The organism is Achromobacter sp. UBA5777 (genome assembly GCF_002418565.1).
Lineage (GTDB): Bacteria > Pseudomonadota > Gammaproteobacteria > Burkholderiales > Burkholderiaceae_B > Achromobacter > Achromobacter animicus.
Genome location: NZ_DIEJ01000193.1, coordinates 1 through 42,300, shown reverse-complemented (window position 1 = coordinate 42,300; position 42,300 = coordinate 1). Strand labels below are relative to the sequence as shown.

Below are 42,300 nucleotides of genomic sequence, written 5' to 3'. Positions count from 1 at the left end.
GTCCGGAGCGAAGGCTCCGGACCGCAATCGTAGCCCCGCGCGCCGCAGGCCGACGACGCGCCGGGCGTCTTAAGAACCAGCCCCAGTCCGTAGAAACACCGAGCGGCTTAAGAACCAGCCCCAGACAAGCAAAGCGCCCAGCACATCAAGCCACAAACCAACGCGAAACCGTCAGCGCTTCCCCATCCCCCGCGCCAGAAAATAACCGGCAGCTCAACCCTCAGCCGCCGAAGCCACCACCCACTTCTCCCACCCGATCTTCCTCAGCTTGCAAGCCGGACACTCCCCGCACCCATACCCCCAATCATGCCGAGCCCCCCGCTCCCCGAGATAACACGTATGGCTTTCCTCGACGATCGTCTCCAACAACGCATCTCCCCCCAGCGCATAAGCCAACGCCCAGGTCTCCGACTTATCGATCCACATCAACGGCGTCTCGATCGTCACCCGTGACCCAAGTCCAAGTCCCAGCGCCACCTGCTGCGCCTTGATCGTGTCATCCCGGCAATCCGGATACCCGGAAAAATCCGTCTCGCACATCCCGCCCACCAGCACATCCAACTGCCGCCGATACCCCAGCGCCGCCGCCAGCGTCAGGAACAGCAGATTGCGCCCCGGCACAAACGTATTCGGCAACCCGTTCGCCTGCATCTCGATCGCCCGGTCGCTGGTCATCGCCGTATCGCCCACCTGCCCCAACACCTTCAGGTCCAGCAGATGATCCTCGCCAAGTCGCGCCGCCCAGTCCGGAAAATTGGCCCGGACCTCGCGCAGCACATTCAGCCGCGCCGACAGTTCGATGTGATGGCGCTGTCCGTAATCGAAGGCCACCGTCTCCACATGCGCATAGCGTTCCAGCGCCCAGGCAAGACAAGTGGTGGAATCCTGCCCGCCCGAAAACAGCACGAGCGCGCGACGTTGATGATTTTGCATAAAGGGGGCTTCTGGAATGACGAAGGGATACCCCGCACTTTAACCGAGCAAACCGCCTCCCCCGTAAGGAACGCTGCGTAAAATCGACCGATCATTTTCAAGGTTTGCCCGCAACGCCCGCTTCGACTTAGCCCCCTTCCAACCGCCGTCAGACGGATCCCCGCACGATGAATGCCAAGCGCACGCAGTCCGATTCCGCAGAACCCTTGCGTCACGATATCCGGCTGTTAGGCCGGCTATTAGGAGAGGTCATCGAAGAATGCGAGGGCAAGCGCGTCTTCGACACCATCGAGACCCTGCGCCGCACCGCAGTCAAATTCCGCCGCGAAGGCGACGACGCCGACAGCAAACTGCTCGAACAGCGCGTCAAGCGCCTGCAAGGCAGCGACCCCAACTCCGTCGCCCGCGCCTTCAGCTACTTCCTGCACCTGGCCAACATCGCCGAAGATCGCGACCAGAACCGCCGCCAGCGCGCCCGCGCCCTCACCGACGGCACGCCCGCGCGCGGCAGCCTGCGCGAAGCCATTCAGATTCTCAGCGGACAAGGCGTCGGCCTCGCGCGCATCCGCCGCCTGCTGGCCGAGGCCTGCGTCATGCCCGTCCTCACCGCGCACCCCACCGAGGTCCAGCGCAAGAGCACCCTCGACGTCCACCGCGAAATCTCCACCGCCCTCGCGCAACGCGAAGCCCAGCTCACGCCCGACGAGCTCGCAGAACTCGACACCGCCCTGCTCGGCCGCGTCGCCACCCTGTGGCAGACCCGCATGCTGCGCTACACGCGCCTGACCGTCGCCGACGAAATCGAAAACGCGCTCTCCTACTATCGCAGCACCTTCCTGCAGGTCATCCCGCGCCTGTACGGCGACCTCTCCAAGCTGCTCAACCGCGAATCCGCCAAACCCTTCGCCGCCCCGCCCCCGCCGCTGGAACCCTTCCTGCGCATGGGCAGCTGGATCGGCGGCGACCGCGACGGCAACCCGAATGTCGACGCCACCACGCTCGAGCGCGCCCTCCTGCGCCAGGCCACCGTCCTCTTCGAGCACTACCTCCAGGAAGTCCACGCCCTCGGCGCCGAACTCTCCATCACCACCCTGCTCATCGCCGCCGACCCCGAACTGCTCGCGCTCGCCGAGCGCAGCGGCGACGACTCCCCCCACCGCCGCGACGAACCCTACCGGCGCGCCCTTGTCGGCATCTACGCCCGCCTGGCCGCCACCGCGCTGCGCCTCACCGGCCAGAACCTCGCCCGCCGCAGCACCGTCGCAGCCCCCGCCTACGACGCGCCCCAAGAGCTTGCCGCCGACCTCGCCGTCATCGCCGCGTCGCTCGGCGCCCACCACGGCGCCCCGCTGGCCAAGCTGCGCCTGTCCGGCCTGCAGCAGGCCATCGAAGTCTTCGGCTTTCACCTCGCCACCGTCGACCTGCGCCAAAGCTCCGACGTCCACGAAGCCGCGCTCGCCGAACTCTTCTCGCGCGCCGGCGTCACCCACAACGGCAAACCCCTCGATTACCTCGCGCTATCCGAAGAAGAACGCGTCGACCTCCTGCGCACTGAACTCGCGCAGGCACGCCCCCTGGCCTCCCCCTGGATCGCCTACTCCGAAGACACCACCCGCGAACTCGCCGTCCTGCGCGCCGCCGCCGCCGGCCGCGCCCGCTATGGCAAACAGGCCGTGCGCCAGACCATCGTCTCGCACACCGAAACCCTCAGCGACCTGCTGGAAGTCATGGTCCTGCAGAAAGAAGCCGGCCTCATCGCCCCCGCCGGCCAGGACATCGCCGCCGAAGACGGCCTCATGGTCGTGCCCCTCTTCGAAACCATCCCCGACTTGCAGCGCGGCGCCGACATCATGGCCGCCTGGCTCGACCTGCCCGAAATCCGCCAACGCGTAAAACTCGCGCAAAACGGCGCGCAGGAAGTCATGCTCGGCTACTCCGACAGCAACAAGGACGGCGGCTTCCTCACGTCCAACTGGTCGCTCTACCAGGCTGAACGCGCGCTCGTCGACGTCTTCTCCACCCGCAACGTCCGCCTGCGCCTCTTCCACGGCCGCGGCGGCTCCGTCGGCCGCGGCGGCGGCTCCAGCTTCGACGCCATCCTTGCCCAGCCCCCCGGCACCGTCGCCGGCCAGATCCGCCTGACCGAACAAGGCGAAGTCATCCAGAGCAAATACAAGGACGCCGAAGTCGGCCGTTGGCACCTTGAACTCCTCATCGCCGCCACCCTCGAATCCAGCCTCGCCCCCCGCGCCGAAGCCACCAGCGCCGAAGACGCCCACATGGCCCACCACGGCCCCGCCATGTCCTTCATGTCCGACACCGCGCAAAGCACTTACCGCGGCCTCGTCTACGACACCCCCGGCTTCGCCGACTACTTCTTCGCCGCCACCCCCATCAGCGAAATCGCCGGCCTGAACATCGGCTCACGCCCCGCCTCCCGCAAGAAAGGCCAGCGCATCGAAGACCTGCGCGCCATCCCCTGGGGCTTCTCATGGGCCCAATGCCGCCTCATGCTCACCGGCTGGTACGGCATGGGATCGGCCATCGAGACCTATCTCGAAACCGGCGCTCCCGACGCCCCCCGCTCGCGCCGCGGCCGCCTTGCACAACTGCGCGAAATGGCGCGCGACTGGCCCGCCTTCCGCACCTTGCTCTCCAACATGGAAATGGTCCTGGCCAAATCCGATCTGGCGATCGCGGCCCGCTACGCTCAGCTCGTCCCCCAACGCGCTTTGCGCGAACGCATCTTTGGCGCCATCAGCGCCGAGCACGGCCGCACGCTCGCCATGCTCAAACTGCTGACGCAACGCGAACTGCTCGCCGACAACCCCACGCTGCAGATCGCCCTCCGGGAACGTTTCGCCTATATCGACCCGCTGAATTACCTGCAGGTTGATCTCATCCGGCGACATCGCGCGGTGCAGAAGAATCCCAGCGCAGAGGTCGACAAGCGGGTGCAACGCGCGATCCACCTGACGATCAACGGAATCGCGGCGGGGCTGCGGAATTCGGGGTAGGCGGCAAGCCCAGGAGCAAAAAATGTTCTCGCACATCTTCGTCGGCATCACCGACTTCGACCGCGCCCTGAGCTTTTACGACGCCCTGTTCGAGATTCTGGGCGTCGAGTCTCGCTTCTGCGAACGAGACCGGCCATGGGCGGGGTGGCAGAGCGCCGGCCAGCAACGCCCCTACTTCGTGATCAGCAGGCCGCACAATGGCCAGCCCCATGAACCGGGCAACGGACAGATGGTCGCCTTCATGGCCAACACCAGAGAGGCGGTACGCCAGGCGCATGCATGCGCGCTGAAGAACGGCGGCGCCTGCGAGGGCCCGCCAGGCCTGCGGCCCGAGTATCACGCGCATTACTACGGTGCTTACATCCGCGACCCCGACGGCAATAAGCTATGCGTGGTCTGCCATCGCGCGGACGACGAAAGCCTGCCACAGGCTGAGCCCGACCCCCACCACCCATAGAAAGACTTAGGCGGCGCTTCGCAGCCACACGCGCTGAATCACTTCCCCGCAATCGCGAAGCGTCATTACACGGACGCAAGACACCGCGTAAGCCCCGCCAGGCCGCCCGCGCGGCCGACGCGGGGCGGGCACCGCAAGACGCTTCAAACTCGCACGAGCACAGGCCAGAACCTCAAGAACTCAACCCGCCCCAGCGCCCCGACGAACTCAAGCCGCCGGAGCCCGGCGCGTCGTCGGCCTGGGGTGCGCGGGGCGTGTANNGTCCGGAGCGAAGGCTCCGGACCGCAATCGTAGCCCCGCGCGCCCCAGGCCGACGACGTGCCGGGCGTCAAAAGAACGCCGTCCACCGCAAGACCACAGCCCACCAGACAAGATCAGCGCCCTTCACCGCATCACAAGCATCAGCCCGCCAACCTACTTCGGCCCGTATATAGCGGCCAGCTCCCGTCCTCACCCACCGTCCACCTACCGAACACCCCCAATCCCCCATTTGTCCACCCCCAGCAACTTTTAGTACTATCCCCACAGAAATTCTATACACGCACAAATGTTCGTATATAGAACACAAAGATTTTTCTGGCCAAGCGCGCACAGAAAGGCACCCCGGACGAGACAGCATCACCCCTGGTCCCCGCGTGCCCGCCTGCAAGCAGCAGCCGCAAGCACCAAGCGAGCCATCATGGACACTCCCCTCAGAAATCTCGCCGTCATCGGCGCAGGCGCCATGGGCAGCGGCATTGCCGCGCTGTTCGCTTCGAAGGGACTCGACGTCGTTTTGATTGACCCCGTCGAAGGCGCCCTGGACCGGGCGTTGAAGACCATCGAACGCCAGCTAAACGTCTACGCCCCCGGCGAAGTCCAGCAAGCCATCCAGCGCATCCGCCTGGAACCCGGCCTTGAAGCCGCCACCACCAGCGACCTCGTCATCGAAGCCGTCCCGGAAAACCTCGACCTCAAGCGCGGCATCTTCGCCAAACTCGACACCCTGAGCCCCGCGCACACCCTCTTCGCCACCAACACCTCCGGCCTGTCCATCAACGCCATCGCCAGCGCCGTCCAGCGCCGCGACCGCTTTGTCGGCACCCACTTCTTCACCCCCGCCGACGTCATCCCCCTGGTCGAAGTCGTTCGTAACGACGACACCTCCGAGGACACCGTCGCCAAAGTCATGGCCACCCTGCGCTTCGGCGGCAAGCGCCCCGTTCTCGTGCGTCAGGACATCCCCGGCTTCATCGCCAACCGCATCCAGCACGCCCTCGCCCGCGAAGCCATTTCCCTTCTGGAGAAAGGCGTCGCCAGCGCAGAAGACATCGACGAAGTCGTCAAATGGAGCCTGGGCATCCGCCTCGCCCTGTCCGGCCCCCTCGAACAGCGCGACATGAACGGCATTGACGTTCACTACGCCATCGCCAGCTATCTGTACAAAGATCTCGAAAACCGCACCGAACCCTCAGACCTGCTCAAAAGCAAAGTCGACAGCGGCCACATCGGCGCCAAAAGCGGCCAGGGCTTCTACACCTGGAGCCCCGAACGCCGCGAGCGCGTCCTGCGCGAGAAAAGCGCCGCCCTCGGCGAACTGGCCACCTGGTTGAACGGCAAAGCCAGCGGCTCCTGAGTCCGTTCTCAAGCATCCACAAAAAGGCGCGGCGGCCATGACCGACCGCGCCATCGGGCCACGAGCCCACCCACACAAAGAAAAGCAATCGTCCGGCACGCCCGCATCGTCACCCGATGACCCGCGCCGCCGGACATCAGAGAACCGCCTTACGGAGTTGTTGGAGGCACCATGAATAAACTGGCTTCATTCTTTACCGAGCTGATGCGCAAGTATCTGCCCGATCCCTTTGTCTTTGCGATCGCGCTCACCTTGCTCACCGTGCTTCTGGCCATGGGCATCGAAGGCCAGGGCATCGGCGACATCACCCGCGCCTGGGGCAAAGGCTTCTGGAGCCTCTTGGCCTTCACCACCCAGATGGCCGTCATCCTGGCAATGGGCTACGTGCTGGCCACCGCGCCGCTCACCGACCGCCTGCTCAACCGCATCGTCAGCCACGTCCACAAGCCGCACACCGCCATCATCGTCGCCACTCTCGTCGGCGGCGTCGGCAGCTACCTGAACTGGGGCTTTGGTCTTGTCATCGGCGGCATCGTCGCCAAAAAGCTGGCATTGAAGGTCAAGGGTGTTCACTATCCCCTGATCATCGCCGCCGCCTACAGCGGCTTCACCATGTACGGTCTTGGCCTGTCCGCCAGTATCCCCGTGCTCGTCGCCACGCCCGGCCACCCCACCGCCGCGCAGATGGGCACCATCCCGCTGTCGGAAACCATCTTCTCCGTGCCCATGCTGCTCACCAGCCTGGTCATCATCATCACCCTGCCGCTGCTCAACGCCTGGCTGCACCCCAAGAAGGGTGAGGCCATCGTCGAAGTCGATCCCAACATCGACCGCGACGCCAACGCGTCCAACGCCGCCGAAGACATGCTCGAAAAGGGCACCATCGCCTCCAAGCTCAACAACAGCCGCCTGCTCAGCATGCTGATCGGCGCGCTCGGCGTGGCCTATGTCGTCTTTCACTTCATGGACGGCGGTTCGCTCGACCTGAACCTCATCAACTTCATCATCCTGTTCCTGGGCATCATCCTGCTCGGCACGCCCGCCGCCTACGTCGCCAAACTGACCGAAGGCATCAAGACCATTTCCGGGATCATCCTGCAATACCCGTTCTACGCCGGCATCATGGCCATCATGGCCGCCTCGGGTCTGGTCACCACGATCTCCGCGGTCTTCGTCGACGTCGCCACGCCCGAAACGCTGCCGTTCTGGGGGCTGATCAGCTCGTTCGTCATCAACTTCTTCGCGCCGTCCGCCGGCGGCCACTGGGTCATCCAGGGTCCGTTCATGATCGACGCCGCCAAGGAAATCGGCAGCGCGCTCAACCAGACGACCATGGCCGTCATGCTGGGCAACGCCTGGAATGATCTGGTGCAACCCTTCTGGATCCTGCCGGCGCTGGCCCTGTCCAAGCTCAAGCTGCGCGACGTGATGGGCTATACCGTCATCATGATGCTGTGGGTCGGCGTGATCCACATCACCGCCGTCCTCGCCTGGGGCTACCTGACCCATTGATCGGTCCCCCCCTACGCGCTCACGCGCGCCCCCAGGGGCGACACCTGCAGACCGGCGGAGCCGGATCTGGCGGTGTCCCCGATCGGGGGAACCGGGAAGTTGTCAGAGGAGTGTTTTTTTGAACCGAACGGGAATTGATATGACCAAACCCACCGCATATCTCGTCACCGGCGGCAGCGCCGGGATCGGCGCCGCCATCATCCGCATGCTGCTCGATGCCGGCCACAAGGTCGTCAACATCGACTACAAGCTGCCCGAGAATCCGCCGGCGGGTCTGGTCTCGTATCAGGCCGATCTGACCGATGAAGCGCGCACGCAGGAAGTCGCGCGCGAAGTCACCAGCGCGTTCAACATCGTCGGTCTCGTCAACAACGCCGGCGCCACGCGGCCCGGCACGGCCGACACCGCCACGCTGGCCGACCTGGACTACGTCGTCAATCTGCATCTGCGCACCGCGCTCATCCTGGTGCAGGCCGCGCTGCCCGCCATGCGCGAAGCCGGCTTTGGACGCATCGTCAACATGTCGTCGCGCGCCGCGCTGGGCAAGCCGGATCGCGTGGTCTATTCGGCCACCAAGGCCGGGCTTGTGGGCCTGACGCGCACGCTGGCCATGGAACTGGGCGGCGACGGCATCACCGTCAACGCCATCGGTCCCGGCCCCATCGCCACCGACCTCTTCACCAAGAGCAATCCGGCCGGCGCGCCGCAGACCGAACGCATCATCAACAGCATCGTCGTCAAGCGCCTGGGCACGCCCGAAGACGTCGCGCGCGCCGCGATGTTCTTTTTGTCGCCCGACAACGGGTTTGTCACCGGCCAGATGCTGTATGTCTGCGGCGGCACGACGCTCGGCGTCGCGCCTATCTGAGCACGGCCGCCATGCCCTTGACGACTGACCTCGCCGCCCGCCCGCGCCGCCTAGCGGCGCAGCAGCGCGTGGTTGATCTGGTCGGAGGCGCGGCGCAGCGGCGGCAAAAACGCTTCCAGCATCGCCTCGCGCGAAAACCGGTTGGCGTGACCGCTGACGTTCATCGCGGCGATCACGCGGCCGCTGCGGTCGATGATGGGCACGGCCACGGATTGCAGGCCGGGTTCCAGCTCCTGCGCCACGCAGGCATAGCCGTCGGCACGCACGCCGGCCAGCACGCGCTTCAGTTCTGCGATGTCGGTGACGGTTTCCGCCGTGTAGGTCTGGATCTGGCTCATCGCCAGCACCCTGTCCAGCTCGGCTTCCGGCAGGCCCGCCAGCAGCACGCGGCCCATCGACGTCACCCACGCCGGCAAGCGGCTGCCCACGGCCAGATTGATCGTCATCACCTTATGCGTCGACAGGCGCAGGATGTACACGATGTCGGCGCCTTCCAGCACCGACACGGAGCACGACTCGCGCGTCAGCTCGGCGACTTCTTCCATGTAGGGCAGCGCCAGATTCCACAGTGGCGTGCCCGACAGATACGCGTAGCCCAATTCCAGGATGCGCGGGGTCAGCGAGAACTTGCGGTCGTCGGCCGTGACGTAGCCCAGATGTTCCAGCGTCAGCAGAATGCGGCGCGCGCCGGCGCGGGTCAGCCCCGTCACCGCGGCCACCTCGGACAGCGTCATCTGCGAACGGTCGGGGCCGAAGGCCCGGATCACCGACAGGCCGCGCGCGAAGGACTGCACGTAACTGTCGCTGGGTTGCTGGGGATCTTGCTCGGCCATCCGTCTGGTTCCACGAGTAAAAGGCCCGCCGCGGCGAGCCTGCGTTGCCCTTTGCGGGCGACTCCGAACGATGGAGAGTGCGGCGTGCGGGCTTGCCTTGACGCCCTCGCATTCCCCATGAAACGATGTTCTTCAGAAGAACGAAAGTTCGAAAGAAGAACAAATTATGACACGCCACCTATGAGCGAACATCATGATCTCTAAGACTGTTGCAAGCGCTGCCGCCGCCCTGGCGGACGTCCCCGATGGCGCCACCGTCATGATTGGCGGCTTCGGCACCGCCGGCCAGCCCATGGAACTGATCGACGCCCTGCTTGAACAGGGCGCCAAGGACCTGGTCATCATCAACAACAACGCCGGCAACGGCACCACGGGGCTCGCCGCCCTCTTGGGCGCCAACCGCGTGCGCAAGATCATCTGCTCGTTCCCGCGCCAGGCGGACTCGCAGATCTTTGACGGCCTGTACCGCAGCGGCAAGCTGGAACTGGAACTGGTGCCCCAAGGCAATCTGGCCGAGCGCATCCGCGCCGCCGGCGCCGGCATCGGCGCGTTCTTCACGCCCACCGGCTACGGCACCCCGCTGGCCGACGGCAAGGAAACCCGCGAGATCAACGGCCGCCAGTACGTGCTGGAGTATCCGCTGCACGCCGACTACGCGCTGATCAAGGCCGAGCGCGGCGACCGCTGGGGCAACCTGGTCTACCGCAAGACCGCCCGCAACTTCGGCCCCATCATGGCCAGCGCCGCGCGCGTGGCCGTGGCCCAGGTCCGCGAGATCGTCGAACTGGGCGAGCTCGACCCCGAAACCGTCGTCACCCCCGGCATCTTCGTCAAGCGCGTCGTGCAGATCGCAGGCCAGCAGGCCGCCAAGGAGCAGCAATGAGCACCAAACTGACCCGCGACCAGATCGCCGCCCGCGTCGCGCAGGACATTCCTGAAGGCGCCTACGTCAACCTGGGCATCGGCCTGCCCACGCTCGTCGCCAACCACCTGCCGGCCGGCCGCGAAGTCATCCTGCATACCGAAAACGGCATGCTGGGCATGGGCCCCGCACCCGCCAAGGGCGAGGAAGACTACGACCTCATCAACGCCGGCAAGCAGCCCGTCACCGAACTGCCCGGCTGCTCGTTCTTCCATCACGCCGATTCGTTCGCGATGATGCGCGGCGGCCATCTGGACATCTGCGTGCTGGGCGCCTTCCAGGTCTCGCAGCATGGCGACCTGGCCAACTGGCACACCGGCGCGCCCGATGCCATCCCCGCCGTCGGCGGCGCGATGGACCTGGCGATCGGCGCCAAGGACGTCTTCGTGATGATGGAACTGCAGACCCGCGAAGGCCAGAGCAAGCTGGTCGAGGCCTGCACGTACCCGCTGACCGGCGTGCGCTGCGTGTCGCGCGTGTACACGGACGTTGCGGTGTTCGACATCAACAAGGATGGGGTGACGGTCACCGACATCTTTGGCGACATGACCGCCGATGAGCTGCTGCGCCTGACCGGCCTGCCGCTGAAATTTTCGAACTGAATTCCCTAAATTGCCGCTACACCGCCCCGCGCGCCGGGGCGGCATCATGGAGAGTCCATCATGTTGTTCATGGTTCAAATGCAGGTCAATCTGCCCGTCGACATGCCCGCCGAACGCGCGGACAAACTGAAGGCTGACGAAAAGGCCCTGGCGCAGCAGCTGCAGCGCGACGGCAAGTGGAAGAGCCTGTGGCGCGTCGTCGGCCGCTACGCCAACGTCAGCATCTTCGACGTCGAAAACAACGACGAACTGCACACGCTGCTGTCGTCGCTGCCGCTCTTCCCGTACATGGATATCGAAGTCACCGCGCTCGCGCGCCATCCCTCGGCGATCTGACAGGAGCCTCGCATGCCCTACATCATCGAAACCTTCGACAAGCCCAATCACCAGGAAATGCGCCAGCAGCACCGCGCCAAGCACCTGGAATACCTGGACGCCAACAAGCAGCTGCTGCTGGCGTGCGGCGCCAAGCTGCAAGATGACGGCAAGGATGCGGGCGGCGGGCTGTACATCGTCGACGTCGACACGCGCGAAGCCGCACAGCAGTTCATCGACGCCGATCCGTTTGCGCAGGCCGACCTGTTCGACCGCGTCACCATCACCCGCTGGCGCAAAGCCTACGTCGACGGCGTCTGCCACCTGTAATACCCGCGCGGCCGCCTGCTTGCGCGGCCGCCGCCTTCCCCAAAGGAATTCCCCATGGCTTACGCCGATCTCAGCCAGGCACGGCTGTTCTACGTCATCGATGGCCCCGCCGACGCGCCGGTGCTCGTGCTCTCAAACTCGCTGGGCACCAACGCCGACATGTGGGCCCGCCAGATCCCTGAACTGACCAAGCATTTCCGCGTGCTGCGCTACGACACCCGCGGCCACGGCAAGTCGTCGGTCCCCGAAGGCGAATACAGCTTCGAGCAACTGGGCAACGACGTCGCCGAACTGCTGGCCCACCTGGACATCAAGCGCGCGCACTTCTGCGGCCTGTCCATGGGCGGCCCGACCGGCCTGTGGCTGGCGCTGGCGCGCCCCGAACTCGTCGGCAAGCTGGTCCTGTGCAACACCGCCGCGCGCATCGGCTCGGCCGAAGGCTGGAGCACCCGCATCGCCGCCGTGGCCGAGCAGACGCTCGAGAAGATGGCGCCCACGCTGGTCGAACGCTGGCTGACCGACGGCTACCGCGCCGCCGAGCCGGGCCTGACGCAAGTGCTGATCGACATGTTGCGCCGCACGCCGGACGCCGGTTACTCGGGCAACTGCGCCGCGCTGCGCGACGCCGACTTCCGCGAGCAGGTGTCGTCCATCACCGCCCCCACGCTGGTCATCAGCAGCACGCACGACCTGGCCGCCACGCCCGCGCAAGGCCAGGAACTCGCGGCTGCCATTCCCGGCGCGCGCTACGTGGAATTGAACACGTCCCACATCTCGAACTGGGAGCAACCGGAAGCCTTCACCCGCGCGGTCGTCGACTTCCTGACGGAGTAAGCCGCATGCAACGCTGGAAGCATCGGCCCGAAGGCTCCAACTGGGGCGACTTCGGGCCCGACGACCAACTCGGCCGCCTGAATCTCATTACCGAAGAACAGGTCCTGAAGGGCGCGCGCGAGATCCGCGCCGGCAAGACCTTCTGCCTGTCGCTGCCGCTGGACCTGCCCGGCGGCAACGTGCTCAACCCGCGCCGCCACCCGCCGCAATTGAGCCCCACCAAACTCAAGGACACGCCGTACCTGAACTTCCCGTTGAAGAACGTCAACCCCGACGCACTCGACGTGCTGAGCGACGACCAAGTGCTGCTGTCGATGCAGTATTCGACGCAATGGGACGCGCTGGCGCACGTGGGCGCATTGTTCGATGCCGATGGCGACGGCACACCCGAGCTGCGCTACTACAACGGCTTTCAGGCGGGCGTGGACGTTGTGGGACCGAATGATGGCGATCACACCGGCTGCGGTTGCAACAGCGGCGGCCCGTCCGCCGCGCTGAAGCTGGGCGTTGAAAACCTGGCGCAGAAAGGCATGCAGGGCCGCGGCGTGCTGGTCGACCTGTTCCGCCATTACGGCCCGGGCCGCACGCTGATCGGCCATGCCGAACTGATGCACGTGCTGGCAACGGACGGCATCACGGTCGAGCGCGGCGACATGCTGGTGCTGCGCACCGGCTACGCCGAAGCCGTGGTCGCGATGAACGGCACGCCCGACCCCGAGGTGCTGCACACCTACGGCGCCGCGCTGGACGGCACCGACGACGCGCTGCTGCAGTGGATCACCGACAGCGGCATCGCCGCCATCTGCGCCGACAACTACGCGGTCGAGGCCTACCCCGCCCGCGAAAAATCCGGCGCGCGTCCGATGTTGCCGCTGCACCATCACTGCCTGTTCAAGCTGGGACTGCCGCTGGCGGAGCTTTGGTACTTGAAGGACCTGGCGGAGTTCCTGTTCGCCAACGGCCGCCACCACTTCATGCTGACGGCGCCGCCGCTGCGCCTGCCGCATGCGATTGGATCGCCGGTCACGCCGATTGCGACGGCGTGAGGCGCGTAGTGCCCCAAAAAAAACGCCAGACATCGTCTGGCGTTTTTTCTTGCCGGTTGTTCACCCCTTCAAACACGTGCTCATGAACGTCTTGCGCGCGTCGCCGGCCAGTTTCTGTTCCGCGGCCTTCGCGTTGCAGTCCTTCATCTTCTGCTGCTGCGGCGTCAGTTGCTTGGCAGGCTCCTCGCCCTTCAGGCAACTGCTCATGAACGTCTTGCGGTCGTCGCCCTTCTTGCCCTCGGCGGCCTTGTTGCAGTCCGACATGCGCTGCTGCTGCGGCGTGGGCGTCTTGGCGGTTGAGGGAGCGGCGGGGGTCTGCGCCTGCGCGCCGGCAAAACATGCGGACAACAGGATGGCCGAAGCCAGCTGGCTGGTACGGGAAAGCATGAGTTCCTCCCTTGAGCGCCCTTCGCGCAATGGCACGCGCGACGCGGGCGGCACGGTCCGCCGGCCAAGGCGCCGGCTTGGCAATCATCGAACAAAGCCCCAGCATTGGCAACATCCGCCGCAACCTGTTACCCATTCATCCTTCTGGCCCGTTGTCTCTCGTGGCAGAAAGGAGTGAGATACGCCTGATCCCCGCCGCGATGCCGTACTACCGTCGCCGCCGCGGGCCGTATCAGGAGACAACCATGAAAAAACTCGTCCTTGCCGCGCTCGTCGTGCTGGCCGGCCTGTCCGGCGCCGCTGCCGCGCAAAGCCTTGCCTACGGCATCACCCTGGGCAACGTCCAGGCCGTGCGCGACAGCACCCGCAACGTCTCCACCATTACCGGCTTTCTCGCCAACCAGTCGGAGCGCAACGTCAACAGCGTCTTGCTGACCTATGTCCTGTACGACGCGCAGAATCGCGAGATCGGCAGAGTCAGCGAAGATGTCGTCGGCCCGTTCGCGCCCGGCCAGATTAAAGTGGTCAAGGCGATCACGCCGCTGGAATTCGCCCGGGTGAACGCGCTGGACGTCGCTGCGCGCTAGGCCAGTCCACCGTTCGGCCCGCCGCCAAAAACCCTTATGCGATCAGGGTTTAGACATGTGGCTATCAGGCCAGTTATGGGAAAATTGCGTCTGCCGACTCGATAACAGGGGCTTCCAAACGAAGCCCCTTATTGCGTATACCGGCGCGCCAGCAAGCCTGGCCTCGATACTAGGAAGTGAAGATCATGTTTCCCAAAAGACTCTCCGAAGGCTATCAATCTTTCCTGGACGGCCGCTTCCAGACTGAAAGCAGCCGCTATCAAAAGCTGGCCGAGATCGGCCAAAGCCCGGAAATCCTGATCATCGGATGCTGCGACTCGCGCGTGTCGCCCGAAGCGATCTTCGACGCCGGCCCCGGCGAGATGTTCGTCGTGCGCAACGTGGCCAACCTTGTGCCGCCCTGTGACCCGGACTCGGAATCGTCGTACCACGGCACCAGCGCCGCCATCGAATTCGCGGTCAACGGCCTGAACGTCAAGCACATCGTCGTGCTGGGCCACGCGTCCTGCGGCGGCATCCGCTTCTTCTTCGACGACGCCACGCCGCTGAGCAAGAGCGATTTCATCGGCAAGTGGATGTCGCAGATCGAACCCGTGGCCAAGGGCATGTCACCGGACACCGGCGACCGCCAAGCCAACCTGAAGCGTCTGGAACTGGCCACCGTCGCGCACAGCCTGAACAACCTGATGACGTTCCCGTCCATCCGCCGCCGCGTCGAAAAGGGCGAACTGGAACTGCACGGCGCGTACTTCGGCGTGGCCACCGGTGTTCTGTTCCTGCGCGATCCGGAAACCGGGGAGTTCAAGCCCTGCCTGGAAACGGGCATCACGGAATAAGCAGCGGATAAGCCGCTGATACGCGGCGGGCGCCGGACCGCAACGGTTCCGGCGCGGTCTGCATGCAACGTGCGCGTCGCCCGACGCGCGCCATCGCCTTCATGCCAGCGTTCGCGCCGCCTTGCGCAGCGCATCCATTCCCCTTTCATGTGTGCGCCGCCGGTCATCCGCAAGCGGGCTGGACAGCGTTCGCCCCCTGCGCAACACTGACGCCTCTCACCGACAGGGAACCCCATGAAAATCTTCTTCTCGCCTGCTTCGCCGTTTGTCCGCAAGTGCATGGTCATCGCCCATGAACTCGGCCTGTCCGACCGCATTGAAAAGCTGCCCAGCGCCGCTGGTCCCGTCGCCCGCGACCAGACCATCATCCCGAGCAACCCGCTGGGCCAGGTGCCCACGTTCATCACCGATGACGGCCAGGCGCTGTTCGACAGCCGCGTCGTCTGCGAGTATCTGAACGATCTGGGCGGCGGCACGTTCTTCCCCGCCGGCAAGGCCCGCTGGCCGGTGCTGGCCGAGCAGGCGATGGCCGACGGCATGCTGAGTGCGGCGCTGCTGGCGCGCTACGAGACCGTGCTGCGCCCGGAGGCGTTGCGCTGGGATGGCTGGGTTGAAGGCCAACTTGGCAAGGTGCGCGACGGCCTCGCGCTCATCGAGAAGAATGCCGCAGGCCTCGAAGGCCGGCTGGACATCGGCACCATCACCATCGGCTGCGCGCTGGGCTACCTGGACTTCCGCTTCCCGGATCTGGACTGGCGCGCGTCGCACCCCGCCACGGCCAAGTGGTTCGAAGGCTTCAGCCAGCGTCCGTCGATGCAGGCCACCAAGCCTTGAACGAACCTTCGGCGGGGAGCCGCCGATTCAGTGTGACGACACGTAGGTGGCGTCCGCCAACGCCGGCAGGGCGAAGCCTTCGCGCATGCGTCGCGCCTCCGCCGCCGGCGTCAGGCCAAACAGGCGCTTGAACTCGCGGCTGAACTGGGACGGGCTTGTGTAGCCCACCGCCTGACTCGCCGTCTCGGCCGTCAGGTCCTGCCGCACCATCAAGAGACGCGCCTGGTGCAGGCGCGTCGATTTCACGTACTGCATGGGTGAGACCTGCGTCACCGCCTTGAAATGGCTGTGAAAGCTGGGGACGCTCATGCCCGCCTCGTCCGCCAGCCGCGTCACGTCCAGCGGCCCGGCGTATTCCGCGTGAATGAGGCGCAGGGATCTGCTGATCCGGCCAAACTGCCCGCGCAGGGACAACGCTTCCCGCATCGAACCGCCCTGCGGGCCGGTCAGCACGCGGAAATAAAGCTCACGCAACAGCCCCGGCCCCAGCACGGCGGCTTCCAGCGGCCGGGTCATGGCCTCGATGAATCGCAGCACCGACGTGCGCATCGCGTCATCCATCGGCGTCGACAACATGCTCTGCGGCGCCCGGGCAACCGCCGCGGCGCCGGCGGCGTCGATCTGCGACGCCAGTTCCGCGGCCAGCGCGAAATCCAGGTGCAGGTACAGCGCCAGGAGCGGGCGCTCGGGCGTTGCGTCGGTCTCCATGCTGAACGGCACCGGGACGGACACGGCCAGGTAATGCTGCTCGTCGTACAGGTACAGCCGATCGCCGAAGTAGCCGCGCTTGCGGCCCTGACAGACGATCACGATGCCCGGGTCATACAGCACCGGCGTGCGCGCCAGCGCCCGGTTGGCGCGCAGCACGCGCACGCTGGGCAACGCGGTCAGGTTGTAGCCCTCGTCAGGCGCCAGGGCGCGCAGCAGCTGGGCCATGCGATTTTCAGCAGGTGCGGAACCGGCCTTGGCGTCGGGGGCCTTGGATGTGGTGCTCATAGCTTTGTGCAAGACAAGCAGCGGAATACGGCTTATCCACAGGTTTTGGCAAGACTACCATGCATTCTCCATTGACTTCGGAGTTCCCTCATGACCTCGCTTAAAACCCTGCTCATCACCGGCGTCAGCAGCGGCTTCGGCCGCGCCTTGGCCGAGGAAGCCCTGGCCGCAGGCCACCGCGTCGTCGGCACGGTGCGCGCCGAACCGGCCCGCATCGCGTTTGAAAGCCTGTCTCCCGGCGCTGCCATCGGCCGCGTGTTGGACGTCACCGACTTCGACGCCATCGACGGCGTGGTGGCCGATATCGAGGCCAGCGTCGGCGCCATCGAGGTGCTGGTCAACAACGCGGGCTACGGCCACGAAGGCGTGATGGAAGAGTCGCCCCTGTCCGAAATGCGCCGCCAGTTCGACGTGAACGTGTTTGGCGCGGTCGCGATGATGAAGGCGGTCCTGCCCTTCATGCGCCAACGCCGGCGCGGCCACATCCTGAACATCACTTCCATGGGTGGCCACATCACCATGCCGGGCATCGCGTACTACTGCGGCAGCAAGTTCGCGCTGGAGGGGATTTCCGAAGCCCTGGGCAAGGAAGTGCAGCCGCTGGGCATCGCCGTGACGGCGGTGGCGCCGGGATCGTTCCGCACCGACTGGGCGGGCCGATCCATGACGCGCACGCCCCGCACCATTGCGGACTACGACCCCATCTTCGACCCCATCCGCAAGGCCCGCGAAGAGAAAAACGGCCGTCAGCTGGGGGATCCGCGCAAGGCGGCGCGCGCCATGCTGGCGGCCATCGACGCCGATCATCCTCCCGCGCACCTGCTGCTCGGCAGCGACGCGCTCGGGTTGGTGCGGGGCAAGCTGGCGACCTTGCAGGAAGAATTGACGGCGTGGGAGACGGTTACGAAATCCACAGATGGGTAAAGCCTTTCGCAGAGGCCTTTGCTACAGTGAACTTGCATCTCCCCGGACAGACCAACCCAAAGGTCAATCACGACAAGGAGCCCCCGCATGGCCATTTCTGCGATCTCCGCCATCCCTCACGTCGCCGCGCCTTATCCGGCGCGCGTTTCGATGCTGGATGAGAACCGCCCCGCATGGGAAGCCGAACGCGCCGCGCAGAACTTCGCCGCCCGGCAGGCCCAGCGCACCGCGCAGGCCCAGGCCGCCCGCGACGCCCAGCGCGTGGAACGTGCCCAGGCCGATAGATTGGCAAGGGCGGAACAAGACGCCCCGCCTGTCGGACACAAATCCGACCCTGCCGTCGCGCCCCTCGCCCTCACCGCTTCCGCCATCAATATCGATGAATTGCGCGACCTGTACGCGGACGCCCGGATGCGGCGCGCGGTCGAGGACTTTGCCGCGCGGCCCGACCCGGTGGCGCAACGCGCCGATATCGCTAATGACTGGGGCACCATCGAAGGCCTGGCGCCGCTGCAACCCTATCGCGTCGCCATGGGCAATCCGCAGGTGGAATTGCAGGCGGCTGTCGCATTGAAGGCTGCCGGCGTGGGCATCCCCCCGGTGGCGAACATCGGTCCCACTGAAAACGTGACCGACAACGCGCGCTACCGGCCCGGCGCCACGCCCTGACGTCTTCGCGCCCCGATCCCCCACGTGTGTGACACCGTCCCAAGCAAGCCCATAAAAAAAGCCGCCTGTACAACAGGCGGCTTTTTCATGACGCTAGTGCCGATCAGTGGAAGAATTCCGCGATCATCGTGGCGCCCATGAACGTGCCGGCGTTCGCCGCCAACGACACCACCACGATCTTCCAGCCCAGCTTGCGGAACGCAGGCAGGTCCTTCAGGATCGACAGGCCGGCCATCGCCAGGATCACCGTCGTGAACGGCAGGAAATTGACCTTGCCGACCATCGCGATGATCTGATCCGAATACGGCAGCACGCCCGGGCAGCCGGCGGTCATGGCGATCACGGACAGGACGAACACGGCCGGCAGCTTGGGCACGACGCGCAGGATCAGGTCGGTGATGACGACCAGCAGCACGATGATGGCCATGCCCGGCAGCGCGTCCGCAAACGGCACGTTGTAGCCAAGGCGGTTGCCCACCAGCGCGAACAGGCCGCAGATGACGTACGCGGTCAGGCGGTCGCCGAAGCCCATCTTCGAGCCGTGCGCAGGCACGTCTTCCGACACGCTGTCGTCGACCACGGCCTCGTTCTTGCCGCGCGAGAAGCGGCCCAGCACGGGCTCGAGCTTGCCATACAGGAAGATCGTCGTGGGCAGCGAGATGAACAGGGTGAAGTACACGCCGACCACGGTGGTCAGCAGGTTGGCGGCGGCGGCCAGCGCAGCGACCTGATGCGCCATTTCGGGCGTCTGCTGCGAAGCGATCGCGCCCACGCCGGCGGCCATCATGCTGCCCGAGCCCACGCCGGCGCCCATGGCGAGCGAGCGCGGATCGAAGATGTTCAGGCTGGTGATGAAGCCCGCCATCAGCGCCACGAACAGCGCGCCGATCACGGTGCCGGTGATGTATTCGGCCATGACGCCGCGGCCTTCGGGCGAGTTCATGCCGTAGCGCTCGCCGATGATCGCCAGGCTGGGCTCACGGCCCACCGAGAACGTCGCGCCAATCGCTTCGCGCTTGATGCCGAGCAGCAGCGCCAGCGGCAGGCCGATGGCCATGGTGCCGAAGAAGTGGCCGAACTCCTGGAACACCAGCGCCCAGCCGGCCTCGCGCACCTGCGGCAACGCGCCACCCACCATCAGCCCCAGCTTGGCCAGAAACGGCAGCAGCGCGTATTGCAGGTAGCCGCTGATGCGGGTCTGCATCGCCTTGTCGATGCCGGCGCCTGCCGGCAGCCGCTGGCCGAACGCCGCAACCACCGCGCCGATGAAAATGGCCCACAGCATGGGCTGCAGGATGATCTTGCCCGGACCGACCGAGAAGGTGACGCTGCCGATCGCTTCGGAAATGACCACCACCAGCAGGATGGCGGCGAGCATGCGCACGCGCCCCGATAGCGGCATGGACGGCGAGGCCAGGCTTGCGCTGGCATGAGACATTGGTTTTCCCCTGATGACGTGAATAGTGATCGTGGCAGTGGGCCGGACGAACCCGGAAGCCGACGCCCGGACGTCGAGGCCAACACAGCCCGCGGGGCAAGCGAATTCGAAAAGGTTCAAGCGACGGCCCTTGTGAAGCGGCTCAGTCGATTCAAACGGCCAATACGGCGCGAACGGCGCGCGCAGCGGGCGGCCAATTCGGACTGCGCAATTTTCGCCCACCCCTCTGGCGGGCAACCATGACACCGGCCACCGAGAAACGTTGCGTAAAATGCAACGAAATCGCCTTTCCTCGGAAAATTTTGCACGGGACGCATCGGAATAAGGGTAAACCCTTAATTTCTTCCGTGGAAAATCCGCCGCATTCCGCCCGGACCCAGCCGCCATGGACGAACAACTCGACGCGCGCCGTACCCATTACTTCATGCAGGTCATGAGCCGCGGATCCGTGCGAGGAGCCGCCGAGGCCCTGGAAATGGACCCATCCGCCGTCAGCCGCGCGATCGCCGCCCTGGAGCGCGACTGCGGCATGGCGCTGTTCGAGCGCCGCGGACGTGGCCTCGTGCCCACCGATGCCGGCCACATCCTGGCCCGCTACGTGAAGCGGCAACAGGACATCCAGGAGAGCTTCTTCTCTGAAATCGACAGCCTGCGCAAAGCCGAACGCGGCCACATCGACCTGGTGCTGGGCGAAGGCTTTGTAGAACTGATGTTCGACCGCGTGCTGCCGGGCTACTGGCGCAGCCATCCCGAAGTCACGCTGGACATCGACGTGGCCCGCACGTCCGAAATCGTCCAGCGCATCGTCGACGACCGCGCGTACATCGGGCTGGTGTTCCAGCCGCCCAACGATGCCCGGCTGCGCACGCATTACTCGCGGCCCGAGCCGATACGGGCCATCGTGCGCCAGGACCACCCGCTGACGCGCCTGCGCCGCCCCCTGCTGCTGACCGATCTGGCGGACTACCCCGGCGCGTCGATGCAGGAAGGGTTTGGCGTGCGCCAACACATCCAGGCCGCCGAGATCAGCGAGCAGGTCCGGCTGCACAACGTGCTGACCACCTCGTCGTTCAAGGCGCTGTGGCAATTCGCGGCCGCCGGCATCGGCTACGCGCTCACCCCGCCCATCGCCGTCACCGCCGACATGCAGGCCCAGCGCCTCGCGAGCCTGCCGCTCGCCAATCCCATCCTGAACCAGGGCAGCCTGCACGTCCTGAGCCGCGCCGGCCGCCACATCTCTCCTGCCGCGCGCGAACTGCTGGAACACATCGTGCGCGGCATCGGCGCACACGCCGCCGCGCCATCTGATACGGTCGGCTGACGCGGATCTGCATCTGTCTGCCGGACACGCCAGCGTCTACAGTGGGCCGTCAAGAATCCGCCCGGAGGCGCATATGCTCGGTTTCCTGCGCACGGTCCGCTCGGTGCTGTGGGCCTTCTTCGGCGTACGCCGCGGCCGCGGCTACGACGCCGACATCGCCCACAACAAACCCGGCCCCCTCATCGCCACCGGCCTGCTGCTCGCGGCCTGTCTGGTGATCATTCTGGTGTTCGTGGCCCGGTGGGCGGTGAACGCGGCGTTGTAGCTGCGTCGAAAGCTTGTTCAAGGACAACGCGAATATCCTTATAAGTTCGTAAGCTCACCCCTGCACCGAACGAACAATCAGAACCCATAAGGCCCCTACGGGGCCTTATTTCTTTATTACCAGAATGACTTAGACGGTCTTTGCGGGTGGCTGTTACGGTTATGAATCCCGTTTTGCCGGCGCCGTGCGCCCGACCCCATCCCCGGGGTTCAGACCGAAAAGACTTCCAAGGGCAGTAGACATGTACGTGTATGACCCCGTCGACCAACAGCTTGTCGAGCAGCGTGTCGCGCAGTTTGCCGATCAGACGCGCCGCTTTCTCGACGGCCAGCTCACCGAGGACGATTTCCGCGTCCTGCGCCTGCAGAACGGCCTGTACATCCAGCGCCACGCGCCCATGCTGCGCGTCGCCATTCCGTATGGCCTGCTGGCGTCGCGCCAGTTGCGCACGTTGGCGCACATTGCGCGCAAGTGGGACCGCGGCTACGGACACTTCAGCACGCGCCAGAACATCCAGTTCAACTGGCCCAAGCTGGAAGACGTGCCGGACATCCTGGCCGAACTCGCCACCGTCCAGATGCACGCCATCCAGACCAGCGGCAACTGCATCCGCAACACCACCACCGACCACTTTGCCGGCGTCGCGCCGGACGAACTCGTGGATCCGCTGATCTGGTGCGAGATCATCCGCCAGTGGTCGACGTTGCATCCCGAGTTCGCCTTCCTGCCGCGCAAATTCAAGATCGCGGTCAGCGGCGCGATTGAAGACCGCGCGGCCGTAGGCGTGCACGATATCGGCCTGCAGGCGGTCGAACGCGACGGCAAGCTGGGTTTTCGCGTGTGGATCGGCGGTGGCCTGGGCCGCACGCCCATCGTCGGCAAGCTCATCAATCCGTTCGTCGAATGGCAGCACCTGCTGACCTATCTGCAGGCCGCCCTGCGGGTCTACAACCTGCATGGCCGCCGCGACAACAAGTACAAGGCGCGCATCAAGATCCTGGTCAAGGACCTGACGCCTGAGGTCTATGCGCAACAGGTCGATGAAGAATGGCAGCGCATCAAGGACGGCCCCGACACCATCACGCAGGAATTCGTGGACCGCATCAAGGCGCGCTTCGTCTGGCCGCAGCACGACGCCGCCGCCGCGTCCGACATCGACAACACGGACGCGCTGGCCGCCGGAGACAAGCGCTTCGCGCGCTGGCTGCGCACCAACGTGCATGCGCACAAGGTTGCCGGCTACGCCGCCGTGACCGTGTCGCTCAAACCCACCGGCGTGCCGCCGGGCGACATCACCGCGGACCAGATGGATGCGGTGGCCGACCTGGCCGACGACTTCGGTTATGGCGAACTGCGCGTGTCGCACGAACAGAACCTGATCCTGGCCGACGTGCGCCGCGCGCGGCTGCACGAGTTGTGGCAAAAGCTCGAGGCCCTGAACCTCGCCACGCCCAACGTCGGTCTGCTCACCAACATCATCGCCTGTCCGGGCGGAGACTTCTGCGCGCTGGCAAACGCCGTCTCCATTCCCGTGGCCGAAGCCATCCAGCGCCAGTTCGACAACCTGGATTACCTGTTCGAGATCGGCGAACTTGATCTGAACATCTCGGGCTGCATCAACTCCTGCGGCCATCACCATGTGGGCCACATCGGCATTCTTGGCGTCGACAAGGCCGGCGAGGAGTGGTATCAGGTCACGGTGGGCGGCCGCCAGAACGGCGCCGCCAAGCCGCTGCCCGACCTTGAATCCACGCATGGCGGCGGCGCGGCCATCGGCCGCATCATCGGCCCGTCGTTCGCGCGCCATCAGGTGCCGGGCGTGGTGGACCGTTTGATCCGCACGTATCTGGGCCTGCGCGACAGCGACGCCGAACGCTTCATCGACGTGGTGGACCGCGTCGGCATCGATCCCTTCAAGCAGGACGTGTACGCGGACCCTGCCTTCGCCAAACCCACGCAGCAAGCAGAGCCCGCCCATGTCTGAGATCTACGCCCACGACGCCCCTGGCCCGCATCTCATCCGCAACGGCAAACTCGAGGCCGACACGTCGCGTCCGTTCGTCCCCGAACCCGAAGTGCCCGCCGAAGGCCAGGTCCCGTCCGACGAACCCGGCTGGATCGTGCCGCTGTCCGTCTGGAAGACTTCGCGCAACACGCTGCGCCGCCACAAACATCCCGTGGCCGTGCTGCTCAACCCCGACGCCGACCTGACGGACCTGGCGGACGCCGATGGCGTGCTGCATCCCGAGGGCATCGCGTTCATCGCCGTGGACTTTCCGGTCTACACCGATGGCCGCGGTTATTCGCTGGCGCAGCTGCTGCGCACGCGCTACGAATGGCAAGGCGAGCTGCGCGCGGTCGGCGACGTGATGATCGACACCATTCACTATCAGGCGCGCGTGGGCTTTGACAGCTTCCTCGTCAAGCCGGGACACGACCCGCACAAGGCGCTGGACGCCTTCAAGACGTTCACGGTGCATTACCAGAAGACGTACCGCGTGCCGACGCCGGCCGCGGCCTGAACAGAACGGCCCCCGCCCGCCGCCGGAACGGCATCGCGGCGGGCCTCAATCCCCCTCGCCCGCCCCGTGCGGCATGCCGAATCCGCTCTGTGACACCTGCGCGCGGATCAGTTCGGCAATGCTGCGCTGGCGCGGCGCCTGCATCCGGCTGATCAGGCTGGACACGCTGACCGCCAGCCGTGGATAGCCGCCCGCATCGCACAGCGCCATGCCCACACCCAACACGCCCGGCACCGCCGCGTTTCCCACCACGGCCCAGCCGCGCCCGCGCGTGTTCTCCACCAGCCGCCGCATCTGCGCCACCGTCATCCCGCCGTAGGCGCGTAGCGCCTGCTCGTTCTGCATCACCACCTCGTCGGCTTCTGCGGCCGGCAAGGCGCCCAGCAGCGCCAACCCGGCCGCGCCCACGCCCAACGGCTGACGGTGCCCGACCGTCACGGCCAGCACCTGCACCGGGTAATTGCCGACCTCGCGATGCAGGCACAGCGAATCATTCGCCGCGCGGCAGATGAGAAACGCCGAATCGCCGCTCACGTCGCTGATCTGGCGCAGCAATGGCCGAAGACTGCGCACGGCCTGCGCGTGCGGGTCGCCGGCCATCATCACGCCCAGTTCAGCAACGCGCCAACGCGGCGCGCCCGATTCCCGTAGCGCGTAGCCCTCCTCGACCAGCACATCCAGGTAGCGATACACCGTGGACCGCTGCATGCCCGCGGCCCGCGCAATGTCCACGACGTGCATGCCGGCCGCGCCGGCCTGGCGCAGCACGCCCAGCACCTTCAGCCCGCGCCGCAGGATGCGCGGACCGGAACCCTCGGAATCCGGTTTGTTCAATTTCTGGACACCTTGCGTTGATAGGGCCTCCATCAAAGCCGAATATGAAGGCGGACAGACGAAGAGCTGTCCAATTATTAGACAAACAGGACGGAGACAACAATGAAGACATTCGGCAAGCGCTGGACCGCTGCGGCGGTGGCCTTGAGCGGGGCCCTCGTGGCCGCCGCTCCCGCCTGGGCGGCCAAGCCCTATCCCGATCGCCCCATCACTCTTGTCGTCGGCTATGCGGCCGGCGGCGCAACCGACATCGTGGCGCGCCTGATGGCCAAGTCCCTGGCCGAAGAACTGGGGCAGACGGTCGTGGTGGAAAACAAGACCGGGGCCAACAGCAACATCGGCGCCGAGATCGTTTCGCGTGCCGCGCCCGACGGGTACACGCTGTACGTCGGATCGATTGCCAACACCATCAACCGCACGCTGTACAGCCAGCTCAATTACGACTTCGTCAAAGGCTTCGAACCCGTCGGGTTGCTGGCGACCATTCCGAACATCCTGGTGGTCAATCCCAAGCTGCCGATCAAGACGGTGCAGGAATACATCGCCTATGCCAAGCAGCATCCCGGCAAGCTGACGTGCGCGTCGTCCGGCAGCGGATCGTCCATTCACCTGTCCTGCGAGCTCTTCAAGATGAAGACCGGCACCGACATCCTGCACGTACCGTATCGCGGCAGCGGTCCTGCCGTGGCGGACCTGCTGGGCGGGCAGGTGGACTCCATGTTCGACAACCTGCCCTCGTCCCTGCCCCACGTGCAGGCGGGCAAGCTGCGCGCTATCGGCGTCACCTCGCCCCAACGCCTGCCGGCCACGCCCGATGTGCCCACCTTGGCGGAGTCCGGCCTGCCTGACTTCGACGTGGAATCGTGGTTTGGCCTGGTGGCGCCGGCCGGCACGCCTCGGCCCGTCATCGACCGCCTGAACCAGGCGCTGAACAAGGCGCTCGCGACGCCCGCCCTGCAAACCTCCTACAAGCAAGGCGGCTTCTTCCCGCCCCAAGCGCCGAACACGCCGGAGACCTTCGCCAAGAAGATCGCCAGCGAGATCGACAAGTGGGGCGCGGTGGTGAAAAGCGCCAACCTCAAGGCCAATTAAGCATCCAAGGAGCATAGGTGTACCCGATTGATTTCTTCTTCCGCGCCGCCGAGCAGTACCCGGAGCGCGTGGCGCTTGACGGTCCCGACGGGCAGGTGACTTACGCGCGGCTGGCGGCGGACACCCGTGAACTGGCGGCCGCCCTGCAGGATCTGGACCCCGAGCCGCAAACGCGCGTGGCCATCTGCGCCGGCAACTCGGCGCGTCACATCCTGGCGCTGCTGGCGGTGCTGGCCAGCGGCAAGGTCTGGGTGCCGCTGAACTACCGCAGCACCGCGCGAGAGATCGGCCGCATCCTGGATGCGACCGAGCCGTCCATCGTGATCATCGACGACGTAGGCGCGCCGCTCGTGCCCGCGGGTTCAGCACGACGCATCGTGCTGGACGACGCGGCCGCTGACCTGGCGCTGGACGCGCTGCTCGCGCGTTTTGCCAACCGCGTTCCGGCGCGTCATCCGCTGCCGCGCGACGCCACGCAGGCCATCAAGTTCACGGGCGGCACCACCGGCCTGCCCAAGGGCGTGATGCAGCCTTATCACGCGTGGAACGCCGGCATCGTCAACCAGATCCTCAACTGGGGCCTCACCGCCGAAGACCGCTACGTCGTGTCCGCGCCCATCACGCACGGCACGGGCACCTATCTGTTGCCGGTGCTGGCGCAGGGCGGCGCGCATCTGCTGCTGGACAGTGTGTCGCCCGCCACGATCACCGAGGCATTTCGCGAGCGCGGCGGCACGCTGAGCTTCATGCCGCCCACGCTGATCTACATGATCATGGCGCAGCCCGGCGTCTCCCGCGCGGACTTTCCGCATCTGCGCAACCTCATCTACGGCGGCGCGCCCATGCCCGTGGAAAAGATCGAGCGCGCGCGCGCCTTCTTCGGCCCGGTGCTGGGCACGACTTACGGCCAGACAGAAGCGCCGCAGATCGTCACCGTGCTGCGCCCCGCCGACCTGGAAGCGCCGGAAAATCGTGCGTCGGTCGGCCGCGTCACGCCGTTGTCCGACGTGGCGATCATGGCGCCCGACGGCACGCTGCTTCCACGCGGCGAGATCGGTGAAGTCGTGGTCCAGGGCGATCTGGTGATGACCGGCTACTGGCGCCTGCCCGAGAAGACCGCTGAAACCGTGGTCGACGGCTGGCTGCACACCGGCGACACAGGCCTGATCGACACGCGCGGCTATCTGTTCCTGAAGGACCGCCTGCGCGACGTCATCATCACCGGCGGGTTCAACATCTATCCGGTGGACGTCGAAAACGCCTTGTCCGCGCATCCCGCCGTCTACGAATGCTCGGTGTTCGGCGTGCCCGATGACAAGTGGGGCGAAGCGGTCCACGCCGCCGTCCAGCTTCAGGCGGGCGCCGAGGCCGATGGCGACGAACTGAAGGCGCACGTGCGCGCGCTGCTGGGTCCGGTCGCCACGCCTAAACACATCCATTTCCACGACAGCCTGCCGCGCTCGAGCGTGGGCAAGGTGCTGAAGAACGCGGTGCGCGACGCCGCAATGAAGGAAACGCCATGAACAAACCCGAAACCCGCCTCTGCGCCCATCACCTGACCGGCATGTCGTATCGCGACGTCGACCTGGTGGAAGACCTGATCGGCAAGAAGTCGTTTACCGAAGTCATGATCATGCAGATCCTCGGCCGCGACGCGCGTCCCGTGGACATGCGCATCGTGGACGCGGTGCTGGTCACGCTGATGGAGCACGGCATGACACCCAGCGCGATCGCCACGCGCCTGATCTACATGAGTGCACCCGAGAATCTGCAGGGCGCCGTGGCGTCCGGGCTGATGGCCGTGGGCAGCCAGTTCGTGGGCACCATGGAAAACTGCTCGCGCCTGCTTGACCGCATCCGTCAGGCCTCCGACGGTCCCGCGGAAGCGCTGGCGATTGCGCGCGAACACCGCGCGTCGCGCAGCCCGCTGCCCGGCTTCGGCCATCACCTGCACAAGCCGGACGATCCGCGCGCGATCAAGCTGCTGGCGCTGGCCGAAGCCGAGAACGAGCTGAGCGGCGATTCCGTTCAGGCGCTGCGCTGGCTGGCCAGCGCCATCGACGAGACGTACGGCAAGCACATCACCATCAATGCGACCGGCGCGGGGGCCGCGTTGCTCAGCGAGATCGGCGTGCCTACCGACCTGATGCGCGGCTTTGCGGTGATCTCGCGCGCGGCGGGCCTGGTGTCGCACGTGGCCGAAGAGCAGCAAAGTCCTTCCGGGCGATACATCTGGGAAACCATCGACCACGCCATTCCGTACGTGGGCAAAGGCAAGAGCCATCAGCAAGACGGCGGGCAATCGTGAGCGCGGGGTCCGGTACGCCCGTTGCCGGTACGCCCGTTGCCGGCACGCCCCTTCAAGCTGCCCCGCTGTCCGGCGCGCGCCTGGCCGGAAAGGTTGCGCTGGTCGCAGGCGCGGGCACGTCCGCGCCCGGCTGGAGCATCGGCAAGGCCAGCTGCGTGACGCTCGCGCGCCAGGGCGCGGCCGTCATTGCTCTGGACGCCAACCTGACCGCCGCCGAAGAGGCCGCCCATGAGGTCGAAGCGGCCGGCGGCAGCGCGCTGGCGGTGCAAGCCGACGTGGCTGATCCGGCCGCAATGCAGGCGGCAGTTGACGCGGCGGTGAATCGCTTTGGCCGCATCGACATCCTGCAGGCCAACGCGGGCATCGGCAAGGTCGGCGGCCCCGAAGACATCTCGATCGCCGATTGGGACCGCATCCAGCAGGTGAACGTGACCAGCCTGTTGATCGCCACGCGCCTGCTGGCGCCCGTCATGCGCGCGCAGGGCGGCGGCGCCATCGTGGCCGTCTCTTCCATTGCGGGCATCCGGTACACCGGCTATCCGCATCTGGCCTACAGCGTCAGCAAGGCCGCGGTCATCCACTTTGCGCGCATGGCCGCGCAGCAGTACGCCGCCGACGGCATCCGCGTGAACACGGTCATACCCGGTCTGATCGACACCCCCCGCGTCACCGCCAATGTCGCAAAGATGTTCGATGCCAACGACCTGGACGCCGCGCGCGCGGCGCGCGACAAGCAGGTGCCGATGGGACGCATGGGCACGCCGTGGGAAGTGGCCAATGCGGTGGCCTTCCTGGCGTCGGACGAGGCGTCCTACATCACCGGCACCGAACTGCTCGTGGATGGCGGCCTGACGGGCAAGTACGCCTGAGCCGGCGCGGCTTACTCGGCCTTGATGTTGCCGCGCTGGACCACGGCGGTCCACTTGGCCACGTCGTCGCGGATGCGCTTTGCGAACTCCGCCGGCGTGCTGCCGACCGGCTGAAAGCCCAGCCCGGCCAGCTTGTCGCGCAGCGCGCCGTTGCGCACGGATTCGCCCAGCGTCTGCGACAGGCGTTCGATGATCGGCTCGGGCACGCCGGCCGGCGCAATCACGCCGAACAGCGGCGAGATATCCACACCGGGCAGGCCGGCCTCGGCAAACGTCGGCACGTCAGGCAACTGGCTCGTGCGTTGCGGGCTGGTGACCGCCAGCGCGCGCAACTTGCCGGCCTTGATGTGTTCAAGCAGCGTCGGGACGGTGGCAAAGCCGAACTGCACCTGGCCGCCCAAGAGGTCGGTGATCACGGTGCCGCCGCCGCGATACGGCACGTGCAGCACGTCCACGCCTGCCTGCTGGCGCAGTTGCTCACCCGCCAGATGCGGCCCGCTGCCCACGCCCGCCGACCCGAACGACAACGTGCCGGGCTGCGACTTGGCCAGCGCGAGGAACGACGCAATGTCCGTCGCCTTGACCGACGGGTGCACCACCATGACGAAGGGCGCCGTCGCCATCAGCGAGATCGGCGCGAAATCCTTGATGGCGTCGTACGGCTGACGGTCGCCCAGCAGCGCGGGATTGATGGTGAACGTGGAGTCGACCATGCCGATGGTGTAGCCGTCCGGCGCGGACACCGCCAGCGCGCGCGTGCCGATCGTGGTGCCGCCCCCGCCGCGGTTTTCCACGACGAAGGGCTGGCCCAGCGCCTCGGCAAACACCTGACCCGCCATGCGGCCGAGCGTGTCGGTCGCCGCGCCCGGCGGGTAGGGGATATACAGGCGAACCGCCTTGTCCGGATACTGCGCGGCGCGTGCCGCGAAGGACCACGGCAATACGGCGGCGCCCGCGGCCAGGGTGGCGTTGTTGATCAGAAACGCTCTGCGCGATGGGTGCATGTCTTTGTCTCCTGGTTCATGTTCTCTGCGGCCTCTGGGGGCCTGTGGCTTCGTGGCGGTTTGCGCTTGGTTTTCTACGGGTTGGGGTTCAGGCGCTGTACCGGCCCTCGGCAAGTGCCGCTTCCGGATCCGCGCCCAGCCCCGGCGCATCCGGCACGTTGACCCAGCCGTTCTCGATGGGCACGCTGCGTCCGTACGGCACGTGCGCGAGTTCGACGTAAAGGCGTTCCAGCGACACCTCGGTCTGCTGCGCGGCAATCAGATGCAGGCTGGCAAGATAGCCGGGGCCAAAAAATGCGACCTGCGGCGCGCAGATGACGCTTGAGTCCGCGCACTTCTGCGCAATCCGCCACGCGGCGGTCAGGCCCAGCTTGATGACGCTGGGCTGCACGTACTGCGCCGCTTCGGTGCCAACCACGCGCTCCAGATCGGTGGCGCTGCTGGCGTTCTCGCCCACCGCCAGGGGAATGCCGCAGGCCTGCTTCAAGCGGGCCAGCGCGCGGTCGTCTTCCGGCGGCCACAAGGGTTCCTCGATCCAGAACGGATCATGCGGGCGCATGGCGGCGATGGCGGCTTCGGCTTCGCCCGGCAGCCACGCGCAATTCGTGTCCACCATGATCGGCACGCCCGGCCCCGTGCTGCGGCGCACGGCGGCCAGCGCGTCGGCGGTGCGCTCGTGCAGCTTGATCTCGCTATAGCCTTCGTTCAGGGCCTGCGTAGTCACGGCGTCCAGGCGCTCGGCGTTGCCGTAATACTGCAGCAGCGATGCATACACACGGACCCGCTCGCGGCGCTTGCCGCCCAGTAGCGCGTACAACGGCACGCCGGCGCGCTTGGCGCGCAGGTCCCACAGCGCGATGTCCAGCCCGGCCAGCGCGTGCACCACGGGACCGGACCGGCCCAGGTTGTGCAGCGTGCGCTGCATGCCCGGCAGCAGCGTGTCGTCGTCCGCTTCGCGCCCGCAGGCCAGCGGCGCGATCAGCGTTTCGAAGATCGCGGGCAACGCGCGCGGCTCCACGCAATACGACTCGCCCCAGGCCACCGTGCCGTCTTCGGTCTGCACGCGCACCAGCGCGCTGTCGAGCTTGTCGCGCGGACGGCCCGCGAACAGGGGCGACGGGCTCCAGTGATGGAACGGCAGGCGCAAGGGAATGCAGGTGACGGAAACGATGGTGTTGGCGGGCATGGCAATGAGGCGTCGAGATGCGGAATGCGATGGGCTATTCTGGCGGCCGCTAGTTCATATGGTCAAATAGATGAATTGACTATTTCCATATGAATTTCATATGTTCAATCGGCGAGAACTCCTGCTGCTGCGCGCCATGTACCGGCTCGAGACCGTCACCGCCGCAGCCGCCTCGGTCAACATGACGCAGCCCGCCGCCAGCGCACTCCTGCGCGACATGGAAACGCGGTTGGGCTTTGCGCTATTTAGCCGCGAGAACCGGCGGCTGCACCTGACCAGCCAGGGGCGCGCGCTGATTCCCGAAGTGCTCAATGCGCTGGCCGGCATCGAGGCCGTCGACCGGCTGGCCGTCGACATCCGCCAGGGCGCGCTGGCAAGGCTGGACGTGGGCGCCGTCGCCATCGCCGCGTCCAGCCTGCTGCCTCCTGCCCTGGCCGGCGTACGCCGCGCCCATCCGGCGGTGGCGGTGACCGTGCGCGCCGGCACCGCGCTGGAAATCATCGAGATGGCGGTGGATCACCGCATCGACCTGGGCATCATCATCGGCTCGCCGCCGGACATCGACCGCGTGTCCAGCCTGCGGCTCGCGCCCTTGGGACTACATGCGGTCATGTCCAAAAACCATCCGTGGACGAAGAAAGCCACCCTGACACTGGACGAAGTGGCCGAGGCGGGACCGATCGTGCTGGCGCCCGCCCTACCCGCCGGCCGCGCGACGCGCCAGGCGCTGGAGGCGCGCGGGTTGCCCTATCGCCCGATCATCGAAGCGGCGCAGTCGTCAGCCGCGTGTGCGCTGGCTGCAGAGGGGCTGGGCGTCGCCATCGTGGAAAGCCTGGGCGCGCATTACGCCCAGCGCCAAGGCCTGGTGGCGCGCCAACTGCTGGCGCTGGAGGATCCGGTGCTGGCGGTGGTGTGGTCACGCGACCGGGCCATGAGCGCGCCGGCGCAGTTATTGCAGGAGGGCTTGGAGGGAGAGGTTCGGACGTGGCTCGCGCGCGCGGATGCGGGGGCTGACGGACGCCCGACGGCGCGCGCCCGGCATCGCAAACCCCGCTAGCCGGTTTACCAGGAGGTCGTGTATGCGCCGGGGAACTGCTTGGCCACGAAGGCCTTCACCTCGTCGGACTGGTAGGCCTTGATGAAGCGCGCGATGCGCGGATCGTTCTTGTTGTCTTCACGCGCGGCGATGACGACGGGCGCGAACGGCGCGTCCTTGCTTTCCAGCACCAGCGCGTCCTTGGCGGGCGACAGGCCTGCGGGGATCGCGTACGCCGAGTTCACGGCCGCGGCGTCCACGTCCTTGAGCGAGTGCGGCAGTTGCGCGGCCTCGATCTCGACGAACTTCAGGTTCTTGGGGTTCTCGGCGATATCGAAGATCGACGCCGTCACCGTCACGCCGTCCTTCAGCTTGATGAGCTTGGCGGCCTGCAGCACCAGCAGCGCGCGGGCGCCGTTGGTCGGATCGTTCGGGATGGCCACCTTGCCGCCTTGCGGCAGATCGTCCAGCGACTTCACGCGCTTGGAATAGATGCCCATCTGCTGCACCACCGCGGTCGCCACCGGCACCAGCTTGTAGCCGCGCGCCTTGTTCTGCGATTCCAGGAAAGGCTTGTGCTGGTAGATGTTCACGTCCAGCTCCTTGGCGTCCAGCGCGGCGTTGGGCTGGATGAAGTCGCTGAACTCGATCAGCTTGACCTTCAGGCCTTGCTTGGCCGCGACCTGCTGCACGACTTCGCCGATCTGCGCGTGCGGGCCGACGGTGACGCCCACTTTCAGCTCGGCGTCCTGCGCCATCGCCGACGTGCCGGCAAATCCAAGAATGGTGGCAAAAACGGCGAGGGAATGGCGAAGGCGCATGGGAGAGTCTCTACAGGTTTAAACGATTGAGGATTGGAACAATGACCCCGGATTCTAGTGAGCGCGCTTCAAAACCGGAAGCGATGAATATTCATATTGATATGCGGATTTCGATATAAACACCGCGATGACAGCGCCCGCGCATGCGGACACAATAGAGCCTGCTTTCATCCAACCCACCCGCCAACCATGTCCACCCCTACCGAACTCCATCCGCACGCGCGCGCGCTGCTGGCCGACCACTACGCAGCCGTCGACGCCGACCTGCCCGTCCTGCTCGACCTGCTGTTTGCACGCAGCGCGGGCGAAGACTGGCACAAGGCCGGCACGTTCAAGCATCATCTGCTGGGCGTCTACCGCACGCTGGCGCTCTGGAACCAGCCGCGCGAAGTGCGCCTCCTGGGCCTGTTCCACAGCGTCTACGGCAACGAATACGTAGACCTCACCCTGTTTGACCGAGAACGCGAGCGCAACACCCTGCGCGACGTGCTGGGCACCGAAGCCGAGGAATGGGTCAGTCTCTTTTGCGCGATGCCGCGCACGCGCTTCGTGCAGGCCATCCTGCAAGGCCAGGGCACGGGACCGGAGGGCCTGACGCTGGAAGGCGCCGATGGACAGGTCTTCGCCTTCACGCCGCGCCAGGTCGCGGCGTTCACCGTCGTGTCCGCCGCCGACATCGGCGAGCAATGGCACAGCTGGCAGGACGAAATCTTCGCGGGCTATCCGCAGCAGCAGCGCCGCGACCTGAAAACGAACTGGGCCTCGTCGCTGTGGCCCGGCCCGCTGAAGCCGCCGTCGAACATCCTGTCGATGCTCTCGCATCTGCTGGCGCCGCTATCTCGCATGCCGCAGGACACCGGCATTCCCATCCCGCCCGCGTTCGACCACTGCCGCGCCACGCTCAGCCCGCGCGACGAAGCGGCGGCAAGCGCGCTGTACTGGCAGGTCATTACGCGCATGCACCCGCTGACCGAAATGGACAGCGCACGGCACATGCTGGAAGCCGCAGTCGAACACAACCCGTGGGTGGGCGAGCCGCGCCTGCTGCTGGCGCAACTGGCGCTGACAGCCGGAGAGTTCGAGGCCGCGGAACAGCACGCCGCCGCTGGGCTGGCTGCGCTGCAAGCGTGGGGCACCGCGTGGGACAAGCGGATTGAATGGGCCGGATGGATGGCCTGGGCCCGCATCGAACTGCAGAACGCGCGGGCGCGCAAATGGCCGGAGAATCTGGCGGCGCTCAATGGCATGGGGCTGGTGGAATAAGAACCGCCCTTATGCAGTCGGCCCCGCTCAAGCGGGGCCGCTGGTGATCGTTGCACGACGCGCGTCAAGCGCAAGCCTTGCGGCAAGGCGAAGGCGAGAACCTGCCTACGTGCCTTCCCAGTGCGGACCGGGCACGACGATGTCGAACATTTCAAGCACACGGGCCACGGTGTGGTCCACCATTTCATCGATGGACTTGGGCCGGTGATAAAACGCCGGCAGCGGCGGAAACACGATGCCGCCCATTTCGGTCACGGCCGTCATGTTGCGCAGGTGTGCCAGATTGAACGGCGTCTCGCGCACCATCATCACCAGGCGGCGGCGCTCTTTGAGCGTGACGTCGGCGGCGCGCGTGATGAGGTTATCCGACAGGCCATGCGCAACCGCCGCCAGCGTGCGCATCGAGCACGGCACGATCACCATGCCCGCGGTCTGGAACGCGCCGCTGGCCAGCGTGGCGCCCACGTCGCGAATGCTGTGTACGTGGTCGGCCAGCGCATAAACGTCCTGGCGGCTGACATCGAGCTCATGCTTGATGTTCAGCACGCCAGAAGCGGACACCACCAGGTGCGACTCGACGTCTTCGACGTTGCGCAGCGCCTGCAGCATGCGCACCGCGTAGAGCGCGCCGGTGGCGCCCGTGATGCCGACGACGAGCCGCCGCATGATGGCGTTAAGCCGTGGCGCCGGATTGCTCCAGCAGCGTCTTGAGTTCGCCGGACTCGTTCATTTCATTCATGATGTCCGAGCCGCCGATGAACTCGCCGGACACGTACAGCTGCGGAATGGTGGGCCAGCTGGAGAATTCCTTGATGCCCTGGCGGACTTCGTCGTCCTCCAGCACATTGACCGTGACGAGCTTCTTCACGCCACAGCCCTTCAGGATTTGAATGGCCTTGCCGGAGAACCCGCATTGCGGGAACTGGGCGGTGCCCTTCATGAACAGCACGACGGGGTGCTGGGTAACGGTTTCGCGGATGAATTCTTGAACGTCGCTCATGGTGGTCTCTTGGACAGGCAAAACGGAATGGGTCAATTATAGGTACAGCCGGGAAAACCGCCCGATTACCCCGGCGCGGCGCCGGTATATCCGGCAGATGCAACAGCAAATGTCTTGCCGTGCGCCGCGCTCAGGCACCTGAGACCGGCAAACGCCCGCCCGAGATCCGCTCGATCCCCGCCAGGTCCTGGCGGCTGTGCACATCTGCGAACCCCGCCTGGCGGAGCATGTCCCGTACCTGCTCCGCCTGATCCCAGCCATGCTCCATCCAGAGCGAGCCGCCGGATTTCAGATGGGCGCGCGCGCCTTGGACGATGCGCGCCAGGTCATCCAGCCCGCCCGCGCCATCGGTCAGCGCGCCACGCGGCTCAAACCGCACGTCGCCCTGGTCCAGATGCGGATCATCGCTCGCCACATAGGGCGGATTGGACACGATCAGATCAAATCCTTCGCCGGCCGGGACCGCCTCGTACCAGCTTCCTTCCACGAAGCGCACCGCAGCCGTCAAATCCCACGCGTTGCCGGCAGCCACCGCCAGTGCGGCCGCGCTGACGTCCGACGCCATCACCCGCGCGTCACGCCGCGCCAGCGCGATCGACACCGCGATCGCGCCGCTGCCGGTTCCCAGGTCCAGCACCATTGGCCCTGTGACGCCTTTGATGCATTCCAGCGCGGTTTCCACCAGGACTTCCGTATCGGGGCGGGGAATCAGCACGTCGGGCGTCACGCGGAACCGGTGTCCCATGAATTCGCGATGACCCAGCAGGTAGGCCATGGGCTCCCCGGCCAATCGGCGCTGCGCGAGCGCCTCGTACGCCGCCGCCACGTCAGGCGCCAGCGGATCGGTGTCGTGCGCCAGCAGCCACGCGCGCGGCTTGTTCAGCACGAGCTCCAGCAGCATGCGCACTTCCAGGCGCGGCAGCCGCGCGTCGAGCAGCAGACTCTTGATCTGGGGCGCGGTCATGGCGACGGCCTTAAATGTCGTCGCCCAGCGCGGCGAGCTGCTCGGCCTGGTGCTCGGCGATCAGCGCGCCGGTCAGTTCCTCGAGGTCGCCTTCCATGATCTGCTGCAGCTTGTACAGCGTCAGGTTGATGCGGTGATCGGTCACGCGGCCCTGCGGATAGTTGTAGGTGCGGATGCGCTCGGACCGGTCGCCCGTGCCGATCAGGCTCTTGCGCTCGGCCGCTTCCTTGCTTTGGCGCTCGCGCTCTTCCTTGTCCTTCAGGCGCGCGGCCAGCACCTGCATGGCCTTGTCCTTGTTGCGGTGCTGCGAACGGTCGTCCTGGCATTCCACCACCAGCCCCGTCGGCAAGTGGGTGATGCGCACCGCCGAGTCGGTCTTGTTGATGTGCTGGCCGCCCGCGCCGCTGGCGCGAAAGGTATCGATGCGCAGGTCGCTGGGATTGATGACGATTTCGGACATGGCGTCGGCTTCGGCCATGATGGCCACCGTGCACGCCGACGTGTGGATGCGGCCCTGCGCCTCGGTCGCCGGCACGCGCTGCACGCGATGCGCCCCCGATTCGAACTTCAACCGGCCATACGCGCCGTCACCGTCGATGCGCGCGATCACTTCCTTGTAGCCGCCCAGCTCGGACGCGCTTTCCGACATCAGTTCCACGCGCCAGCCACGCTGTTCCGCGTAGCGCGTGTACATGCGCAGGAGGTCGCCCGAGAACAGCGCGCTCTCGTCGCCGCCCGTGCCCGCGCGGATTTCCAGGAAGACGCTGCGCCCGTCGTTGGGGTCGCGCGGCAGGAGCAGCAGTTGCAGCGCCGCTTCCAGCGATTCCAGCTTGACGCGCCCGGTCTTGATCTCTTCTTCCGCCATCGCCTTCATGTCGGGCTCGGTCAGCATCTCCTGCGCGGTCGCGATGTCTTCCTCGGTGCGGGCGAACGCGGTAAAGGCTTCGACCACCGGTTCCAGTTCGGCGCGCTCGCGCGAAAGCTTGCGGAAGCGGTCCATGTCGGACGCGGTTTCCGGTTCGGCAAGCAGAGCATCGACCTCGATCAGGCGATGGCACAGATGCTCCAGCCGGCTGCGCATGGAAGATTTCATGAGGGGAAGACCAAGAGAGAAAACAGAGAAAGCGGGCGCCCACAAAGCGAACGCCCGCCAGGAGGCGGGGCGTGGGGCAGAGCCGCTAACGGCGGGAGTCGCGGCCAGGAAAGAGGCGCGGCATCCAGGCAAGCAGTTGCTTGCGGTCGTCGCCTTCGCTGCGGTTCAGCGCCGCAAGCGGGCCGTGCAGGTACTTTTGCGTGAGGCCGTGCGCCAGTTGCTCGAGCACGGCTTCGGGCGATTCGCCCCGCGCCAGCAGGCGGCGGGCGCGTTCCAGTTCGGCGGCGCGGACGTCTTCGGCGGCCTGGTGCAGGTCGCGGATGACGGGCACCACTTCGCGGGATTGCATCCAGTGCATGAAGCCCTGGACGCGGGTTTCGATGATGGCTTCGGCCTGCACCACCGCGGCGCGGCGCGCGTCGGTGCCGGTTTGCACCAGCCGGCCCAGGTCATCCACCGAGTACAGATAAACGTCGTCCAGACGGCCGACTTCGGGTTCGATGTCGCGCGGCACGGCCAGATCGATCATGACCATCGGGCGGTGACGGCGCAGGCGCGTAGCCCGCTCAACCATCCCCAGGCCGAGGATGGGCAGGGAGCTTGCCGTACAGGAAACAATGACGTCGAACTCGGACAGCCGCTCGGTCAGGTCGGACAGCTTCATCGTGCTGGCCGAGAAGCGGTTGGCCAGCAGTTCGGCGCGTTCGGCCGTGCGGTTGGCCACCACCATGCTGCGCGGACGCTGCGCGGCAAAGTGCGTGGCGCACAATTCGATCATTTCGCCCGCGCCGATGAACAGCGTGCGGGCCTGGTCCAGGTTGCCGAACACGCGCTCGGCCAGACGCACTGCGGCGGCGGCCATGGACACGGATTCGGCGCCGATGGCGGTTTGCGACCGGACTTCCTTGGCGACCGAGAAGGTGCGCTGGAACATCTGGTGCAGCAGCGTGCCGAGGGATCCGGCTTCGCCGGCGGCGCGCACCGCGTCCTTCATCTGGCCCACGATCTGGGTTTCACCCAGCACCATGGAATCGAGGCCGCTTGCCACGCGGAAAGCGTGACGCACGGCGTCGTCTTGATGATGGCGATAGAGGTGCGGGCGCAGCGTGCCGGCGTCCAGGCGGTTGTGTTCAGCCAGCCAGGCGGGCAACTGATCCGCCACGTGGCCGTCGGCCGCGCAGTAGATCTCGGTGCGATTACAGGTGGACAGGATGGCGGCTTCGCGGACGGAGCCGCCGAATGCCGAACGCAAGCCTTCGAGGGCGGGCTTGACCAGATCAACGGGCATGGACACGCGTTCGCGGACCGACACCGGCGCGGACGTGTGATTCAGACCGAAGGCAAGGACAGCTACCGACATGTGTGAGGGATGGCGGAAAGCCACCCGCGGCTAAGCGTTAAGTACTGCCACTATAAGAACAATGCGTCGCAGCCCGCTTGTCGCGCGTCAAAGGCGGGAAAGCATCCGGCTGTAACAGCAAAACCGCTGACGATTATACTCCTGCGGGTTATCCCCAGGCCATTCCCGTCCCCAATCGCGGGCAGTTGGCGCCCAATCGTGCCTTGTAGGCAACAGTTGAACGCTTTGCTGCCCATGGGCGGCGACATCGCGTGACCGGTCACAAAAAAAAGCGACGCTTCCCCCGCCCAGCTGGCACAACGCCAAAAAATTGTGTATAGTTGCGGACTTCGTTGGCCTGGTAGCTCAGTCGGTAGAGCAGAGGATTGAAAATCCTTGTGTCGGTGGTTCGATTCCGCCCCAGGCCACCAAAAGAATTTCCGGGAGCCTCGGTTCCCACAAAAGCCCAGCCTTGCGCTGGGTTTTTTGTTAATGGTGGCGCCTAGCCGCCCGAGTTTTGTTGTTAGCAGCGCTGCGCCGCAACGTGTCCCCGACATTTTGTGTATAGTGGCGGGCTTCGTTGGCCTGGTAGCTCAGTCGGTAGAGCAGAGGATTGAAAATCCTTGTGTCGGTGGTTCGATTCCGCCCCAGGCCACCAAAAGATTCAAGCATTTAGCCCCGCCCGGTATTTACTGCGGCGGGGTTTTTGCTTTTTCGCACGCCAATCGCCGGACACGCTTGCGACAACTCTCCGCACCGGCAGCGCTCGCGGCATATGCGCCATTCGCGATTCGCGAATTGCGAATGGCGACATCCACATTGCCCTTCTGGCCCGCCGCATTTCGCGATATCGTGACATGCCGCCGTTTCGCAGTCGATCCCAAGTAACCGCAAATCCGTCCCCCACCACGGAGCCGCAACATGCGCGCACGCGCACGAATCCTCTTCTGGCTGTTTGGCCTGGTACTGGGATGGGCGCATGTGGCGCTTGCAGCGGAAACGCCGGCGCCGGCCGCGCCGCCCGCCGCGATCCAGATGGCCGAAATCCCGCTGCGGGCGGACACGGATTTGCGATACGCCGAGGGCGTGTTGCAGCGCGCGGCGACGGCGGATCCGCTGACCGCGCTGATGCCGCCGCTCGATGCCATCGCCAAATCCGCCGACGAAAAGCTCTACGAATTCCAGCCGGCCCAGCTGCGCAACTTTCCCATCATGCGGCTGGAAAGCCTGGAGCGGCACTGGCTCTTTGACGTGCGGCGGCTGGCGCGGTGGCGGGCCGACATGCGGCAGGCGACGGCCTGGTACGCCAGCGACGCGGCCGAGCTGCTGCGCCGGCGCACAGCCTGGCAGGCGATCAAGGACGCGCCGGCCGCGGCGGGGCTGCCGGCGGCATTGGCCGACCGCGTCGACGTGGTGATCGGGCAGTTGCTGGCGGCAAGCCAGGCGCTGTCCGTGCCGCTGTCGCGACAGGTTGAACTGGAACAGCGCGCCAACGTGATCGAGGAGCAGATCAAGGCGGGCCAACGCCAGGGGATGGAGGCGATCGATTATGTCGACGCGCGGCTGCTGCGCGTGGATTCGCCGCCGCTCTGGGCGTTGGACTGGTCCGGAAGATCCGACCAGGACACCATGACCCTTCTTCGCCAAGGTCTGGACATCGAGGTCCGCTTCGCGCGCGACTATGGCGCCGCCGGCGCCAGCAATCAGCGCGCGCTGCACACGTTGCAACTGCTGCTGTTGCCGCTGCTGATCTGGCTGGCCAGAAAAAGCCGCAACGCCATCCGCACCGGCGTCATGAGCGAAACCGCTGCCGGTGTGCTCGGGCGGCCCATCTCCACGTGGGTCCTGTTGTCGATGATGGGCGTGCTGGCCCTCGAGCCAGACGCGCCGTTGATGGTGCAGCAGATCGCCCTGGTGCTGGCGGCGGTGCCGGTGCTGCGCCTGCTTCCGCCCGCCAGCCGCCGGCATCTGGATCATTGGCCGCGCGTCATCACCGCGCTCTTCCTGGCCGAGCGGCTGGGCTTCCTGTTCCTGGCCAACACCCTCTTCTATCGTGTGTCGACCGTAGCGGCGGCGGTGGCGGCCCTGACGGCCATTCTGTGGCTGCTGGCGCGCGGACGGCGCCAGACCTATCCGCCCGGTTCCGAGCGGCTGGTGCGCGCCTTGCGCGCCGTCGCCTGGTGCGCGGCAGCCCTGTTGTGCGTGTCGCTGGGCGCCAATCTCGTCGGCAATGTGTCGTTGTCCGAGATGCTGACCAGCGGCATCATCGGCAGCGGCTACTTCGGGCTGGTGCTGTACGCGGGCGTGACCGTCATCATCACCCTGCTGCAGCTTCTGCTGGCCCGTCAGGGCATTTCGCGCTTCCGGCTGGCGCGGGAACACGCGCCGCCGCTGGTGCTGCTGCTGATCCGGCTTGTCAGCGCCGCCGCGGTCGTGGGCTGGGCGGTCTACACCATGGACCGCTTCCGCGTCCTGCGCGCCACCTACGCCTTCGTCACGCAGGTGCTGTCCTACACGCTTGAAGTTGGCGAGGTCTCGATCAGCCTGGGCAACATCCTGGTCTTCGCGATCTCGGTCGTGATTGCCTTCTGGGCCGCGCGCGCGGTGCGCCTCGTTCTGCACGACGAGGTCCTGACCCGCATGTCGCTGCCGCGCGGCGTCGGCAACAGCATCGCCTCGCTGTCGTACTACCTGGTGCTGCTGCTGGGCTTGGGCATCGCGTTGTCGGCCGCGGGTTTTCAGACCAGCCAGCTCACCATCGTGTTCGGCGCCCTGGGCGTGGGCATCGGCTTTGGCCTGCAGGGCGTGGTGAACAACTTCGTGTCGGGCCTGATCCTGATGTTCGAGCGGCCGATCCAGCCGGGCGATGTCGTGGAGATCGGCGGCACGTCAGGCCAGGTTAGGGATATCGGCATGCGCGCCACCCGCATCAAGACGTTCGACGGCGCCGACGTGATCGTCCCGAACGGCACGCTGCTGTCCGACAAGCTGACCAACTGGACGATGCTGGACCGCAGCCGCAGGATCGAGATCAGCATCGGGCTGGCCTACGGCACCGATCCGCGGCAGGTGCTCGCGCTGTTGGACGACGTCGCGCGGCAGACGCCAGGCGTGGTCACGGAGCCTGCGCCCATGGTGCTTTTCATGGGCTTTGGCGCCAGCACGCTGGATTTCAGCTTGCGCGCGTGGACCTACGACTTTGACCGGTGGATCGAGATTCGCAGCGACATGCTGGCGCGGATGTACGACGCGCTGCGGGACGCGGGCATCCAGATCCCCTTTCCGCAGCGGGACCTGCACTTGCGCAGTGTTTCGGAAGAAGCTGGCCGTGCGATCCACGCGGCCCGGCCGGCCGACCCGCACGGGCCTGGACCCGCGCGAACCGGCATCCGGGACGGCGGCCAGCCGTCAGGGGCTTGAGCGACCGG

At 66.2% G+C, this 42,300-nt stretch carries 41 protein-coding genes and 2 tRNA genes; 29 read left to right on the top strand and 14 right to left on the bottom strand.

Annotated features, from left to right (window positions below; genetic code table 11):
- Window positions 1-213: 213 nt before the first annotated feature.
- The gene (gene queC / locus B3446_RS15625) at window positions 214-933 is read right to left on the bottom strand and encodes a 7-cyano-7-deazaguanine synthase QueC (protein WP_291383169.1); all 720 of its coding nucleotides are present in this window, start codon (window positions 931-933) and stop codon (window positions 214-216) included.
- A gap of 167 nt (window positions 934-1,100) precedes the next feature.
- On the opposite strand from queC, the gene ppc reads away from it, so the two are divergent.
- From ppc to B3446_RS15600, 5 genes are all read left to right on the top strand, one after another.
- A complete protein-coding gene (gene ppc, locus B3446_RS15620; protein ID WP_191578250.1) occupies window positions 1,101-3,950 on the top strand; it encodes a phosphoenolpyruvate carboxylase in 2,850 nt (949 codons plus the stop codon).
- A gap of 22 nt (window positions 3,951-3,972) precedes the next feature.
- Window positions 3,973-4,407 (top strand): VOC family protein, encoded by a 435-nt coding sequence (locus B3446_RS15615; RefSeq protein WP_291383166.1) that lies wholly within the window; start codon window positions 3,973-3,975, stop codon window positions 4,405-4,407.
- A 679-nt stretch (window positions 4,408-5,086) separates the two neighbouring features.
- Window positions 5,087-6,022: a 3-hydroxyacyl-CoA dehydrogenase family protein gene (locus B3446_RS15610; protein ID WP_291383164.1), complete on the top strand. Its 936-nt coding sequence runs from the start codon at window positions 5,087-5,089 to the stop codon at window positions 6,020-6,022.
- 171 nt (window positions 6,023-6,193) lie between these two features.
- Window positions 6,194-7,534, top strand: a complete 1,341-nt coding sequence (locus B3446_RS15605) for a short-chain fatty acid transporter (protein ID WP_175122169.1) — start codon at window positions 6,194-6,196, stop codon at window positions 7,532-7,534.
- Window positions 7,535-7,673: 139 nt separating this feature from the next.
- Entirely contained in the window at window positions 7,674-8,402 is a 729-nt protein-coding gene (locus B3446_RS15600; protein ID WP_056559783.1) for an SDR family NAD(P)-dependent oxidoreductase, read from the top strand.
- A 50-nt stretch (window positions 8,403-8,452) separates the two neighbouring features.
- Here B3446_RS15600 and B3446_RS15595 read toward each other — a convergent pair whose 3' ends face one another.
- A complete protein-coding gene (locus tag B3446_RS15595) occupies window positions 8,453-9,235 on the bottom strand; it encodes an IclR family transcriptional regulator (RefSeq protein ID WP_291383160.1) in 783 nt (260 codons plus the stop codon).
- 193 nt (window positions 9,236-9,428) lie between these two features.
- On the opposite strand from B3446_RS15595, the gene B3446_RS15590 reads away from it, so the two are divergent.
- The 6 genes from B3446_RS15590 to B3446_RS15565 are packed head-to-tail and all read left to right on the top strand — an operon-like array spanning window position 9,429 to window position 13,284.
- Window positions 9,429-10,118, top strand: a complete 690-nt coding sequence (locus B3446_RS15590; protein WP_056559787.1) for a 3-oxoacid CoA-transferase subunit A — start codon at window positions 9,429-9,431, stop codon at window positions 10,116-10,118.
- On the top strand, window positions 10,115-10,759 hold the full coding sequence (locus B3446_RS15585; protein ID WP_175122167.1) for a 3-oxoacid CoA-transferase subunit B: 645 nt from the start codon (window positions 10,115-10,117) through the stop codon (window positions 10,757-10,759). Before B3446_RS15590 ends, B3446_RS15585 begins: the two co-directional genes overlap by 4 nt.
- A 60-nt stretch (window positions 10,760-10,819) precedes the next feature.
- Window positions 10,820-11,095, top strand: a complete 276-nt coding sequence (catC, locus tag B3446_RS15580) for a muconolactone Delta-isomerase (RefSeq protein ID WP_056559790.1) — start codon at window positions 10,820-10,822, stop codon at window positions 11,093-11,095.
- Window positions 11,096-11,107: 12 nt separating this feature from the next.
- Window positions 11,108-11,404: a YciI family protein gene (locus B3446_RS15575; protein WP_105240952.1), complete on the top strand. Its 297-nt coding sequence runs from the start codon at window positions 11,108-11,110 to the stop codon at window positions 11,402-11,404.
- A gap of 54 nt (window positions 11,405-11,458) precedes the next feature.
- Window positions 11,459-12,238, top strand: a complete 780-nt coding sequence (pcaD, locus tag B3446_RS15570) for a 3-oxoadipate enol-lactonase (RefSeq protein ID WP_291383156.1) — start codon at window positions 11,459-11,461, stop codon at window positions 12,236-12,238.
- 5 nt (window positions 12,239-12,243) lie between these two features.
- The gene (locus B3446_RS15565) at window positions 12,244-13,284 is read left to right on the top strand and encodes a cyclase family protein (RefSeq protein WP_191578254.1); all 1,041 of its coding nucleotides are present in this window, start codon (window positions 12,244-12,246) and stop codon (window positions 13,282-13,284) included.
- Window positions 13,285-13,344: 60 nt separating this feature from the next.
- Here the strand turns inward: B3446_RS15565 and B3446_RS15560 are convergent, their stop codons facing one another.
- Window positions 13,345-13,671 (bottom strand): PsiF family protein, encoded by a 327-nt coding sequence (locus tag B3446_RS15560; RefSeq protein WP_175139528.1) that lies wholly within the window; start codon window positions 13,669-13,671, stop codon window positions 13,345-13,347.
- Between the two features lie 77 nt (window positions 13,672-13,748).
- On the opposite strand from B3446_RS15560, the gene B3446_RS15555 reads away from it, so the two are divergent.
- From B3446_RS15555 to B3446_RS15545, 3 genes are all read left to right on the top strand, one after another.
- The gene (locus B3446_RS15555; protein WP_224776906.1) at window positions 13,749-14,258 is read left to right on the top strand and encodes an FxLYD domain-containing protein; all 510 of its coding nucleotides are present in this window, start codon (window positions 13,749-13,751) and stop codon (window positions 14,256-14,258) included.
- A 185-nt stretch (window positions 14,259-14,443) separates the two neighbouring features.
- Window positions 14,444-15,094, top strand: coding sequence for a carbonic anhydrase (locus B3446_RS15550; protein WP_291383152.1), 651 nt, complete (start codon window positions 14,444-14,446; stop codon window positions 15,092-15,094).
- A 234-nt stretch (window positions 15,095-15,328) separates the two neighbouring features.
- Complete coding sequence (locus B3446_RS15545) at window positions 15,329-15,928, top strand: glutathione S-transferase (protein WP_291383150.1); 600 nt, start codon at window positions 15,329-15,331, stop codon at window positions 15,926-15,928.
- A gap of 27 nt (window positions 15,929-15,955) precedes the next feature.
- On the opposite strand, the gene B3446_RS15540 is transcribed toward B3446_RS15545, so the two are convergent.
- On the bottom strand, window positions 15,956-16,864 hold the full coding sequence (locus B3446_RS15540; RefSeq protein WP_291383173.1) for an AraC family transcriptional regulator: 909 nt from the start codon (window positions 16,862-16,864) through the stop codon (window positions 15,956-15,958).
- Between the two features lie 150 nt (window positions 16,865-17,014).
- Between B3446_RS15540 and B3446_RS15535 the strand changes: the two genes are divergently transcribed.
- Together B3446_RS15535 and B3446_RS15530 are read left to right on the top strand one after the other, a co-directional pair.
- On the top strand, window positions 17,015-17,848 hold the full coding sequence (locus tag B3446_RS15535) for an oxidoreductase (RefSeq protein ID WP_291383148.1): 834 nt from the start codon (window positions 17,015-17,017) through the stop codon (window positions 17,846-17,848).
- 87 nt (window positions 17,849-17,935) lie between these two features.
- On the top strand, window positions 17,936-18,517 hold the full coding sequence (locus tag B3446_RS15530; protein ID WP_291383146.1) for a hypothetical protein: 582 nt from the start codon (window positions 17,936-17,938) through the stop codon (window positions 18,515-18,517).
- A gap of 103 nt (window positions 18,518-18,620) precedes the next feature.
- Here the strand turns inward: B3446_RS15530 and B3446_RS15525 are convergent, their stop codons facing one another.
- Entirely contained in the window at window positions 18,621-19,955 is a 1,335-nt protein-coding gene (locus tag B3446_RS15525; protein ID WP_175122155.1) for a DUF3100 domain-containing protein, read from the bottom strand.
- Window positions 19,956-20,340: 385 nt separating this feature from the next.
- Here B3446_RS15525 and B3446_RS15520 point away from each other — a divergent pair, with 385 nt between their 5' ends.
- The 4 genes from B3446_RS15520 (at window position 20,341) to B3446_RS15505 (ending at window position 24,063) form a co-directional block, all read left to right on the top strand.
- On the top strand, window positions 20,341-21,276 hold the full coding sequence (locus tag B3446_RS15520; RefSeq protein ID WP_175122154.1) for a LysR family transcriptional regulator: 936 nt from the start codon (window positions 20,341-20,343) through the stop codon (window positions 21,274-21,276).
- Between the two features lie 73 nt (window positions 21,277-21,349).
- Window positions 21,350-21,541, top strand: coding sequence for a DUF2970 domain-containing protein (locus B3446_RS15515; protein ID WP_056559812.1), 192 nt, complete (start codon window positions 21,350-21,352; stop codon window positions 21,539-21,541).
- Window positions 21,542-21,782: 241 nt separating this feature from the next.
- On the top strand, window positions 21,783-23,525 hold the full coding sequence (locus tag B3446_RS15510) for a nitrite/sulfite reductase (protein WP_291383143.1): 1,743 nt from the start codon (window positions 21,783-21,785) through the stop codon (window positions 23,523-23,525).
- Window positions 23,518-24,063, top strand: a complete 546-nt coding sequence (locus B3446_RS15505) for a DUF934 domain-containing protein (protein WP_291383141.1) — start codon at window positions 23,518-23,520, stop codon at window positions 24,061-24,063. The genes B3446_RS15510 and B3446_RS15505 overlap by 8 nt, the downstream gene beginning before the upstream one ends.
- Before the next feature lie 45 nt (window positions 24,064-24,108).
- Here B3446_RS15505 and B3446_RS15500 read toward each other — a convergent pair whose 3' ends face one another.
- A complete protein-coding gene (locus B3446_RS15500; protein ID WP_175122151.1) occupies window positions 24,109-24,897 on the bottom strand; it encodes an IclR family transcriptional regulator in 789 nt (262 codons plus the stop codon).
- A 102-nt stretch (window positions 24,898-24,999) separates the two neighbouring features.
- Between B3446_RS15500 and B3446_RS15495 the strand changes: the two genes are divergently transcribed.
- The 4 genes from B3446_RS15495 (at window position 25,000) to B3446_RS15480 (ending at window position 29,166) form a co-directional block, all read left to right on the top strand.
- On the top strand, window positions 25,000-25,989 hold the full coding sequence (locus tag B3446_RS15495) for a Bug family tripartite tricarboxylate transporter substrate binding protein (RefSeq protein WP_191578273.1): 990 nt from the start codon (window positions 25,000-25,002) through the stop codon (window positions 25,987-25,989).
- Window positions 25,990-26,006: 17 nt separating this feature from the next.
- Complete coding sequence (locus B3446_RS15490) at window positions 26,007-27,512, top strand: class I adenylate-forming enzyme family protein (protein ID WP_291383138.1); 1,506 nt, start codon at window positions 26,007-26,009, stop codon at window positions 27,510-27,512.
- Complete coding sequence (locus B3446_RS15485) at window positions 27,509-28,297, top strand: citryl-CoA lyase (RefSeq protein ID WP_291383136.1); 789 nt, start codon at window positions 27,509-27,511, stop codon at window positions 28,295-28,297. The genes B3446_RS15490 and B3446_RS15485 overlap by 4 nt, the downstream gene beginning before the upstream one ends.
- Before the next feature lie 65 nt (window positions 28,298-28,362).
- Window positions 28,363-29,166, top strand: coding sequence for an SDR family NAD(P)-dependent oxidoreductase (locus B3446_RS15480; protein ID WP_291383171.1), 804 nt, complete (start codon window positions 28,363-28,365; stop codon window positions 29,164-29,166).
- Between the two features lie 11 nt (window positions 29,167-29,177).
- Here B3446_RS15480 and B3446_RS15475 read toward each other — a convergent pair whose 3' ends face one another.
- Both B3446_RS15475 and B3446_RS15470 read right to left on the bottom strand, forming a co-directional pair.
- Window positions 29,178-30,170: a Bug family tripartite tricarboxylate transporter substrate binding protein gene (locus B3446_RS15475; RefSeq protein WP_291383134.1), complete on the bottom strand. Its 993-nt coding sequence runs from the start codon at window positions 30,168-30,170 to the stop codon at window positions 29,178-29,180.
- Between the two features lie 88 nt (window positions 30,171-30,258).
- Window positions 30,259-31,356: a mandelate racemase/muconate lactonizing enzyme family protein gene (locus tag B3446_RS15470; protein WP_291383132.1), complete on the bottom strand. Its 1,098-nt coding sequence runs from the start codon at window positions 31,354-31,356 to the stop codon at window positions 30,259-30,261.
- 100 nt (window positions 31,357-31,456) lie between these two features.
- Here B3446_RS15470 and B3446_RS15465 point away from each other — a divergent pair, with 100 nt between their 5' ends.
- Entirely contained in the window at window positions 31,457-32,413 is a 957-nt protein-coding gene (locus B3446_RS15465) for a LysR family transcriptional regulator (RefSeq protein ID WP_291383130.1), read from the top strand.
- 5 nt (window positions 32,414-32,418) lie between these two features.
- Here the strand turns inward: B3446_RS15465 and B3446_RS15460 are convergent, their stop codons facing one another.
- Window positions 32,419-33,213 (bottom strand): MetQ/NlpA family ABC transporter substrate-binding protein, encoded by a 795-nt coding sequence (locus B3446_RS15460; RefSeq protein WP_175139518.1) that lies wholly within the window; start codon window positions 33,211-33,213, stop codon window positions 32,419-32,421.
- A 189-nt stretch (window positions 33,214-33,402) separates the two neighbouring features.
- On the opposite strand from B3446_RS15460, the gene B3446_RS15455 reads away from it, so the two are divergent.
- Window positions 33,403-34,476, top strand: a complete 1,074-nt coding sequence (locus tag B3446_RS15455) for a DUF6817 domain-containing protein (RefSeq protein ID WP_291383128.1) — start codon at window positions 33,403-33,405, stop codon at window positions 34,474-34,476.
- A gap of 105 nt (window positions 34,477-34,581) precedes the next feature.
- Here the strand turns inward: B3446_RS15455 and B3446_RS15450 are convergent, their stop codons facing one another.
- The 5 genes from B3446_RS15450 to hemA all read right to left on the bottom strand — a co-directional run bounded on the left by B3446_RS15450 (window position 34,582) and on the right by hemA (window position 38,893).
- Window positions 34,582-35,142: a UbiX family flavin prenyltransferase gene (locus B3446_RS15450; RefSeq protein WP_175139516.1), complete on the bottom strand. Its 561-nt coding sequence runs from the start codon at window positions 35,140-35,142 to the stop codon at window positions 34,582-34,584.
- Between the two features lie 7 nt (window positions 35,143-35,149).
- On the bottom strand, window positions 35,150-35,476 hold the full coding sequence (gene grxD / locus B3446_RS15445; protein WP_056319914.1) for a Grx4 family monothiol glutaredoxin: 327 nt from the start codon (window positions 35,474-35,476) through the stop codon (window positions 35,150-35,152).
- 130 nt (window positions 35,477-35,606) lie between these two features.
- Complete coding sequence (prmC, locus tag B3446_RS15440; RefSeq protein ID WP_291383123.1) at window positions 35,607-36,440, bottom strand: peptide chain release factor N(5)-glutamine methyltransferase; 834 nt, start codon at window positions 36,438-36,440, stop codon at window positions 35,607-35,609.
- Window positions 36,441-36,450: 10 nt separating this feature from the next.
- Window positions 36,451-37,533, bottom strand: coding sequence for a peptide chain release factor 1 (gene prfA / locus B3446_RS15435; protein WP_291383121.1), 1,083 nt, complete (start codon window positions 37,531-37,533; stop codon window positions 36,451-36,453).
- Window positions 37,534-37,618: 85 nt separating this feature from the next.
- Window positions 37,619-38,893 (bottom strand): glutamyl-tRNA reductase, encoded by a 1,275-nt coding sequence (hemA, locus tag B3446_RS15430; protein WP_056559840.1) that lies wholly within the window; start codon window positions 38,891-38,893, stop codon window positions 37,619-37,621.
- Between the two features lie 334 nt (window positions 38,894-39,227).
- On the opposite strand from hemA, the gene B3446_RS15425 reads away from it, so the two are divergent.
- The 3 genes from B3446_RS15425 (at window position 39,228) to B3446_RS15415 (ending at window position 42,292) form a co-directional block, all read left to right on the top strand.
- Window positions 39,228-39,303: transfer RNA gene (locus tag B3446_RS15425), tRNA-Phe, on the top strand.
- Between the two features lie 151 nt (window positions 39,304-39,454).
- Window positions 39,455-39,530, top strand: a tRNA-Phe gene (locus B3446_RS15420).
- A 263-nt stretch (window positions 39,531-39,793) separates the two neighbouring features.
- Window positions 39,794-42,292, top strand: a complete 2,499-nt coding sequence (locus B3446_RS15415) for a mechanosensitive ion channel family protein (protein WP_291383118.1) — start codon at window positions 39,794-39,796, stop codon at window positions 42,290-42,292.
- Window positions 42,293-42,300: the final 8 nt, after the last annotated feature.

Coding starts and splice junctions, on each gene's coding strand:
- queC (WP_291383169.1), bottom strand. CDS start 933: ATGCAAAATCATCAACGTCGCGCGCTCGTGCTGTTTTCGGGCGGGCAG.
- ppc (WP_191578250.1), top strand. CDS start 1,101: ATGAATGCCAAGCGCACGCAGTCCGATTCCGCAGAACCCTTGCGTCAC.
- B3446_RS15615 (WP_291383166.1), top strand. CDS start 3,973: ATGTTCTCGCACATCTTCGTCGGCATCACCGACTTCGACCGCGCCCTG.
- B3446_RS15610 (WP_291383164.1), top strand. CDS start 5,087: ATGGACACTCCCCTCAGAAATCTCGCCGTCATCGGCGCAGGCGCCATG.
- B3446_RS15605 (WP_175122169.1), top strand. CDS start 6,194: ATGAATAAACTGGCTTCATTCTTTACCGAGCTGATGCGCAAGTATCTG.
- B3446_RS15600 (WP_056559783.1), top strand. CDS start 7,674: ATGACCAAACCCACCGCATATCTCGTCACCGGCGGCAGCGCCGGGATC.
- B3446_RS15595 (WP_291383160.1), bottom strand. CDS start 9,235: ATGGCCGAGCAAGATCCCCAGCAACCCAGCGACAGTTACGTGCAGTCC.
- B3446_RS15590 (WP_056559787.1), top strand. CDS start 9,429: ATGATCTCTAAGACTGTTGCAAGCGCTGCCGCCGCCCTGGCGGACGTC.
- B3446_RS15585 (WP_175122167.1), top strand. CDS start 10,115: ATGAGCACCAAACTGACCCGCGACCAGATCGCCGCCCGCGTCGCGCAG.
- catC (WP_056559790.1), top strand. CDS start 10,820: ATGTTGTTCATGGTTCAAATGCAGGTCAATCTGCCCGTCGACATGCCC.
- B3446_RS15575 (WP_105240952.1), top strand. CDS start 11,108: ATGCCCTACATCATCGAAACCTTCGACAAGCCCAATCACCAGGAAATG.
- pcaD (WP_291383156.1), top strand. CDS start 11,459: ATGGCTTACGCCGATCTCAGCCAGGCACGGCTGTTCTACGTCATCGAT.
- B3446_RS15565 (WP_191578254.1), top strand. CDS start 12,244: ATGCAACGCTGGAAGCATCGGCCCGAAGGCTCCAACTGGGGCGACTTC.
- B3446_RS15560 (WP_175139528.1), bottom strand. CDS start 13,671: ATGCTTTCCCGTACCAGCCAGCTGGCTTCGGCCATCCTGTTGTCCGCA.
- B3446_RS15550 (WP_291383152.1), top strand. CDS start 14,444: ATGTTTCCCAAAAGACTCTCCGAAGGCTATCAATCTTTCCTGGACGGC.
- B3446_RS15545 (WP_291383150.1), top strand. CDS start 15,329: ATGAAAATCTTCTTCTCGCCTGCTTCGCCGTTTGTCCGCAAGTGCATG.
- B3446_RS15540 (WP_291383173.1), bottom strand. CDS start 16,864: ATGGCCCAGCTGCTGCGCGCCCTGGCGCCTGACGAGGGCTACAACCTG.
- B3446_RS15535 (WP_291383148.1), top strand. CDS start 17,015: ATGACCTCGCTTAAAACCCTGCTCATCACCGGCGTCAGCAGCGGCTTC.
- B3446_RS15530 (WP_291383146.1), top strand. CDS start 17,936: ATGGCCATTTCTGCGATCTCCGCCATCCCTCACGTCGCCGCGCCTTAT.
- B3446_RS15525 (WP_175122155.1), bottom strand. CDS start 19,955: ATGTCTCATGCCAGCGCAAGCCTGGCCTCGCCGTCCATGCCGCTATCG.
- B3446_RS15520 (WP_175122154.1), top strand. CDS start 20,341: ATGGACGAACAACTCGACGCGCGCCGTACCCATTACTTCATGCAGGTC.
- B3446_RS15515 (WP_056559812.1), top strand. CDS start 21,350: ATGCTCGGTTTCCTGCGCACGGTCCGCTCGGTGCTGTGGGCCTTCTTC.
- B3446_RS15510 (WP_291383143.1), top strand. CDS start 21,783: ATGTACGTGTATGACCCCGTCGACCAACAGCTTGTCGAGCAGCGTGTC.
- B3446_RS15505 (WP_291383141.1), top strand. CDS start 23,518: ATGTCTGAGATCTACGCCCACGACGCCCCTGGCCCGCATCTCATCCGC.
- B3446_RS15495 (WP_191578273.1), top strand. CDS start 25,000: ATGAAGACATTCGGCAAGCGCTGGACCGCTGCGGCGGTGGCCTTGAGC.
- B3446_RS15485 (WP_291383136.1), top strand. CDS start 27,509: ATGAACAAACCCGAAACCCGCCTCTGCGCCCATCACCTGACCGGCATG.
- B3446_RS15475 (WP_291383134.1), bottom strand. CDS start 30,170: ATGCACCCATCGCGCAGAGCGTTTCTGATCAACAACGCCACCCTGGCC.
- B3446_RS15470 (WP_291383132.1), bottom strand. CDS start 31,356: ATGCCCGCCAACACCATCGTTTCCGTCACCTGCATTCCCTTGCGCCTG.
- B3446_RS15465 (WP_291383130.1), top strand. CDS start 31,457: ATGTTCAATCGGCGAGAACTCCTGCTGCTGCGCGCCATGTACCGGCTC.
- B3446_RS15460 (WP_175139518.1), bottom strand. CDS start 33,213: ATGCGCCTTCGCCATTCCCTCGCCGTTTTTGCCACCATTCTTGGATTT.
- B3446_RS15455 (WP_291383128.1), top strand. CDS start 33,403: ATGTCCACCCCTACCGAACTCCATCCGCACGCGCGCGCGCTGCTGGCC.
- B3446_RS15450 (WP_175139516.1), bottom strand. CDS start 35,142: ATGCGGCGGCTCGTCGTCGGCATCACGGGCGCCACCGGCGCGCTCTAC.
- grxD (WP_056319914.1), bottom strand. CDS start 35,476: ATGAGCGACGTTCAAGAATTCATCCGCGAAACCGTTACCCAGCACCCC.
- prmC (WP_291383123.1), bottom strand. CDS start 36,440: ATGACCGCGCCCCAGATCAAGAGTCTGCTGCTCGACGCGCGGCTGCCG.
- prfA (WP_291383121.1), bottom strand. CDS start 37,533: ATGAAATCTTCCATGCGCAGCCGGCTGGAGCATCTGTGCCATCGCCTG.
- hemA (WP_056559840.1), bottom strand. CDS start 38,893: ATGTCGGTAGCTGTCCTTGCCTTCGGTCTGAATCACACGTCCGCGCCG.
- B3446_RS15415 (WP_291383118.1), top strand. CDS start 39,794: ATGCGCGCACGCGCACGAATCCTCTTCTGGCTGTTTGGCCTGGTACTG.